At 55.2% G+C, this 57,671-nt stretch carries 50 protein-coding genes (1 of these 50 running past the window's edge); 38 read left to right on the top strand and 12 right to left on the bottom strand.

All coding sequences use genetic code 11. The features are described from left to right. The 4 genes from qseE to glnB all read left to right on the top strand — a co-directional run. Positions 1-982, top strand: partial view of a two component system sensor histidine kinase QseE/GlrK gene (gene qseE / locus ACS603_RS17615; protein WP_474944650.1) — the 3' portion only. 452 nt of this gene lie to the left of the window's left edge; only the last 982 of its 1,434 coding nucleotides appear in the window; its start codon lies beyond the left edge, outside the window; it ends in the stop codon at positions 980-982. Then, positions 979-1,740 carry a two-component system QseEF-associated lipoprotein QseG gene (qseG, locus tag ACS603_RS17610; protein ID WP_315686490.1) on the top strand — a complete coding sequence of 254 codons (762 nt, stop codon included), beginning with the start codon at positions 979-981 and terminating at the stop codon, positions 1,738-1,740. Before qseE ends, qseG begins: the two co-directional genes overlap by 4 nt. Then, on the top strand, positions 1,737-3,074 hold the full coding sequence (gene glrR / locus ACS603_RS17605) for a two-component system response regulator GlrR (protein WP_182062082.1): 1,338 nt from the start codon (positions 1,737-1,739) through the stop codon (positions 3,072-3,074). The genes qseG and glrR overlap by 4 nt, the downstream gene beginning before the upstream one ends. A gap of 80 nt (positions 3,075-3,154) precedes the next feature. Next, the gene (gene glnB / locus ACS603_RS17600; protein WP_003860685.1) at positions 3,155-3,493 is read left to right on the top strand and encodes a nitrogen regulatory protein P-II; all 339 of its coding nucleotides are present in this window, start codon (positions 3,155-3,157) and stop codon (positions 3,491-3,493) included. An 80-nt stretch (positions 3,494-3,573) separates the two neighbouring features. On the opposite strand, the gene hmpA is transcribed toward glnB, so the two are convergent. After that, on the bottom strand, positions 3,574-4,764 hold the full coding sequence (gene hmpA, locus ACS603_RS17595) for an NO-inducible flavohemoprotein (protein ID WP_474944647.1): 1,191 nt from the start codon (positions 4,762-4,764) through the stop codon (positions 3,574-3,576). A 304-nt stretch (positions 4,765-5,068) separates the two neighbouring features. Here hmpA and glyA point away from each other — a divergent pair, with 304 nt between their 5' ends. After that, entirely contained in the window at positions 5,069-6,322 is a 1,254-nt protein-coding gene (gene glyA, locus ACS603_RS17590; protein ID WP_182062080.1) for a serine hydroxymethyltransferase, read from the top strand. Positions 6,323-6,374: 52 nt separating this feature from the next. Here the strand turns inward: glyA and ACS603_RS17585 are convergent, their stop codons facing one another. Beyond that, on the bottom strand, positions 6,375-6,797 hold the full coding sequence (locus ACS603_RS17585) for a DoxX family protein (RefSeq protein ID WP_315686484.1): 423 nt from the start codon (positions 6,795-6,797) through the stop codon (positions 6,375-6,377). Between the two features lie 172 nt (positions 6,798-6,969). Here ACS603_RS17585 and ACS603_RS17580 point away from each other — a divergent pair, with 172 nt between their 5' ends. Next, a complete protein-coding gene (locus ACS603_RS17580) occupies positions 6,970-8,109 on the top strand; it encodes a 3-phenylpropionate MFS transporter (protein ID WP_182062078.1) in 1,140 nt (379 codons plus the stop codon). On the opposite strand, the gene csiE is transcribed toward ACS603_RS17580, so the two are convergent. Beyond that, the gene (csiE, locus tag ACS603_RS17575) at positions 8,110-9,387 is read right to left on the bottom strand and encodes a stationary phase inducible protein CsiE (RefSeq protein ID WP_315686482.1); all 1,278 of its coding nucleotides are present in this window, start codon (positions 9,385-9,387) and stop codon (positions 8,110-8,112) included. Positions 9,388-9,512: 125 nt separating this feature from the next. Between csiE and ACS603_RS17570 the strand changes: the two genes are divergently transcribed. Continuing rightward, positions 9,513-10,151: a DUF1007 family protein gene (locus ACS603_RS17570; protein WP_182062076.1), complete on the top strand. Its 639-nt coding sequence runs from the start codon at positions 9,513-9,515 to the stop codon at positions 10,149-10,151. After that, complete coding sequence (locus ACS603_RS17565) at positions 10,142-11,122, top strand: nickel/cobalt transporter (RefSeq protein ID WP_315686478.1); 981 nt, start codon at positions 10,142-10,144, stop codon at positions 11,120-11,122. The genes ACS603_RS17570 and ACS603_RS17565 overlap by 10 nt, the downstream gene beginning before the upstream one ends. 36 nt (positions 11,123-11,158) lie before the next feature. Here the strand turns inward: ACS603_RS17565 and suhB are convergent, their stop codons facing one another. Then, positions 11,159-11,962 carry an inositol-1-monophosphatase gene (suhB, locus tag ACS603_RS17560; protein ID WP_014071352.1) on the bottom strand — a complete coding sequence of 268 codons (804 nt, stop codon included), beginning with the start codon at positions 11,960-11,962 and terminating at the stop codon, positions 11,159-11,161. A gap of 131 nt (positions 11,963-12,093) precedes the next feature. Between suhB and trmJ the strand changes: the two genes are divergently transcribed. The 11 genes from trmJ (at position 12,094) to sseB (ending at position 20,849) form a co-directional block, all read left to right on the top strand. Continuing rightward, positions 12,094-12,819 (top strand): tRNA (cytosine(32)/uridine(32)-2'-O)-methyltransferase TrmJ, encoded by a 726-nt coding sequence (gene trmJ / locus ACS603_RS17555; RefSeq protein ID WP_182062074.1) that lies wholly within the window; start codon positions 12,094-12,096, stop codon positions 12,817-12,819. A 231-nt stretch (positions 12,820-13,050) separates the two neighbouring features. Continuing rightward, positions 13,051-13,542, top strand: coding sequence for a Fe-S cluster assembly transcriptional regulator IscR (gene iscR / locus ACS603_RS17550; protein WP_008502158.1), 492 nt, complete (start codon positions 13,051-13,053; stop codon positions 13,540-13,542). 119 nt (positions 13,543-13,661) lie between these two features. Further along, positions 13,662-14,876 carry an IscS subfamily cysteine desulfurase gene (locus ACS603_RS17545; RefSeq protein ID WP_182062073.1) on the top strand — a complete coding sequence of 405 codons (1,215 nt, stop codon included), beginning with the start codon at positions 13,662-13,664 and terminating at the stop codon, positions 14,874-14,876. A gap of 24 nt (positions 14,877-14,900) precedes the next feature. Beyond that, entirely contained in the window at positions 14,901-15,287 is a 387-nt protein-coding gene (iscU, locus tag ACS603_RS17540; protein ID WP_005120408.1) for a Fe-S cluster assembly scaffold IscU, read from the top strand. A gap of 13 nt (positions 15,288-15,300) precedes the next feature. After that, the gene (gene iscA, locus ACS603_RS17535) at positions 15,301-15,624 is read left to right on the top strand and encodes an iron-sulfur cluster assembly protein IscA (protein ID WP_014071348.1); all 324 of its coding nucleotides are present in this window, start codon (positions 15,301-15,303) and stop codon (positions 15,622-15,624) included. A 77-nt stretch (positions 15,625-15,701) separates the two neighbouring features. Then, positions 15,702-16,217, top strand: coding sequence for a co-chaperone HscB (gene hscB / locus ACS603_RS17530; protein ID WP_182062072.1), 516 nt, complete (start codon positions 15,702-15,704; stop codon positions 16,215-16,217). 15 nt (positions 16,218-16,232) lie between these two features. After that, positions 16,233-18,083, top strand: a complete 1,851-nt coding sequence (hscA, locus tag ACS603_RS17525; RefSeq protein WP_474944646.1) for a Fe-S protein assembly chaperone HscA — start codon at positions 16,233-16,235, stop codon at positions 18,081-18,083. A gap of 1 nt (position 18,084) precedes the next feature. Beyond that, complete coding sequence (gene fdx, locus ACS603_RS17520) at positions 18,085-18,420, top strand: ISC system 2Fe-2S type ferredoxin (protein WP_014071345.1); 336 nt, start codon at positions 18,085-18,087, stop codon at positions 18,418-18,420. A gap of 1 nt (position 18,421) precedes the next feature. Beyond that, entirely contained in the window at positions 18,422-18,622 is a 201-nt protein-coding gene (iscX, locus tag ACS603_RS17515; RefSeq protein WP_181681346.1) for a Fe-S cluster assembly protein IscX, read from the top strand. Between the two features lie 53 nt (positions 18,623-18,675). After that, a complete protein-coding gene (gene pepB, locus ACS603_RS17510) occupies positions 18,676-19,962 on the top strand; it encodes an aminopeptidase PepB (protein ID WP_182062070.1) in 1,287 nt (428 codons plus the stop codon). 110 nt (positions 19,963-20,072) lie between these two features. Then, positions 20,073-20,849 carry an enhanced serine sensitivity protein SseB gene (gene sseB, locus ACS603_RS17505; protein WP_182062069.1) on the top strand — a complete coding sequence of 259 codons (777 nt, stop codon included), beginning with the start codon at positions 20,073-20,075 and terminating at the stop codon, positions 20,847-20,849. Between the two features lie 18 nt (positions 20,850-20,867). Here sseB and ACS603_RS17500 read toward each other — a convergent pair whose 3' ends face one another. The 4 genes from ACS603_RS17500 to ACS603_RS17485 form a co-directional block, all read right to left on the bottom strand. Continuing rightward, positions 20,868-21,638, bottom strand: a complete 771-nt coding sequence (locus ACS603_RS17500; RefSeq protein ID WP_182062068.1) for a MurR/RpiR family transcriptional regulator — start codon at positions 21,636-21,638, stop codon at positions 20,868-20,870. Further along, on the bottom strand, positions 21,638-22,483 hold the full coding sequence (sseA, locus tag ACS603_RS17495; protein WP_474944645.1) for a 3-mercaptopyruvate sulfurtransferase: 846 nt from the start codon (positions 22,481-22,483) through the stop codon (positions 21,638-21,640). Before sseA ends, ACS603_RS17500 begins: the two co-directional genes overlap by 1 nt. A gap of 89 nt (positions 22,484-22,572) precedes the next feature. Further along, the gene (locus tag ACS603_RS17490; protein WP_182062066.1) at positions 22,573-23,940 is read right to left on the bottom strand and encodes a 6-phospho-alpha-glucosidase; all 1,368 of its coding nucleotides are present in this window, start codon (positions 23,938-23,940) and stop codon (positions 22,573-22,575) included. A 12-nt stretch (positions 23,941-23,952) separates the two neighbouring features. Beyond that, positions 23,953-25,497, bottom strand: coding sequence for a PTS transporter subunit EIIC (locus ACS603_RS17485; RefSeq protein ID WP_474944644.1), 1,545 nt, complete (start codon positions 25,495-25,497; stop codon positions 23,953-23,955). A gap of 285 nt (positions 25,498-25,782) precedes the next feature. On the opposite strand from ACS603_RS17485, the gene ACS603_RS17480 reads away from it, so the two are divergent. From ACS603_RS17480 to ACS603_RS17420, 13 genes are all read left to right on the top strand, one after another. Next, positions 25,783-30,744 carry an alpha-2-macroglobulin family protein gene (locus ACS603_RS17480; protein ID WP_474944643.1) on the top strand — a complete coding sequence of 1,654 codons (4,962 nt, stop codon included), beginning with the start codon at positions 25,783-25,785 and terminating at the stop codon, positions 30,742-30,744. 1 nt (position 30,745) lies between these two features. Beyond that, positions 30,746-33,070: a peptidoglycan glycosyltransferase PbpC gene (gene pbpC, locus ACS603_RS17475; protein ID WP_315686465.1), complete on the top strand. Its 2,325-nt coding sequence runs from the start codon at positions 30,746-30,748 to the stop codon at positions 33,068-33,070. A gap of 157 nt (positions 33,071-33,227) precedes the next feature. Continuing rightward, a complete protein-coding gene (ndk, locus tag ACS603_RS17470; RefSeq protein ID WP_014071336.1) occupies positions 33,228-33,659 on the top strand; it encodes a nucleoside-diphosphate kinase in 432 nt (143 codons plus the stop codon). A 168-nt stretch (positions 33,660-33,827) separates the two neighbouring features. Next, positions 33,828-34,994 (top strand): dual-specificity RNA methyltransferase RlmN, encoded by a 1,167-nt coding sequence (rlmN, locus tag ACS603_RS17465; protein WP_182062062.1) that lies wholly within the window; start codon positions 33,828-33,830, stop codon positions 34,992-34,994. 293 nt (positions 34,995-35,287) lie between these two features. Then, positions 35,288-36,304, top strand: a complete 1,017-nt coding sequence (rodZ, locus tag ACS603_RS17460; protein WP_182062061.1) for a cytoskeleton protein RodZ — start codon at positions 35,288-35,290, stop codon at positions 36,302-36,304. A gap of 26 nt (positions 36,305-36,330) precedes the next feature. Further along, positions 36,331-37,449 carry a flavodoxin-dependent (E)-4-hydroxy-3-methylbut-2-enyl-diphosphate synthase gene (ispG, locus tag ACS603_RS17455; RefSeq protein WP_014071333.1) on the top strand — a complete coding sequence of 373 codons (1,119 nt, stop codon included), beginning with the start codon at positions 36,331-36,333 and terminating at the stop codon, positions 37,447-37,449. An 81-nt stretch (positions 37,450-37,530) separates the two neighbouring features. Then, positions 37,531-38,805: a histidine--tRNA ligase gene (gene hisS, locus ACS603_RS17450; protein ID WP_446493726.1), complete on the top strand. Its 1,275-nt coding sequence runs from the start codon at positions 37,531-37,533 to the stop codon at positions 38,803-38,805. Positions 38,806-38,818: 13 nt separating this feature from the next. Continuing rightward, the gene (locus tag ACS603_RS17445; protein WP_014071331.1) at positions 38,819-39,439 is read left to right on the top strand and encodes a YfgM family protein; all 621 of its coding nucleotides are present in this window, start codon (positions 38,819-38,821) and stop codon (positions 39,437-39,439) included. Between the two features lie 10 nt (positions 39,440-39,449). After that, the gene (gene bamB / locus ACS603_RS17440; protein ID WP_014071330.1) at positions 39,450-40,628 is read left to right on the top strand and encodes an outer membrane protein assembly factor BamB; all 1,179 of its coding nucleotides are present in this window, start codon (positions 39,450-39,452) and stop codon (positions 40,626-40,628) included. A 112-nt stretch (positions 40,629-40,740) separates the two neighbouring features. Beyond that, entirely contained in the window at positions 40,741-42,216 is a 1,476-nt protein-coding gene (gene der, locus ACS603_RS17435) for a ribosome biogenesis GTPase Der (protein ID WP_182062058.1), read from the top strand. A 300-nt stretch (positions 42,217-42,516) separates the two neighbouring features. Further along, positions 42,517-44,058 carry a peptide MFS transporter gene (locus tag ACS603_RS17430; RefSeq protein WP_474944642.1) on the top strand — a complete coding sequence of 514 codons (1,542 nt, stop codon included), beginning with the start codon at positions 42,517-42,519 and terminating at the stop codon, positions 44,056-44,058. 63 nt (positions 44,059-44,121) lie between these two features. Further along, complete coding sequence (locus tag ACS603_RS17425) at positions 44,122-45,156, top strand: Gfo/Idh/MocA family oxidoreductase (protein ID WP_474944641.1); 1,035 nt, start codon at positions 44,122-44,124, stop codon at positions 45,154-45,156. 53 nt (positions 45,157-45,209) lie between these two features. Further along, complete coding sequence (locus ACS603_RS17420; RefSeq protein WP_182062053.1) at positions 45,210-45,425, top strand: zinc ribbon domain-containing protein; 216 nt, start codon at positions 45,210-45,212, stop codon at positions 45,423-45,425. Here the strand turns inward: ACS603_RS17420 and xseA are convergent. Then, complete coding sequence (xseA, locus tag ACS603_RS17415) at positions 45,422-46,795, bottom strand: exodeoxyribonuclease VII large subunit (protein WP_474944640.1); 1,374 nt, start codon at positions 46,793-46,795, stop codon at positions 45,422-45,424. The genes ACS603_RS17420 and xseA overlap by 4 nt on opposite strands. 159 nt (positions 46,796-46,954) lie before the next feature. Here xseA and guaB point away from each other — a divergent pair, with 159 nt between their 5' ends. Continuing rightward, on the top strand, positions 46,955-48,421 hold the full coding sequence (guaB, locus tag ACS603_RS17410) for an IMP dehydrogenase (RefSeq protein WP_014071321.1): 1,467 nt from the start codon (positions 46,955-46,957) through the stop codon (positions 48,419-48,421). Positions 48,422-48,489: 68 nt separating this feature from the next. Then, on the top strand, positions 48,490-50,067 hold the full coding sequence (gene guaA, locus ACS603_RS17405; RefSeq protein WP_446493722.1) for a glutamine-hydrolyzing GMP synthase: 1,578 nt from the start codon (positions 48,490-48,492) through the stop codon (positions 50,065-50,067). 90 nt (positions 50,068-50,157) lie between these two features. Here guaA and ACS603_RS17400 read toward each other — a convergent pair whose 3' ends face one another. Beyond that, positions 50,158-50,496 (bottom strand): DUF6616 family protein, encoded by a 339-nt coding sequence (locus ACS603_RS17400; protein ID WP_474944639.1) that lies wholly within the window; start codon positions 50,494-50,496, stop codon positions 50,158-50,160. A 71-nt stretch (positions 50,497-50,567) separates the two neighbouring features. Next, the gene (locus tag ACS603_RS17395) at positions 50,568-51,095 is read right to left on the bottom strand and encodes a MarR family winged helix-turn-helix transcriptional regulator (RefSeq protein ID WP_474944638.1); all 528 of its coding nucleotides are present in this window, start codon (positions 51,093-51,095) and stop codon (positions 50,568-50,570) included. A gap of 311 nt (positions 51,096-51,406) precedes the next feature. Between ACS603_RS17395 and ACS603_RS17390 the strand changes: the two genes are divergently transcribed. Together ACS603_RS17390 and ACS603_RS17385 are read left to right on the top strand one after the other, a co-directional pair. Continuing rightward, entirely contained in the window at positions 51,407-52,603 is a 1,197-nt protein-coding gene (locus ACS603_RS17390) for an NAD(P)/FAD-dependent oxidoreductase (RefSeq protein ID WP_474944637.1), read from the top strand. Beyond that, on the top strand, positions 52,603-52,983 hold the full coding sequence (locus ACS603_RS17385) for a helical membrane plugin domain-containing protein (RefSeq protein WP_474944636.1): 381 nt from the start codon (positions 52,603-52,605) through the stop codon (positions 52,981-52,983). Before ACS603_RS17390 ends, ACS603_RS17385 begins: the two co-directional genes overlap by 1 nt. A 71-nt stretch (positions 52,984-53,054) precedes the next feature. Here ACS603_RS17385 and ACS603_RS17380 read toward each other — a convergent pair whose 3' ends face one another. Continuing rightward, on the bottom strand, positions 53,055-53,888 hold the full coding sequence (locus ACS603_RS17380; RefSeq protein ID WP_474944635.1) for a MurR/RpiR family transcriptional regulator: 834 nt from the start codon (positions 53,886-53,888) through the stop codon (positions 53,055-53,057). 292 nt (positions 53,889-54,180) lie between these two features. Between ACS603_RS17380 and ACS603_RS17375 the strand changes: the two genes are divergently transcribed. After that, entirely contained in the window at positions 54,181-55,686 is a 1,506-nt protein-coding gene (locus ACS603_RS17375) for a CoA-acylating methylmalonate-semialdehyde dehydrogenase (protein ID WP_315686439.1), read from the top strand. A gap of 11 nt (positions 55,687-55,697) precedes the next feature. After that, positions 55,698-57,623 (top strand): 3D-(3,5/4)-trihydroxycyclohexane-1,2-dione acylhydrolase (decyclizing), encoded by a 1,926-nt coding sequence (gene iolD, locus ACS603_RS17370; RefSeq protein ID WP_474944634.1) that lies wholly within the window; start codon positions 55,698-55,700, stop codon positions 57,621-57,623. The last annotated feature ends 48 nt before the right edge of the window (positions 57,624-57,671 follow it).

The raw sequence follows: 57,671 nt of genomic DNA, 5'->3' as shown, positions 1-57,671 counted from the left end.
GGCGACACGAACGGTGATTTATTCCCGTGGGCAGCAGCTGCAACAAGAGATTGCCGAACGAGGTCAGTTCTTTGGATGGCAGGCGCTGGTGCTGTTTTTGGTCAGCCTGGGGCTGGTATTGCTGTTTACCCGCATGATCATCGGCCCGGTGAAAGGGATCCAGCGGATGATCAATCGCCTTGGCGAGGGGAAATCGCTGGGTGATACGGTCGCTTTTAAGGGACCGCGTGAATTACGCTCGGTCGGGCAACGGATCATCTGGCTCTCCGAGCGTCTGGCATGGCTCGAATCTCAGCGTCATCAATTTTTACGCCATATCTCTCATGAGCTGAAAACGCCGCTCGCCAGTATGCGTGAAGGCACAGAGTTGCTGGCTGACGAAGTGGCAGGGCCATTAACCGTCGAACAAAAAGAGATTGTCGAAATCCTGGATGCCAGCAGCCGTAATTTGCAAAAGCTCATCGAGCAACTGCTGGATTACAACCGCAAACTGGCTGATGGCGCAGTGGTTCTGGAAAAAGTCGCGATAGCGCCGCTGGTAGATATGGTTATCTCCGCACATAGCCTGCCAGCAAGAGCTAAAATGATGCATACCAACGTGGAACTTGGTGAGTCAGTCTGTTTTGCAGAGCCGATGTTGTTAATGAGCGTACTGGATAATCTTTATTCCAATGCGGTGCACTATGGTACTGAATCCGGTAACATTTATATCCGTAGTTATACCAATGGCTCGCGCGTGTTTATTGACGTAGCTAATACGGGAACCCCAATCCCTGATGACGAAAAAGCGATGATTTTCGAACCCTTCTTCCAGGGGAGTCATCAGCGAAAAGGTGCGGTTAAAGGAAGTGGTCTGGGGTTGAGTATTGCCCGCGACTGCATACGGCGAATGCAGGGTGAGCTCAATATCGCCAGTGACGAACGCTCGGATGTGTGCTTTCGTATCGGACTGCCTCTTGGGCCGGAAAAATCAATACAATGAATCTATGTCTGGTGAGTATGTCACACGTCTTTTTCCGCGCAGTGCGCGCGGTGTTTTCCAGCAAAAAATTACGCCTGGGTCTGCCATGTCTTCTGCTGGCTGGCTGCGTTTCCCATGCACCAACGAGTGCCATCAATGATAAACAGGATGCCAGATGGCCAGAGAATCAGCTGGCCGATTTTCTGACAACGGGATGCGACGATATCTGGAATTTATCGGGGCATGACGTTGAAGCAAACCCGCTGTTCTGGTTGCGTGGCATAGATTGCTCGCAGCGCCTTGCGCCGACAACCGCGCGAGCGCGGGCGGCGATGTGGGACGATGACACCTGGCAGGACGCGTTTAAACGCGCCATTTTACTGGCTGATGCCAAAATTACACCTGTTGAACGTCGTGCAAATACCTCACGCCTGGACGGGCTGGCGGCAAGCATTCCGGCGCAGGTGCGCCCGGTGTATCAGCTCTGGCGGGACGGGCAGGTACAGCAACTTCAGCTGGCCGAGGAGCGCTCTCGCTACAGCAAATTGCAGCAGTCCAGCGATGCTGAACTTGATACGCTTCGCCAGCAGCAGGATTACTTACGCGCCCAGCTTGATACCACCACGCGCAAACTTGAAAACCTGACCGATATAGAAAGACAGCTTTCGACGCGTAAACCGGCGAGCAACTATCTGCCGGATGGATCAAAGGGGAGTTCACCATCCACCTCGCAAGATCAGGATAGCGACACGCAGAAACAAGAGGATGTGAAGCCATGACAAGCCGCAAACCTGCCCATCTCTTGCTGGTGGACGACGACCCTGGATTGTTAAAACTGCTGGGAATGCGTCTGGTCAGCGAAGGCTATAGCGTGGTCACCGCCGAAAGCGGGCAGGAAGGGCTGAAAGTGCTCAGTCGCGAAAAGATAGACCTGGTGATTAGCGATTTGCGCATGGACGAGATGGACGGGATGCAGCTGTTTGCGGAGATCCAGAAGCAGCAGCCAGGGATGCCAGTTATCATCCTCACCGCTCACGGCTCTATCCCCGATGCGGTCGCTGCCACGCAGCAGGGCGTATTCAGTTTTCTGACCAAACCCGTCGATAAAGACGCGCTTTATAAAGCCATCGACAGCGCGCTTGAACACTCCGCACCTTCTGGTGATGAAGCATGGCGGGAATCTATCGTGACCCGCAGCCCCGTTATGTTACGCCTGCTCGAACAGGCACGGATGGTGGCGCAGTCTGACGTCAGCGTGCTGATTAATGGCCAGAGCGGAACCGGGAAAGAGATCCTGGCGCAGGCCATCCACAATGCCAGCCCGCGCAGTAAAAACGCTTTTATCGCCATTAACTGTGGCGCACTGCCGGAACAGCTGCTGGAGTCTGAGCTGTTTGGTCATGCGCGCGGGGCCTTTACCGGTGCGGTGAGTAGCAGGGAAGGGCTGTTCCAGGCCGCAGAAGGCGGCACGCTATTTCTTGACGAAATTGGTGATATGCCTGCGCCGTTACAGGTCAAACTGTTGCGCGTGTTGCAGGAGCGTAAAGTGCGCCCGCTCGGCAGTAACCGCGATATCGACATCAACGTGCGTATCATTTCAGCGACGCACCGTGATTTGCCGAAAGTGATGGCGCGTAACGAGTTCCGTGAAGACCTTTACTACCGTCTGAACGTCGTGAACCTGAAAATCCCCGCGCTTGCCGAACGTGCGGAAGATATTCCGCTGCTGGCTAACCATTTACTGCGCCAGTCTGCCGATCGTCATAAACCCTTCGTGCGTGCTTTTTCTACCGATGCCATGAAGCGCCTGATGACCGCCAGCTGGCCGGGAAACGTGCGCCAGTTGGTCAACGTTATCGAGCAGTGTGTGGCGCTCACTTCGTCGCCGGTGATCAGCGATGCGCTGGTGGAGCAGGCGCTTGAAGGGGAAAATACGGCATTGCCGACCTTTGCAGAAGCGCGTAACCAGTTCGAGCTGAACTATTTGCGTAAGCTGCTGCAAATTACCAAAGGCAACGTGACCCACGCGGCGCGAATGGCGGGGCGTAACCGCACCGAATTCTACAAACTGCTGTCGCGACACGAGCTGGAAGCAAACGATTTTAAAGAGTAGTACCGCAAAAACCGAATGAATATGATACTGTGAGCAACCGATTACGAGGCAGCTTACTGGCAAGAGTTTAAGGACCCACCATGAAAAAGATTGATGCGATTATTAAACCTTTCAAACTGGATGATGTACGTGAAGCGCTGGCTGAAGTCGGCATCACCGGGATGACCGTAACAGAAGTGAAAGGTTTTGGTCGCCAGAAAGGCCACACCGAACTGTACCGTGGTGCGGAGTACATGGTGGACTTTCTGCCAAAAGTGAAAATCGAAATCGTGGTGAGCGATGACATCGTGGATACGTGTGTGGATACCATTATCCGCACGGCGCAGACGGGCAAAATTGGCGACGGTAAAATTTTCGTCTTTGACGTGGCGCGCGTGATCCGTATCCGTACCGGTGAAGAAGACGACGCGGCGATTTAATTTTCTTGCCGGGTGGCGCTGCGCTTACCCGGCCTGCAATACCTCTCACAGGCCCGTGCAAATACAGCGCCGCCGGGCGATTACAGCACCTTATGCGGGCCGAAGCACTCATAATGAATGCTGTCTTTATTCACACCCAGCTCAACCAACTGCTTCGCCGCATACTGCATAAATGCCACCGGGCCACACACATAGAACTGCATATCCGGTGCGCTGAACGCCCCTTCATGCTGGCTTAAATCAATCAAACCTTCGCTGTCGAAGCGAGCAGCCGCGCGATCGGCTTCAGTTGGCAGGCGATACCAGGTGTGCGCGCTAAAGCGTGGCAGATCTGCCGCCAGCGTTTTCACTTCATCCGCAAACGCATGAACGTCACCATTTTCTGCGGCGTGGAACCAGTTCACCTGCGCGCTGTGGCTCGCTTTCGCCAGCGTATCCAGCATCGCCAGCATTGGTGTTTGACCAACACCTGCGGAAATCAGCGTAACCGGGGTATTGGCGTCAACGGCCATAAAGAAATCACCCGCAGGCGCGGCCAGATGCACCACATCACCCACGCTGGCGTTGTTATGCAGCCAGCTGGAAACCTGACCGCCATCTTCGCGTTTCACGGCAATGCGGTAGCCTTTACCGTCAGGCTTACGAGTCAGAGAGTACTGGCGGATCTCCTGGTGTGGGAAACCTTCTGGTTTCAGCCACACGCCCAGATACTGACCCGGCTGATAATCTGCCACTGGTTGGCCATCCACAGGTTCGAATTCGAAGCTGGTAATCAGTGCGCTGCGTGGCATTTTTTCGACAATACGGAATGCGCGAGTGCCTTCCCAGCCGCCATTTTTACTGGCGTTTTCGCTGTAGATCTGCGCTTCGCGGTTAATAAAGACACCTGCCAGTACGCCGTAGGCTTTACCCCAGGCGTCCAGCACTTCCTGACCCGGGCTGAACATCTCATCGAGCGTTGCCAGCAGGTGACCGCCAACGATGTTGTATTGCTCTGGCTTGATCTGGAAGCTGGTATGTTTCTGCGCAATTTTCTCTACCGCAGGCAGCAGCGCCGCCAGGTTTTCAATATTGCTGGCATATGCGGCGATAGCGTTAAACAACGCTTCGCGCTGATCGCCGTTACGCTGGTTGCTCATGTTGAAAATCTCTTTGAGCTCCGGGTTATGCGTAAACATACGATCGTAGAAATGGGCGGTGAGTTTAGGGCCGGTTTCAACCAGCAGGGGAATAGTAGCCTTAACAGTAGCGATGGTTTGAGCGTCGAGCATGAGCGCGTCCTTTAGATGTTACTTTAATGATGTATTTTAAATGCATCTTATAGAAAGTACCCCTGCGTTGTAAATGGTTCTTTGCATCGTGAAAAATATGCATCACAAACCTGAAAAGAAATCCGTTGAAAATAGTTAGAGCTTTATTCCTCAAACCCTTGCGTGGCGTGGAGGAAAACGTTTGCGTAAAATCGTTTGTCAAGACCTGTTATCACAGAACTAATCAGTTATACTGTTGCCCGTCGTCCAACAGGACTGCCTTTTCAGGCCAAAATTTTATTGTTAGCTGAGTCAGGAGATGCGGATGTTAAAGCGTGAAATGAACATTGCCGATTATGATGCCGAACTGTGGCAGGCTATGGAGCAGGAAAAAGTACGTCAGGAAGAGCACATCGAACTGATCGCCTCCGAGAACTACACCAGCCCGCGCGTTATGCAGGCGCAGGGTTCTCAGCTGACCAACAAATATGCTGAAGGTTACCCGGGCAAGCGCTACTACGGCGGTTGCGAATACGTTGATATCGTTGAGCAACTGGCTATCGACCGCGCAAAAGCGCTGTTTGGTGCAGACTACGCTAACGTGCAGCCGCACTCAGGCTCCCAGGCTAACTTCGCGGTTTACACCGCGCTGCTGCAACCGGGTGATACCGTTCTGGGTATGAACCTGGCGCAAGGCGGTCACCTGACTCACGGTTCCCCGGTTAACTTCTCTGGCAAACTGTACAACATCGTGCCTTATGGTATTGATGAGTCAGGTAAAATTGACTACGAAGAGATGGCGAAGCTGGCTCAGACCCACAAACCGAAGATGATCATCGGTGGCTTCTCTGCATACTCTGGCGTGGTTGACTGGGCAAAAATGCGTGAAATCGCTGACAGCATCGGTGCATATCTGTTCGTGGATATGGCGCACGTTGCCGGTCTGATTGCCGCAGACGTTTACCCGAACCCGGTTCCTCACGCTCACGTCGTGACCACCACCACCCACAAAACCCTGGCGGGTCCGCGCGGCGGCCTGATCCTGGCGAAGGGCGGCGATGAAGAGCTGTACAAAAAACTGAACTCTGCTGTGTTCCCAAGCGCGCAGGGTGGCCCACTGATGCACGTCATCGCGGGTAAAGCGGTTGCGCTGAAAGAAGCGATGGAACCTGAGTTCAAGGTTTATCAGCAGCAGGTTGCTAAAAACGCTAAAGCGATGGTGGAAGTGTTCCTGAGCCGTGGCTATAAAGTGGTTTCTGGCGGCACTGAAAACCACCTGTTCCTGCTGGATCTGGTTGATAAAAACCTGACCGGTAAAGAAGCTGACGCAGCCCTGGGCCGCGCCAACATCACCGTGAACAAAAACAGCGTACCAAACGATCCGAAGAGCCCGTTTGTGACCTCCGGTATCCGTATCGGTTCTCCGGCTGTGACTCGCCGTGGCTTTAAAGAAGCCGAAGTGAAAGAGCTGGCTGGCTGGATGTGTGACGTTCTGGACAATATCAATGACGAAGCGGTAATCGAGCGCGTTAAAGGTAAAGTTCTGGATATCTGCGCGCGCTTCCCGGTGTACGCATAATCCCTCTGCTTTGCAGAAAGTAAAAAGGCCGCGATTGCGGCCTTTTTTTTGTTTAACGCCTGTCGAGGGATATTGCGCCAGGGCCGGTTATCGCCAGCAAAATAAATGCACCAGCAATACTGACGTTCTTGTAGAAATTAATCATATTCGGCACAACCGCATCACCGGTCATATCCCAGTAGTGATGACCAATCACCGCCGTTCCCAGCGTGTAGAAAATAAACAGCACGGCAATAGGGCGAGTGTAAAAACCCAGCACGATAAGAATAGCTGCGGGGACTTCCATCACCACCGCGATAATGGCCGCCAGCATGGGCATGGGGGCGCCGAGCGAGGTCATATATTGAACGGTGCCGCTAAACCCCGTCAGTTTGGGATAGCCAAAAATAATAAACAGGACAACGATGGCGATACGGGCAATCAATAACAGGAAGGAGCGTGAGGAGCCGAAATCGAAATAACGTAAGCTGTTCATGGCAAACGACCTCTGCATGCGATGTAGTTTAAACGTAATACAATTTTCCCGCTCTCGCCATACGCTATCCGGCTCTCACTGATGTTAATTTATCGTTAATTTATAGCACGCTAATGACTTGCTAAAGTCGGGGATTAACGCCAGACTATCGCCTCCATTTCAGGAGGGATTCATGGTTTTGCATTCCACACGCTGGCTGGCGCTCAGCTATTTCACCTACTTTTTTAGCTACGGTATTTTCCTGCCTTTCTGGAGCGTCTGGCTCAAAGGGATTGGCCTTACGCCGGAAACCATTGGCGTGCTGCTGGGCGCCGGGCTGGTTGCGCGTTTTCTGGGAAGTCTGTTAATTGCGCCACGCGTCAGCGATCCCTCCTTACTGATTAAAGCTGTACGAATTCTGGCGCTGCTGACGCTGGTTTTTGTGGCCTGCTTCTGGGTCAGCCATCAGTTTGCCTGGTTGATGGTAGTGATGGTGGGTTTCAATCTGTTCTTCTCTCCGCTGGTACCGCTGACGGATGCGCTGGCGAATACCTGGCAAAAACAGATAACCATGGATTATGGCCGCGTACGCCTGTGGGGTTCGATTGCCTTTGTGATTGGCTCGGCGCTGGTGGGCAAGCTGGTTAGTCTCTACGATTATCACGCCATTCTGGCGTTGTTGAGCCTCGGGATCGCTTCAATGCTGTTGGGTATGTTATTGCGCCCTTCTGTGATGCCGCAGGGAGAAAACCGCCATCAGGAAAGCGCTGGCTGGCCTGCCTGGCGGGCGTTGGTCGTCCAAAGCTGGCGTTTTCTGGCGTGCGTGTGCCTGCTTCAGGGAGCACATGCAGCCTATTACGGTTTTAGCGCAATTTACTGGCAAGGGGCAGGGTACTCGGCTTCAGCCGTGGGGTATCTCTGGTCGCTTGGCGTTGTTGCTGAGGTGATTATCTTTGCCCTGAGCAAAAAACTGTTCCGTCGCTTTGGGGCTCGCGACCTGCTGCTGCTTTCCGCCGTGTGCGGTGTGGCGCGCTGGGGCATTATGGGCTGGACGACAGAACTGCCGTGGCTTCTCGTGGCGCAAATCCTGCACTGTGGCACCTTCACGGTGTGCCATCTGGCTGCCATGCGCTATATCTCAGCCCGGGAAGGTGGGGATGTTATTCGCTTGCAGGCGGTCTATTCAGCCGTTGCAATGGGCGGCAGTATTGCCGTGATGACCGTATTTGCGGGCTTCCTGTATCAGCAACTGGGCCACGGCGTATTCTGGGTCATGGCACTGGTCGCGCTGCCCGCAATGGTAGTACGTCCCAAAGTGGCGGCGCGGGTCTGATTACGACTCCAGCATGGCGCGAATATGTTCTTGCTGCTGCGCATTGAGTGTCTCAACGGCATGGACCAGCGGCGGTGAGAACAGCGGCAGCGCCGTGGGGTAGGGGGTGATAACCAGTGAGGCTTCACGCGGTGCTCCCTCCTTCTGAAAAGCCTGTAACGTCAGATAACGAATATTGAGCGGCAGCAGCGTCAGTTCACGTAGCTGTTGCTCAATTAACGCCTCGCACTCTTTATCATCCCCCGTTAACAGCACGACCTGTTTTTCGTGCAGATCGTTCTCCTGCATCAGCCAGGCTCCAAAAATCACCGCCACCAGGCTCATCTCTTCTTCGGAAAAACGCAGCCCGAATTCGGCTTCCAGCTCAAACAGCGACGCTTTGGTTGTACGCAGCAGGCGCGGGTAAAGGCGATGGATCTCTTCCGGCAGGCTGTTATCGATGCCGATATCAAATAAAGAGCGATCAAGCGCCTGAGTCAGGTGGATATAAAGCTGATCGGTCAGCCCTTGCTCGTCGCTGAAGTTCATCCCGGTCTGTGCCCGAAAACGCGCAATCATGCGGACAATAGTACGGCGTAAACGCTGATCCTGCTGGTGTTTATCCAGAACCGGATCGGGAGTGCGCAGCATCATGAACAGCAGCGACAAAAACAGTTGCTCATCGATATGCGGTGCTGCGGGTACACGACGTTTCCAGTGGCGAACAATCTCCTGCGCCGTAAAATATTCTCCCCTGGACTGCGCCCAGTTGCGCTGAACGTGGGTGAAGCGCGGCGTATTCCCCTGATGGTGTTGAATCAGACAATATTGTAAAAAAAGCTGTAAAAACTGCACATCCCGGCATTCAAACTGGCGCTGAAGCCTGCGGGAACAGAAGTTAATCAGCGCGCGCAGGTTGATGTCATCGTACAGAGGGCGGGCAATGCCGTGCCGTTTAAGCGCGGTTTTTAATGCCGGAGTAAACTGGTGAGAAACAAACTGTGGGCAAAGCCTGAGCGCCCTGCGCAACCAGTGCAGCAGGCATAAACGCTGATTCAGCGCGGTGCCCTCAATTCGGTAGCTGCCGTCATGATGCGTGACGATATCAAGCCGATGATAGCGCTGGATTTCATCGCGTGTCTCGGCTATATCTTGCCGTGCGATGGTGTCGTCAACCCCGTTGGCAGCCATAATGCTCTGTGCGGTTACGGCAGTATCTGGCAGGTAAAGCATCAAAAGCACCTGGCAGCGGCGCTGCGAACTGGAAAGCACAGATGGAATCTCAAGCGTCGTCATCATCTGTCGGGTATCCAGTGTGAGTGTTTGGTAAGAATAGCTAAAGGATGTCTGCAATAAAGCGCAACGGGAATGCTTTCCTTCAGGATTGCAGGCGAACATCACAGAATTTTTGACGTGAGGAATTGATGCAAATAGTTAAACAAAGTGCTCTGACGTTATTTTTGGCGGTTTTCACTTTTACCGTCAGCGCACATCCTCACAGTTTTATTAGCCTGCAAACAACGCTGGTGACAGACGGGACGCAACTTAGCGGCCTTAAGATGCGCTGGACGATGGACGAAATCACCTCTGCTGACCTGCTTTATGATGCCGGAAATGCCAAACCTGGCGATGATGTCTGGAAAAAACTGGCGGCGGAAGTGATGGCGAATGTACTGGGTCAGCACTATTTCACCGAGTTCTGGCATAACGGCCAGAAAGTTAAATTCCTTAATCGCCCGACGGAATACGGGATGTCGCGTGAAGGGCATCAGGCGGTGCTGACGTTTGTGCTGCCTCTGGCGCAACCCCAGCCGCTGGCGGGGCAAAAGTATACCTTTTCAACTTTTGACCCAAGCTATTACGTCGATATGAGTTATGCCGAAGACAGCGATGCGCAGCTGCCTGCCGGACTGCAAAAGCGCTGTACGCTGGCGGTCCACACCCCTAAACCCAGTGAAGAAACGCTTAACTTTGCCGTGTCTCTCGATAAAGAAGATGCTCCGCCAGAGGATATGGAGCTGGGTAAACAGTTTGCACAGCAGGTTACGTTGCAATGTCAGTGATCTCTTCCCCCGTCAGAAAACCCCGCCGCTGGTTGCAGCTTTGGCCGCTGGCCCTGTTTCTGGTGTTGGCCGCAGGCGGCACGCTTTGGCTGTGGCAAGTATGGCCGCAGGTGATGATGAAAAGCATCCTCTGGCAGCGTGATGTTAATCAGCAGATGAGCGGGCTGCTAAAAGCCGTGGCCGACAACCCGACTCAGGCGGGGGGATCGCTGCTGATTTTCAGCTTTCTGTATGGTGTTTTGCACGCGCTTGGCCCTGGACACGGCAAAATTGTGATTACCACCTGGCTTGCCACGCATCCCTCAAAGCTGAAATCAAGTATTGGCCTGACGCTGGCCTCCTCATTGCTACAGGGGCTTGTGGCTATTGTGCTGGTAGTGGTTGTCCTGTCGCTTCTGCAACTCCCGGCGCGTCAGCTTCATTTGAGCAGTTTCTGGCTGGAGAAGGGCAGCTACGCGCTGGTGGGCGTACTGGGGCTGATCCTCTGCTGGCGAGCACTAAAGAAAATGCGCGCCTTACTGCAAAAACCAACATTCAAAACCTTTATGCCATACCACGTTCACGATGCTCATTGCGGCTGTGGACATCAACATTTGCCGACTCAAAAACAGCTGCAAAATGGCGATGACTGGCGCGCACGGTTGATGATTGTTCTCTCGATGGGAATGCGCCCGTGTTCGGGGGCGATCATGGTGCTGCTGTTCAGTAAGGTTATTGGTGTGTTTGGCTGGGGAATGATCTCAGCGCTGGCGATGGCGGCGGGAACGTCACTAACGATTACTTCACTGGCGTTGCTGGTACACAGTTTCCGTCAACTGGCGGTAAAACTGAGCGGTAATAAAACGCCGGTATTGTGGCGACAGGTTGGCTGGACAACACTTGCGCTGGCAGGTGGCGTTATTTTACTTGTTGCGGCGGTAACGATGTGGATGAGTGCTGTGCCGGTAGGAAGGGGATTGCGGCCGTTTTAACAGGTGCGGGCAGGTGCCCGCACCCTGATGACTGAATTAACGCTTCAGCGCGTCGCTCAGTTCATCACGCATGTTTGCCAGCATGGCTTTAACAACGCGTGGGTTACCTGCAACGATGTTGCCGGTGGTCATGTAGTTGTGGCCGCCGGTGAAGTCACACACCAGTGCGCCCGCTTCACGCGCGATCAGCTCACCCGCAGCAAAGTCCCACGGCTTCAGTGCCAGTTCGAAGTAACCGTCAACGCGACCGGTCGCAACGTATGCCAGATCCAGTGCAGCAGAACCGGTGCGACGGAAATCGGCACATTCGGTGAACAGTTTGCCCAGGATATTCATATAAGTAGTTGCGTGCTGCTTCGCTTTGAACGGGAAGCCGGTCGCCAGAATGGTGCCGTCCAGGTCACGTGCATTGCTGCAACGCAGACGGTAGCCGTTCAGCTGAGCGCCCTGGCCGCGGGTTGCGGTGAACAGTTCGTTACGCATTGGATCGTAGACAACGGCGACTTCAGTACGGCCTTTAATGCGTACAGCGATAGACACAGAGAAGTGTGGCAGGCGTTTTACGAAGTTGGTGGTGCCATCCAGTGGATCGATAACCCATTGAACATCCTGATCGGTACCTTCATGTTCACCGCTTTCTTCGGTGATGATGGTGTGCTGCGGGTAAGATTTGCGGATCGTTTCGATAATAATCGCTTCTGCGGCTTTATCGACGTTAGTCACGAAATCATTGCTGCCTTTCTGGCTGGTTTCTACGGAGTCTGGAGTTTCGTAGTGTTTGGCAATTACATTACCCGCCTTGCGCGCTGCGCGCACGGCGATGGTCAGCATCGGATGCATCGGTCTCTCTCACTGGATGTTAAAGAACATGAAAATCGGCGCAGAGTATAGCAGCGGGATCGGATTATGTCTCCCGATTATGATAATATGCCCGAATATTCTTCAGACACTGAATTCAGACACTAAAAACTATGCTGCAAAACATTCGAATCGTGCTGGTCGAAACATCGCATACCGGCAATATGGGCTCTGTTGCCCGCGCAATGAAAACCATGGGTTTAACCAATCTGTGGCTGGTAAACCCACTGGTCAAACCCGACTCTCAGGCTATCGCCCTGGCGGCCGGTGCCAGTGATGTTATCGGCAATGCCCAGATTGTTGATACCCTCGACGAAGCTCTGGCAGGTTGTAGCCTGGTGGTGGGCACCAGCGCGCGCTCGCGTACGCTGCCATGGCCGATGCTGGACCCGCGTGAATGCGGTCTGAAAAGCGTGGCAGAAGCTGAACAGGCACCAGTTGCACTGGTGTTTGGCCGTGAACGCGTTGGCCTGACCAACGACGAACTGCAAAAATGCCATTATCACGTGGCGATTGCCGCAAACCCGGAATACAGCTCGCTGAACCTGGCGATGGCGGTACAGGTTATTGCCTACGAAGTGCGCATGGCCTGGCTGGCAACGCAGGAGAAACCGGTAGAACATAAAGAAGAGGCGGCTTACCCGCTGGTGGACGACCTGGAGCGTTTCTACGGTCATCTGGAACAGACCCTGCTTTCAACCGGTTTTATCCGTGAAGGTCACCCGGGGCAGGTGATGAACAAACTGCGCCGTATGTTCACCCGTGCGCGCCCGGAAAGCCAGGAGCTGAACATCCTGCGCGGTATCCTGGCGTCGATTGAGCAGAAGAATAAAGAGTAGCGTCGTCTGTTCGCCGGGTGGCGCTTCGCTTACCCGGCCTACAGAACCGTAGGTCGGGTAAGCGAAGCGCCACCCGACAAAAACGGCACGGAAGGTTAAATACCTGACTAAAACAGTCAAGTAAATAGTTGACCAATTTAGTCAGGAATGTCAGACTTGGCCCTGCTATGCAATACCCCCATTTTACAATAAAAAACCCCGGGCAGGGGCGAGTTTGAGGTTAAGTAAGACATGAGACTGACATCTAAAGGGCGTTATGCCGTGACCGCGATGCTGGACGTTGCGCTCAACTCCGAAGCGGGCCCGGTTCCGTTGGCTGATATTTCTGAACGACAAGGGATCTCCCTCTCTTACCTGGAACAGCTGTTCTCCAGACTGCGTAAAAATGGACTGGTTTCCAGCGTTCGTGGCCCAGGCGGCGGATATCTGCTGGGTAAAGACGCGGGCAGTATTGCGGTAGGCGAAGTGATTAGCGCAGTTGACGAATCCGTTGACGCGACCCGTTGCCAGGGTAAAGGCGGCTGCCAGGGCGGCGATAAGTGCCTGACCCATGCGCTGTGGCGCGATCTGAGTGACCGTCTGACCGGCTTCCTGAACAACATCACCCTTGGTGAGCTGGTGAATAACCAGGAAGTTCTGGATGTGTCTGGTCGTCAGCACAGCCATGATTCCCAACGCAGCACCCGCGCGCAAGACGCAATCGACGTTAAACTGCGCGCGTAATAAAAAGATAAGTATTTCAGAATCAGGCCGGGGCGTTCGCTCGCCCCGTGTACTCGGTCGTACATCCAGCCGGTTGCCTGATTCCTTGCATTGAAGCGATGTACGGAGTTTATAGAGCAATGAAATTACCGATTTATCTCGATTACTCCGCAACCACGCCGGTGGACCCGCGTGTTGCCGAGAAAATGATGCAGTGTCTGACCCTGGACGGAAACTTTGGTAACCCAGCTTCCCGTTCACACCGTTTTGGCTGGCATGCTGAAGAGGCGGTAGATATCGCCCGTAATCAGATTGCTGACCTGGTGGGTGCCGATCCGCGTGAAATCGTATTCACCTCCGGTGCAACCGAATCCGACAACCTGGCGATCAAAGGTGCGGCCAACTTTTATCAGAAAAAAGGCAAGCACGTTATCACCAGCAAAACCGAACACAAAGCCGTGCTGGATACCTGCCGTCAGCTGGAGCGTGAAGGGTATGAAGTCACCTACCTGGCGCCACAGAGCAACGGTATCATTGACCTGAAAGAGCTCGAAGCGGCAATGCGTGAAGACACCATTCTGGTTTCCATCATGCACGTGAACAACGAAATCGGCGTAGTGCAGGATATCGCGACCATCGGCGAAATGTGCCGTGCGCGCGGCATCATCTATCACGTTGATGCGACTCAGAGCGTGGGCAAACTGCCTATCGACCTGAGCCAGCTGAAAGTGGATCTGATGTCCTTCTCCGGCCACAAAATCTATGGTCCGAAAGGTATTGGCGCGCTTTATGTTCGTCGTAAGCCACGTATCCGTATCGAAGCGCAGATGCACGGCGGCGGTCACGAGCGCGGAATGCGTTCAGGTACTCTGCCTGTTCACCAGATCGTGGGCATGGGCGAAGCGTACCGCATTGCGAAAGAAGAGATGGAAACCGAGATGGCGCGTCTGCGCACTCTGCGTAACCGTCTGTGGGACGGCGTGAAAGATATGGAAGAAGTGTATCTGAACGGCTCCCTGGAGCAGGGCGCACCAAACATCCTCAACGTAAGCTTCAACTATGTTGAAGGCGAATCGCTGATCATGGCACTGAAAGACCTGGCGGTTTCTTCTGGCTCTGCATGTACTTCTGCAAGCCTGGAGCCATCCTACGTGCTGCGCGCACTGGGGATGACCGACGAGCTGGCACACAGCTCTATCCGTTTCTCTTTAGGTCGTTTCACTACCGAAGAAGAGATTGACTACACCATCAAGCTGGTTCGCAACTCCATTGGCCGTCTGCGTGACCTTTCTCCACTGTGGGAGATGTTCAAACAGGGCGTGGATCTGAACAGCATTGAATGGTCACATCACTAATCGGTACATAAGGAGAATTCAATCATGGCATACAGCGAAAAAGTTATTGATCATTACGAGAACCCACGCAACGTTGGCTCTTTTGACAACAGCGATGAATCCGTAGGTAGCGGCATGGTCGGTGCACCAGCGTGTGGCGACGTGATGAAGTTGCAGATTAAAGTCAACAATGAAGGTATCATTGAAGACGCGCGCTTCAAGACCTATGGCTGCGGTTCTGCTATTGCGTCCAGCTCACTTGTGACCGAGTGGGTAAAGGGCAAGTCTCTGGACGAAGCACAGGCAATCAAAAACACCGATATTGCTGACGAACTCGAACTGCCGCCGGTGAAAATTCACTGCTCTATCCTGGCAGAAGACGCGATCAAAGCCGCTATTGCGGATTACAAAAGCAAACGTGAAGCAAAATAATTGAGGTTTGAGTATGTCGATTACCCTTAGCGACAGCGCTGCCGCGCGAGTAAGCGCCTTCCTGGCGAACCGTGGTAAAGGCTATGGCCTGCGACTGGGCGTACGTACCTCCGGCTGTTCTGGTATGGCTTACGTACTGGAGTTTGTTGATGAACCGGCGTCCGACGACACCGTGTTTGAAGACAAGGGCGTGAAGGTGGTGGTCGATGGTAAGAGCCTGCAATTCCTCAATGGCACTCAGCTGGACTTTGTAAAAGAAGGCCTGAACGAAGGGTTCAAATTCACGAACCCGAACGTAAAAGACGAGTGCGGTTGCGGCGAAAGCTTCCACGTTTGATCGTGCGTCATCCGATGAACCCCACCGCAGGAATCTGTGCGTGGGGTTTGTTTTAATCGGCTACCCCTGAGATTGTTATGGATTACTTCACCCTCTTCGGATTACCCGCTCAGTACACTGTCGATATTCCGGCCCTGACGATCCGTTTTCAGGATCTGCAACGTCAATATCACCCGGATAAATTCGCCAGTGGTACTCAGTCAGAGCAATTGGCGGCCGTGTCTCAATCTGCGACCATCAATCAGGCCTGGCAGACGCTGCGTAATCCGTTAACCCGCGCAGAGTACTTACTCTCTCTTCACGGATTTGATCTGGCGAGCGAACAACACACCGTACGCGATACCGCATTCCTGATGGAACAGCTGGAGCTGCGTGAAGAGCTGGATGAGATTGACCAGGCGAAAGACGAAAACCGGCTGTCGCGCTTTATCAAACGTGTCAAAGAGATGTTTGATACCCGCCATCAGCAGATGGTTGAACAATTGAATAACGAGACATGGGACGTAGCGGCGGACACAGTACGCAAGCTCCGTTTTCTCGATAAACTGCGAAGCAGCGCTGAACAACTCGAAGAAAAGCTGCTCGATTTTTGATTCTGGAAGCTCAACATGGCCTTATTACAAATTAGTGAGCCTGGTTTAAGTGCTGCACCGCACCAGCGTCGTCTGGCGGTGGGCATTGATTTAGGTACCACCAATTCCCTCGTGGCGACCGTGCGTAGCGGCCAGGCTGAAACGCTGGCTGACGCAGACGGCCGCCATTTGCTGCCATCTGTGGTCCACTATCATCAGCAGGGCCACACGGTCGGCTACGATGCGCGTGCTAACGCCGCCCGCGATCCGGTCAACACCATCATCTCTGTTAAGCGCATGATGGGTCGCTCTCTGGCGGATATCCAGAGCCGCTACCCGCACCTGCCTTATCAGTTCCAGGCAAGTGAAAATGGCTTGCCGATGATCGCCACCACCGCCGGTTTACTGAACCCGATTCGTGTGTCTGCAGACATCCTCAAAGCGCTGGCGGCCCGCGCCACAGCTACGCTTGAAGGTGAACTGGACGGCGTGGTGATTACCGTTCCAGCCTATTTTGACGATGCACAGCGTCAGGGCACCAAAGACGCTGCGCGTCTGGCTGGGCTGCACGTATTGCGTCTGCTGAACGAACCGACTGCCGCTGCCATTGCCTATGGCCTGGATTCCGGTCAGGAAGGGGTGATTGCGGTATACGATTTGGGTGGCGGGACGTTTGATATCTCCATCCTGCGCTTAAGCCGTGGTGTATTTGAAGTACTGGCCACCGGCGGTGATTCCGCGCTCGGCGGTGATGATTTCGATCACCTACTGGCGGATCACATTCGCGAGCAGGCGGGCATTACCGATCGTAGCGACGCGCGCGTTCAGCGTGAACTGCTGGATGCGGCGGTTGAAGCCAAAATTGCACTGAGTGACGCCCAGGCTGTCACCGTGAATGTCGCGGGCTGGCAGGGTGAAATCACCCGTGAACAGTTTAATGATCTGATTACCTCTCTGGTAAAACGCACGCTTCTGGCCTGCCGCCGCGCGCTGAAAGACGCGGGTGTTGAAGCGGAAGAGGTACTTGAAGTGGTCATGGTGGGTGGTTCCACCCGTGTGCCGCTGGTGCGTGAACGCGTGGGTGAATTCTTTGGCCGCACGCCGCTAACCTCCATCGACCCGGACAAAGTGGTCGCTGTGGGCGCCGCAATTCAGGCTGATATTCTGGTCGGCAACAAGCCGGACAGCGAAATGCTGCTGCTGGACGTCATTCCGCTCTCCCTGGGGCTGGAAACGATGGGCGGCCTGTTAGAGAAAGTGATCCCGCGTAACACCACCATTCCGGTGGCGCGTGCGCAGGAGTTCACCACCTTCAAAGATGGCCAGACCGCGATGTCTATCCACGTGATGCAGGGCGAACGCGAACTGGTGCAGGATTGCCGTTCTCTGGCGCGCTTTGCGCTGCGCGGTATTCCGGCGCTGCCTGCGGGTGGGGCGCACATTCGCGTGACCTTCCAGGTAGATGCGGACGGCCTGCTGAGCGTCACGGCGATGGAAAAATCGACCGGTGTTGAATCGTCCATCCAGGTGAAGCCGTCTTACGGCCTGACCGATGGCGAAATCGCGACCATGATTCAGGATTCAATGAGCTACGCCGAACAAGACGTGAAGGCACGAATGCTGGCTGAACAGAAAGTTGAAGCCGCGCGCGTGCTGGAAAGCCTGGTTGGCGCACTCACTGCCGATGCCGCGCTGTTAAGCGCCGCTGAGCGTCAGGTGATCGACGACGCTGCCGAGCACTTACGTGCCGTAGCGCAAGCCGATGACGCTGATGCAATAGAAGAAGCCATTAAAAACGTTGATAAACAAACCCAGGACTTCGCCGCTCGCCGCATGGACAAATCTGTCCGCGTCGCGCTGAAAGGCCAGTCCGTGGACGAGGTTTAATATGCCAAAGATTGTTATTTTGCCTCATGCGGACCTCTGTCCGGATGGCGCTGTTCTGGAAGCGAAGACCGGTGAAACCATTCTCGACGTTGCCCTGCGTAACGGTATCGAAGTGGAACACGCCTGTGAAAAATCCTGTGCCTGCACCACGTGTCACTGCGTTGTGCGTGAAGGTTTTGACTCTCTTGCTGAGAGCACCGAAGACGAAGACGACATGCTGGATAAAGCATGGGGTCTGGAGCCAGACAGCCGTTTAAGCTGCCAGGCACTGGTGACCGACGAAGATCTGGTTGTGGAATTCCCACGTTACACCATCAACCACGCACGCGAGCATTAATATGGGACTGAAGTGGACAGACAGCCGTGAAATCGGCGAAGCGCTCTACGACGCGAACCCGGATCTCGATCCAAAGACCGTACGATTCACCGACATGCATCAGTGGATCTGCGATTTAGAGGATTTTGACGACGATCCAAACGCATCCAATGAAAAAATTCTGGAGGCGATTCTGTTAGTCTGGTTAGATGAGGCTAGCTAAATCACATTACGGGCTGCCTTCAGGCGGCCCGTTTGCTAATAAGGATAAATAAAATGACCGAAGCGATGAAGATTACGCTCTCCACACAGCCTGCCGACGCACGCTGGGGCGAGAAAGCCACCTACAGCATCAACAACGACGGCATTACCCTGCACCTGACGGGCAAAGATGATTTGGGACTGATCCAGCGCGCGGCGCGCAAAGTGGATGGTCTGGGGATTAAACATGTGACGCTGGACGGCGAAGGCTGGGATATCGATCGCAGCTGGGCGTTCTGGGCAGGTTACAAGGGTCCGAAAGGCACCCGTAAAATTGAGTGGGCAAACCTCGATGAAGCCGGCCAGAAAGAGCTGGAAAGCCGTCTGACCATTATCGACTGGGTGCGTGACACCATCAACGCCCCGGCTGAAGAATTAGGCCCGGAGCAGCTGGCGCAGCGCGCGGTTGACCTGCTGTGCGGCGTGGCGGGTGACAAAATGTCTTACCGCATCACCAAAGGCGAAGATCTGCGCGAGCAGAACTACATGGGTATTCATACCGTGGGCCGCGGCTCTGAGCGTCCCCCTGTGCTGCTGGCGCTGGATTACAACCCAACCGGCGACAAAACGGCGCCCGTCTTTGCCTGCCTGGTTGGTAAAGGTATTACCTTCGATACCGGCGGTTACAGCCTGAAGCAGAGCGCATTCATGGATTCCATGAAATCTGATATGGGCGGCGCGGCGACCATTACCGGCGCGCTGGCGTTTGCTATCACCCGTGGTCTGAACAAGCGCGTGAAGCTATACCTGTGCTGCGCGGACAACATGGTGAGCGGCAATGCCTTTAAACTGGGCGACATCATTCGCTACCGCAACGGCAAAAACGTCGAAGTGATGAACACCGACGCCGAAGGCCGTCTGGTGCTGGCCGATGGCCTGATCGACGCATCTGCGCAGAAACCCGAGCTGATTATCGATATGGCAACCCTGACCGGTGCGGCCAAAACCGCCCTGGGCAATGATTACCACGCGCTGTTCAGCTTCGACGACAAACTGGCTGCCCGCCTGCTGGCAAGCGCTGCCGCAGAGAACGAACCGTTCTGGCGTCTGCCGCTGGCCGAGTTCCACCGCAGCCAGCTGCCGTCTAACTTTGCCGAACTGAACAACACCGCAAGCGCGGCGTACCCGGCAGGTGCAAGCACCGCCGCTGGCTTCCTGTCTCACTTCGTTGAGAACTACCATGAAGGCTGGCTGCACATCGACTGCTCCGCAACGTACCGTAAAGCGGCAGTTGAGCAGTGGTCTGCGGGCGCGACCGGTCTGGGTGTGCGTACCGTGGCGAACCTGCTGACGGCTGAGTAATCTCATTGCCCTCACCCTAACCCTCTCCCACGGGGAGAGGGGATGGTTTGCTCCCTCTCCCTTGAGGGAGAGGGCCAGGGTGAGGGGGAAATGCATCGTCTGGAATTGTTATGTCCGAAACCAAAAACGAATTAGAAACCCTGCTGGAAAAGGCGGCGACCGAGCCCGCCCACCGTCCGGCATTTTTCCGCACGCTGCTGGAATCCACTGTCTGGGTGCCGGGCACCGCGGCGGAAGGTGAGCAGGTCGTAGAAGACAGCGCGCTGGATCTGCTGCACTGGGAGAAAGACGACGGCACTTCAGTCATTCCGTTCTTCACCTCTCTTGAAGCACTCCAGGAAGCGGTTGAAGATGAACAGGCATTTGTGGTGATGCCCGTGCGCACGCTGTTTGAAATGACGCTGGGCCAGACGCTGTTCCTGAACGCCAAACTGCCGACCGGAAAAGAGTTCACCCCGCGCGAAATCAGCCATCTGATTGGCGAAGAGGGCAACCCGCTCAGCACGCAGGAAGTGATTGAAGGTGGCGAAACGCTGCTGTTGTCTGAAGTGGCAGAACCGCCGGCGCAGATGATTGACTCCCTGACCACGCTATTCAAAACCATCAAGCCAGTAAAACGCGCGTTCCTGTGCTCCATTAAAGAGAGCGCGGACGAACAGCCAGTGCTGCTGATGGGTATTGAAGCCGACGGTGACATCGACGAGATCATTCAGGCTGCCGGAAGCGTGGCTACTGACACTCTGCCAGGTGATGAGCCGATTGATATCTGCCGTGTTGTGAAAGGTGAGAAGGGCATCAGCCACTTTATTACTGAACACATCACCCCGTTCTATGAACGTCGCTGGGGCGGTTTCCTGCGCGATCTTAAAACCAATCGCATTATCTGATAGCACTGGGGTGAGCACTCACCCCGTTGCTTCCAACAGCAGTAAATCCATCAACAGCACCAGATTAGACTCGAACGACGTCACACCAGCGGCTTCTGCGGCGTAATGTACCGCTTCGTCATATAACGCGAAATGCAAATCCGCCATGCTCGCCAGCGTATTTGCAGAGGCGCGGGTAAAGGCCACCACCGTCATGCCAACATTTTTGGCAATCCGCGCTTTATCCAGCACCTGTTCTGTTTCGCCACTGCGTGAGACGGCAATAAACACCTGATAACGAGCAGCGTTACTCAGAAAAATATTCCTGCTGTCGCCGGGCCCGGAAATAAAGGCCGTTTTGCCCAACACCTGCAATTTCTTGGTGAGGTACTCGGCAAAAAGATAAGAAAACCCGGCGCCGTAGAGAAAGAAACTCTCTTTCTGGCGCAACAGGTCGGCAAACTGCTGGCGTTTTTCTTGCGTAACCCACTGGAATGTCTGCTGATAATTCGCAATGAACTGGCTGAACAGGGCAGGCAATTCCGGGAGGTCATTCCTTTGCGCAGTAATGTGTGGTGTGTCTGAAAGAAGCTGTTTGCAGTGCCAGATAAACTCGCTAAAACCGCTAAACCCCAGTTTCTGGCACAGACGCATAATGGTGGCGGTAGAGACGAATGTCGCCTGCGCCAGCTCGCGCACCGTGATGTTACCCACCAGCAGCGGATGTTCTGTGAGGTGGGCGAGCACGCGATACTCCGCGCGGGTCAATGACTCCCCGCGCGTTAAGAGCGTGGTCAGGCGGTTATCCATTATTTGGCAGGTTCAACCGGCAGGTCGTCACGGGCACCCCATTCGCTCCACGCGCCGTCGTAGAGCGTGACGTCATTGACGCCGAGCGTGGCGAGCGCCAGGATCGCCACGCAGGCCGTTACGCCGGAGCCGCAGCTGGCAATAATCGGGCGGCGTAAATCCACGCCCGCACGGTCAAAAATAGCGCGCAGCTCGTCGGTGGTTTTGAGCTCACCTTCAAACACTAAATCACCCCAGGGAACGTTCAGAGCGCCAGGAATATGGCCGCGCTTTAACCCCGGACGCGGTTCATCCGCTTCGGCGTTGAAACGCGGTGCAGGGCGAGCATCGATGATTTGCGCTGTTTTTTCATGGCTAACGACCAGCACATCGGTCAGACGTTTCACCACGTGAGCGTCGAAGGTAGCATCGAACTCGCCTTCCGGCAACGTCACGTCGCCCTGCTGGAGCGGCAGCTCGTCGCGCTTCCAGCCCGCAAGGCCGCCCGCCAGAATCGAGACGTTTTCCACGCCGAAGTTTTTCAGCATCCACCACGCGCGCGGCGCCGAGAAGAGGTTACCTTCGTCATAAACAACGAGGTGTTTGTCTTTGCTGACGCCCAGCTCGCGCATTGCAACGGAGAAGGCTTCCGGGCGTGGCAGCATGTGCGGCAGGGGAGAAGTGTGGTCAGAGAGGGCTTCGATATCAAAAAATACCGCGCCAGGCAGATGCCCGGCGCGGTATTCACCGGGAACGTCGCGATGCTCTTGCCCCGGAGGGGCCATACGTGCGTCTATAATCTGGACTTCCGGGTCGTCGCTGTGTTCAATCAACCAGTCGGCGGCGACAAAATATGAGGTGGACATGGGTGCCTCCATTCTTTTCCGTAAAAAAGGATTGTCGGTGTTTTTTCTGACACCGACAAGCACACCACGTTCAACTCGCGAGCAACGCCTTATTTTTTCACCGCTTCGCCGTTATTCCAGGCTTTTTGCAGCGCAGGCCAGTAATCACGGTTAGCCTCTATCATCTCATCGAGAATCGCTTTTGCATGTTCCATAGTGGGCACGGTACGGTTCAGGGTGAATGCCTGCAACGCTTTTTCATAGTTGCCCTCTATAGTGGCTTCCACCAGCAACTGTTCAGAAGCCAGCTGCTGTTGCAGTAACGTCTGGTGGAACAGCGGTACCTGGCCCACGCGTATTGGCTCTGGCCCTTCTGAGGTGATATAGGCTGGCACTTCCACCACGGCATCGTACGGCAGATTAGTAATCGCCCCGCGGTTTTCCACCATCACCAGATGGCGGCTCCGCAGGTTAAAGGCCAGCGAGCAGGCAACATCAACAATGAATTCACCGTGCACACCAACGTGGAAGGCATCCGACAGTACGCCGGTGCGCTTGTACTCTTCTGCGGCCGCGAACAGCTTCTTCTCGCGCCCGTTCATCACTTCGTTAGCGCGGGTGTATTCAGGGTTCTGGTGCTCGACAATCTGGTTCGGCATCAGGTAGTACTGCAGATACGGGTTCGGCAGATACTCCGGGAAATTGTCCATGATCGGTTTGATGTTGCGCCAGGTTTTTACCCATGAAGGATCGGAATGCTGCGGGTCGGTTTTCGCGGCATCTTCCGTCAGCAGACCAAACTTCGCGATATGTCGACGCAGTTCCGGCAGCTTGTCTTCGCCATCCACCAGCACGCGGGTAAACCAGCCGAAGTGGTTCAGACCAAAGTAGTCCACCTCCAGCTTGTGGCGATCGACACCCAGAATCGCCCCCATATTACGCATCGCGGCCACCGGCATATCGCAGATGTTCAGCACGCGGGCGTTCGGACGCAGACGACGCACGCCTTCCGCGACGATCGCCGCCGGGTTGGAGTAATTTACGATCCACGCTTTTTCATGCGCGTAGCGATCCACCAAATCGATAAGCTCCACCATCGGCAGGATGGTGCGCAGGCCGTACGCCAGCCCGCCAGGGCCGCAGGTTTCTTGCCCAACCACGCCGTGACGCAATGGGATCTTCTCATCCTGCTCGCGCATTTTGTACTGGCCAACGCGCATCTGGGCGAAGACAAAATGTGCGCCGCTGAAAGCCACTTCCGGATCGCTGGTGACGGTAAATTTAATGCTCTGGCTGTGGTCGCGAATAACCTTCTCCACCACCGGCGCAATGGTGTTCTGACGCGCGTCGTCAATATCGTAGAGGCGTATTTCTGCCAGCGGGAAATCCTGCAGGCGTACCATCAGGCTTTTCACGATGCCCGGCGTGTAAGTGCTGCCGCCACCGGCAATAGAGAGAATAAACGGGGGTTTAAACATCTTTAGCTCCTTTCAGAGAAACGTCTCAACGGCTTCTCGCATTTTTTTGACATGCAGCCCGTAGACCACCTGAACGTTGTTACCTTGTTTGATAATCCCTTTCGCGCCGGTCGCCTTGAGGCGTGGTTCGTCAATGATCTCGACATTCTTCACCGTGACGCGTAAGCGGGTGTAGCAGTTATCTACCACTTCAATATTTTCTCGTCCGCCAAGACCCGACACGATGGATCCCCCCAGGCCCTCATTGTTCCCCTTCGCCTGATACTCGTGTTTGCTGTAGAGCCGTGTTTCCTGCTCGTCATCTTCACGGCCTGGCGTCTTCATGTTGAAACGCAGGATCAGGAAGCGGAACACCACGAAGTAGAGCGCGAACATAATCAGCCCAACCACGAGGTACATTGGCCAGTTGGATTTCTCTGTGCCGAGCGGCAGGTTGTAAAGAATGAAATCAATAATCCCGTTAGCGCCAATTGCATGAACGCCAAACAGCGAGAAGAGCATCATGCCGATGCCGGTCAGTACCGCGTGCACCACGAACAGCAGGGGGGCAACAAACAGGAACGAGAACTCAATCGGCTCGGTCACCCCCACCAGCAGAGAGGTCAGTGCGGCCGGGATAAGAATCGCTTTTGCCGCAGCCTTGCGTTCTGGCTTCGCGGTCATATACATCGCCAGCGCCGCCGCAGGCAGGCCAAACATCTTGCTGATGCCACGCGCATCCCACACTACCGTGCTGCTGAGCTGTTTCACCTGCGGGCAAGCCATCTCGGCAAAGTAGATATTGCGCGCACCCTGGTAGGTTGCACCGCAGACCTCTTGCGTCCCGCCCAGTTCGGTATACAGGAACGGCGTGTAAACCAGATGATGCAAACCGGTTGGCACCAGAATGCGTTCAAGGAAACCGTAAATGGCCACACCGAACGGACCAGAGTCTTTTATCACCAGCGCCAGGGTGCTAATGCCATGTTGGGCAAATGGCCAGAGTTCACTCATCACCACGCCGAGGAGCATGGACACAGGAAGCATCACAATAGCGACAAAACAGTGGCCGGAATAAATCGCCATCGCGCCATTAAACTGTACGCTGGCGTATTTGTTGTACAGGTAGCCGGAGAGCGCCCCGGTCAGGATCCCGGCAAAGACGCCCATCTCCAGTACCTGAACCCCCAGCACCATGGCTTGTCCGGCCGCTTTTATCTGGTCTGCCGGAGCAAGCTCGCCCTGCAGCTGCAGCGTGACGTTCATAGCATTGATAAACACCACAAAGGTCACCAGACCAATCAGGGCGGCGTAGCCTTTATCACGGGTCGCCAGGCCAATCGGGATACCCACGGCAAAGACCAGCGCCAGGTTAACCAGCACTGATACGGCAGATTTGGCGATAAGTTGACCCAGATTCTGGATTAATGGGTGGCCGAGGAATGGCAGATAGTCTGCCAGGTTACCGTTACCCAGCACGTTACCCAGGGCGATAAAAAGGCCGACAATCGGTAAGATAAGTACCGGTCCGTACAATGATTTTCCGAAATTTTGTAAGGCGTTCACGGCTCGTTTCATGGCTATCTCTCTTATTGAACCGCGCACTCGGTGTGCGTCTTGGGCCTTAAGCTAGCAGGCAACTGGCGGGTTCATCCAGCTATCTGCTTGTTTTAAAAACAAATGACGTGAAAGGTAACATGTGACGTTTGATGGTGTGATCGGCGTTGCAGCACCGATTGTGAGGTATCACCTCTTTGCGAGGTGCTTTCCAGAATCTCAATTTAGACTTTTTGTATTAATGAAACTTGCGGATAATACTTACCCGGATGACGACCAACAGGCTCAATGGGCCAGGGATAAAGGATGAAACCGTTCCGCTTAGCCGCGATCTCTCTCGCGCTGCTTACCGCTTTTACGCTTGTCGGCTGTGATAACAGCGACGAAAAACCACAGGCTTCGGCCCCGGCACCTTCTGCAACCGCCAGTTCATCGAAAGAGAACACTCCGGTAAAACCCGATAGCGCGCAACTGGCGAAGCTGGCGTCTGCCAGTCAGGGTAAACCTCTCACCTTACTGGATGCCTCTGAAATCCAGCTCGACGGAGCGGCTACGTTAGTTCTGACGTTCTCTGTCCCGCTCAATCCCGATCAGGATTTTGCGCGTACCGTTCATGTCGTTGATAAGAAAAGCGGTAAAGTGGATGGCGCATGGGAGTTGGCGCCCAATCTGAAAGAGCTGCGCTTGCGTCACCTCGAGCCGAACCGCAATCTGGTGATTACCGTCGAACGCGACCTGCTGGCGCTGAACAAAGCCACATTTGGCATCGATTACGAAAAAGCGATCACCACCCGGGATGTCGAACCGACTGTCGGTTTTGCCAGCCGCGGCTCGCTTCTGCCAGGAAAAGTGGTGGAAGGGCTGCCGGTGATGGCGCTCAACGTCAACAACGTGGATGTGAACTTCTACCGCGTGAAGCCTGAATCTCTGGCATCGTTTGTCAGCCAGTGGGAATACCGTAACTCGCTCACCAACTGGGAGTCTGACAATCTGCTCAAAATGGCCGATCTGGTCTATACCGGCCGTTTTGATCTTAACCCGGCGCGAAACACGCGCGAAAAACTGCTGCTGCCCCTGAGTGATATCAAACCGCTGCAACAGTCTGGCGTGTATATCGCCGTGATGAACCAGGCGGGACATTACAACTACAGCAATGCGGCCACCCTGTTTACCCTGAGCGACATTGGTCTGTCCGCTCACCGTTATCATAATCGCCTCGATATCTTTACCCAGAGCCTGGAAAACGGCGCGGCACAGTCCGGTATTGAGGTCGCATTACTCAATGATAAAGGGCAGACGCTGGCGCAAGGCACCAGCGATGGTGACGGACACGCCAGACTGGAGACTGATAAAGAAGCCGCGTTAATACTGGCGCGAAAAGACGGGCAGACAACCCTGCTCGACCTGAAACTTCCGGCGCTGGATCTGGCTGAGTTTGATATCGCCGGCGCGCCTGGTTACAGCAAACAGTTCTTTATGTTTGGCCCGCGCGATCTCTATCGCCCGGGTGAAACCGTTATTCTCAATGGCCTGCTCCGTGACAGTGACGGTAAGCCACTGCCTGCACAACCGGTCAAACTTGATGTGCTGCGCCCGGACGGGCAGGTTGCGCGCACCCTGGTGGTTCAGCCGGAAAACGGTTTGTATCGCTTTACCTATCCGCTGGACAGCGGGGCGCAAACCGGTATGTGGCATATTCGCGCCAATACCGGCGATAACCTGCAACGGATGTGGGATTTCCACGTCGAAGATTTTATGCCGGAGCGCATGGCGTTAAATCTCTCAGGGCAAAAAACGCCGGTTTCCCCGGCTGATGACGTCAGGTTTGATGTAACGGGTTATTACCTCTATGGCGCACCCGCCAACGGAAACAGCCTGCAAGGTCAGCTATTCCTGCGTCCTCTGCGTGAGGCCGTGTCGGCACTGCCGGGCTTCCAGTTCGGGGATATCGCTGAAGAGAACCTGACGCGTAGCCTGGATGAAGTACAGCTCACGCTTAACGAGCAGGGCCGGGGTGAGGTATCAGCGGAAAGTCAGTGGAAAGAGGCGCACTCGCCGTTACAGGTGATCCTGCAAGCCAGCCTGCTGGAATCCGGCGGCCGTCCGGTGACGCGTCGCGCAGAGCAGGCCATCTGGCCAGCGCAAACCCTGCCGGGGATCCGCCCGGAGTTTGCCAGCAAAGCAGTGTATGACTACCGCACAGACACCACCGTCAATCAGCCTATTGTTGATGAAAACAGCAACGCCGGTTTTGATATCGTCTATGCCGATGCCAGTGGAGCGAAAAAAGCAGTTTCAGGGCTACAGGTTCGGCTTATCCGCGAACGTCGGGATTACTTCTGGAACTGGTCCGAAACGGACGGATGGCAGTCTCAATTTGATCAAAAAGATCTGGTTGAAGGTGAGCAATCACTCGATATCGCCGCCGATCAGACCGGTAAAGTGACCTTCCCGGTGGAGTGGGGCTCTTATCGTCTGGAGGTCAAAGCGCCAGATGATACGGTCAGTAGCGTGCGTTTCTGGGCCGGCTACAGCTGGCAGGACAACAGCGATGGTACCGGTGCGGCGCGTCCCGACCGCGTGACGCTGAAGCTGGATAAACCGGCCTATCAGCCTGGCGACACCATCAATCTGCACATTGCCGCACCTGCCGCAGGCAAAGGCTACGCGATGATTGAATCCAGCGAAGGGCCGCTGTGGTGGAAGGAAATCGATGTTCCGGCCAACGGTCTTGATCTGGCGATCCCGGTGGATAAAGCCTGGAAACGTCACGATCTTTATCTCAGCACGCTGGTGGTGCGTCCGGGCGATAAATCTAAATCGGCCACACCAAAACGCGCCGTTGGGCTGCTGCACCTGCCAATGGGGGACGAGAATCGTCGCCTGAATATTGCGCTCGATAATCCGCAAAAAATGCGCCCAAATCAGACGCTGTCGGTGAAAGTGAAAGCCAGCGTGAAAGAGGGCGCGGTACCGCAGAAAGTCAACGTGCTGGTTTCTGCGGTGGATAGCGGCGTGCTGAACATTACGGATTACGTCACGCCGGATCCGTGGCAGGCATTCTTCGGGCAGAAGCGTTACGGGGCAGATATTTACGATATCTACGGCCAGGTTATCGAAGGTCAGGGCCGCATGGCGGCGCTGCGTTTTGGTGGTGATGGTGATGAACTGAAACGCGGGGGTAAACCGCCGGTGAATCACGTCACCATTATTGCCCAGCAGGCACAACCCGTAGAGCTTGATGCCAATGGCGAAGGCACCATTACGATGCCGATAGGTGATTTCAACGGCGAATTACGTCTGATGGCGCAAGCCTGGACGGAAGACGACTTTGGCAGCAGCGAAAGCAAAGTTATTGTCGCGGCACCTGTTATCGCTGAGCTGAATACGCCACGCTTCCTCGCCAGCGGCGACACCTCCAGGTTAACGCTGGATGTGACAAACCTGACCGATCAGCCGCAGACCCTGAACGTCGCCTTAACGGCATCGGGCTTGCTAAGCCTGGAAAGCGCGCAGCCGCAGCCGGTTAAGCTGGCGCCAGGCGTGCGAACCACCCTGTTTATTCCGGTTCGGGCGCTCGCTGGCTATGGCGATGGTGAAATTACCGCACAGGTGACGGGGCTGGTGCTTCCGGGGGAAACCTTTGCACCGCAGCAAAAAAGCTGGAAAATCGGTGTTCGTCCGGCGTTCCCGGCCCAGACGGTGAATACAGGAGCAATGCTGAACTCGGGTGAGTCCTGGACTGCACCTGCGCAGCATATCAATGGGTTATCCCCTGAAACCTTGCAGGGACAACTGCTGCTTAGCGGTAAACCACCGCTGAATCTGGCGCGCTATATCCGTGAGTTGCAGGCTTATCCGTATGGTTGTCTTGAGCAGACGACCAGTGGCCTGTTCCCGTCGCTGTATACCAATGCAGCACAGCTGACGGCGCTGGGCATTAAAGGGGATAGCGATGATAAGCGTCGTGCCGCGATTGACATCGGGATATCTCGTCTGTTGCAAATGCAGCGTGATAACGGCGGCTTTGCGCTCTGGGATAAAAATGGCCAGGAAGAGTACTGGCTCACCGCCTATGTGACCGATTTCCTGGTGCGTGCTGGCGAGCAGGGCTACAGCGTTCCGGCCGATGCCATTAATAACGCCAATAACCGCCTGCTGCGCTATTTGCAGGACCCGGGCATGATGTCAATTCGCTACAGTGACGATACTCAGGCCAGTAAATTTGCGGTACAGGCTTATGCAGCGCTGGTGCTGGCGCGTCAGCAAAAAGCGCCGCTCGGCGCATTGCGTGAGATCTGGGATCGTCACGGTCAGGCGGCGTCTGGATTGCCACTGATGCAGCTCGGCATGGCGTTAAAACTGATGGGTGATGCGCCACGTAGCCAGCAGGCGCTGGACCTGGCCATAAAAACGCCGCGTAACGATAGCAAAAACTGGATGGCTGATTACGGTAGCGCGCTGCGCGATAACGCGCTGATGCTCTCCCTACTGGAAGAGTACAAACTGCTGCCGGATGTGCAAAATACCTTACTGAACACGCTTTCTGAACAGGCCTTTAGCCAGCGCTGGCTCTCTACTCAGGAAAGCAATGCGCTGTTCCTCGCTGGCCGTTTATTGCCAACGCTGTCCGGCGCATGGCAGGCCACGACCAGTCTGGCTGACAAACCACTCAGTGGCGACAATGCACAGGTGCAGAACGTCAATAGCGACCAGCTCGGTGCGTTGCAGGTGACCAACACCGGCACAACACCACTCTGGATCCGCCTTGATAGCACCGGATACCCGGAAAATGCGCCTCAGCCTTCATCCAGCGTATTGCAAATCGAACGACATATTCTGGCCACCGATGGCAGCACCAAATCGCTCTCCTCGTTGAAGAGCGGTGAGCTGGTGCTGGTATGGCTTGATGTGAAAGCCAGCCAGAACGTCCCGGATGCGCTGGTGGTTGATTTGCTCCCGGCAGGACTGGAGCTGGAGAATCAGAATCTGGCAAACAGCAGCGCCAGCTTGCAGGATAGCGGGAGCGAGGTGCAGAACCTGCTGACACAGATGCAGCAGGCGGATATTCAGCATATGGAGTTCCGCGACGATCGCTTCGTGGCGGCGGTTCCGGTCAGTGACGGCCAGCCGGTAACGCTGGTTTATCTGGCGCGCGCCGTAACGCCTGGGACCTATCAGGTGCCGGCCCCGATGGTGGAATCCATGTATGTTCCGCAGTGGCGGGCAACAGGTGCGGCAAGTGGCCCGCTGATTGTTGTTCCATAACATGCAGATAGCTCGTCTGACACGCTCCCGCTGGTTTCAACTGGCGGGAGCGCTTCTCATTTTATGGGGGCTTATCATTGCCGCCGACCGCCTGTGGCCGTTACCGCTCAAAGAGGTCAATCCCGCGCGCGTGGTGGTGGATGAGCAGGGGACACCACTGTGGCGCTTTGCCGACAGCGAAGGGATCTGGCGTTATCCGGTGACCATTGAAGAGGTTTCTCCGCGCTATCTCGACGCCCTGATCCAGTATGAAGACCGCTGGTTTTGGGATCATCCCGGCGTTAACCCTTTTTCCGTGCTGCGTGCGGCCTGGCAGGATCTGAGCTCCGGCAAAGTGGTATCCGGGGGAAGCACGCTCACCATGCAGGTCGCACGGTTACTCGACCCGCATCCGCGTACCTTTGGCGGCAAGATCCGCCAGCTCTGGCGGGCTGTCCAGCTCGAATGGCATCTCTCAAAACGCGATATTCTGACGCTCTACCTGAACCGGGCGCCCTTTGGTGGCACGTTGCAGGGTGTAGGTGCGGCCAGCTGGACCTATCTCGGCAAACCGCCCTCACAGCTAAGCTATTCGGAAGCCGCACTGCTGGCCGTTTTACCCCAGGCCCCAAGCCGGTTACGCCCTGACAGATGGCCGGAGCGTGCTGAAGCCGCGCGAAATAAAGTACTCGACAGAATGGTGACCCAGGGTGTCTGGTCAGCACAGCAGGTTAAAGAGTCCCGTGAAGAGGCCGTCTGGCTGGCGCCACGGCAAATGCCGCAGCTGGCACCGCTTTTTTCACGGATGATGCTTAGCAAAAGTCGGGACAACAAAATTGTCACCACGCTGGATGCGTCATTGCAGCGACAGCTTGAGGAGCTGGCGCTTAACTGGAAGGCGCGCCTGCCGGCAAGAAGCTCTCTGGCGATGATCGTCGTCGATCATACCGATATGAAAGTGCGCGGTTGGGTAGGTTCTGTGGATATCAACGACGATAGCCGGTTCAGCCACGTGGACATGGTTAATGCGATCCGATCGCCGGGATCGGTACTCAAGCCCTTTATCTACGGTATGGCGCTGGACGAGGGGCTGATCCATCCCGCGTCACTGCTACAGGACGTGCCGCGCAGAACCGGGGATTACCGGCCCGGTAATTTCGACAGCGGATTTCATGGGCCAGTCAGTATGAGCGAAGCGCTGGTGCGGTCGCTGAACCTCCCGGCGGTGCAGGTGCTGGAAGCCTACGGACCAAAACGCTTTACCGGAATGCTCAGCAATGCAGGGCTACCGCTTATTCTGCCTGCGGGGGCTCAGCCCAACTTATCGCTGATCCTGGGGGGCGCAGGGGCAAGGCTCGCGGATATTACGGCCGCCTACAGCGCGTTTGCCCGACACGGCAAAGCGGCAAAATTGCGTATCCGGCCTGGCGACCCGCTTCTTGAGCGCCCCTTATTGTCACCGGGTGCGGCGTGGATTATTCGCCGGATTCTGGCGAATGAGGCACAACCTCTGCCTGATGGCGCACTGCCACAGGTGGTGCCGCTCGCGTGGAAAACCGGCACCAGTTATGGCTATCGGGATGCCTGGGCCATCGGCCTTAACGCCCGCTATATCATTGGGATCTGGACCGGACGGCCGGATGGCACGCCAGTGGCCGGACAGTTTGGCTTCGCGAGTGCGGTGCCGTTGCTAAACCAGGTCAATAACATGCTTCAGTCTCGCTCGACGATTGCCGAAGCGCGTCTGCCGCGCGACCCGCGTCCGGCATCGGTTGGGCGCGGCGTTATCTGCTGGCCTGGCGGGCAGTCTCTGCCGGAAGGCAGTGAGAACTGCCGTCGTCGCCTTTCTACCTGGTTACTGGATGGCAGCGAGCCACCAACGCTGTTGCTGCCGGAACAGGAAGGTGTTCGCGGTATCCGCTTCCCCATCTGGCTGAATAAAGAGGGCAAGCGTGTTGCTGCGGATTGCCCGGATGCCACAGAGAAGGTCGTGGACGTGTGGCCGTTGCCGCTGGAACCCTGGCTCCCGGCAGCCGAACGGCGGGCAGTAAGGATCCCGACGGCGTCTGCGGTTTGTCCGCCGTTAGCGCAGGATTCGCCGGCACCGCTTATCCTCTCTGGCGTGCGTGAGGGTGCCGTCATCAAACGTCTGCCGGGTGAAACGCGCGTGTCGCTGCCCCTACAGGCCAGTGGCAGTAGCGGCGAACGCTGGTGGTTTTTAAACGGTGAACCGCTGGATGTGAAAGGAAGGGTTTACACTTTACAGCTTGATAAGTCAGGTGATTATCAGTTACTGGTAATGGATGACGCAGGTCAGGTAACAACGGTGAACTTTACGCTTCAGTAGCGAAATAGTGGCCTTTAGATGTGAGCTGTTGCTAAAACTCATCTTATTTTAAAAAAATGTTACTTAGATCCGTAGGCAATGGCGCTATTGCTCATTATAATCCGCGCCACACCATACTCAGGTATGCAAAACAACAGAACATTTGACAGAGGTTATCATGGCTATTGAACGTACTTTTTCCATCATTAAACCAAACGCGGTGGCAAAAAACGTTATTGGCAGCATCTTCGCTCGCTTTGAATCAGCAGGGTTCAAAATTGTAGGCACCAAAATGCTGCACCTGAGCGTTGAACAGGCTCGCGGTTTCTACGCTGAGCACGAAGGTCGTCCATTCTTTGACGGCCTGGTTGAGTTCATGACTTCTGGCCCAATCGTCGTTTCCGTACTGGAAGGTGAAAACGCAGTACAGCGTCACCGCGATCTGCTGGGCGCAACCAACCCGGATAACGCGCTGGCAGGTACTCTGCGCGCTGACTACGCTGACAGCTTCACCGAGAACGGCACCCACGGTTCTGACTCTGTGGAATCTGCTGCACGCGAAATCGCTTTCTTCTTCGCTGAAGGCGAAGTGTGTCCACGTACCCGTTAATTTAACGGTTTCGTTTACACATTATTTTCGTAAATGCCGCGTGCAGACGTGGCATCCCTGCGCCAGACTTTGTACAATGCAACGCCCCGGACGAGCAGATGCTTTCCGGGGCGTTTCTTTTTAACCCTCCACGGGCCATAACGTGTAACAACGAGGCCGGAAAAAATTATGTCTGAACTAGTGAATACCTCCGAAGTCGCCATTCCTGCGGTTCCAAATAAAAATGGAAAAATCAACCTGTTGGATCTGAACCGTCAGCAGATGCGCGAATTCTTTAAAGAGATGGGCGAGAAGCCGTTTCGTGCCGACCAGGTCATGAAATGGATGTACCACTATTGCAGCGACAACTTTGATGACATGACTGACATCAACAAAGTGCTGCGCAACAAGCTTAAAGAAGTGGCCGAAATTCGTGCGCCTGAAGTGGTGGAAGAACAACGCTCTGCCGATGGCACCATCAAATGGGCTATCGCTGTAGGCGATCAGCGCGTTGAAACCGTGTATATCCCGGAAGATGACCGCGCCACGCTATGCGTCTCTTCTCAGGTCGGTTGTGCGCTTGAGTGCAAATTCTGCTCTACGGCTCAGCAAGGCTTTAACCGTAACCTGCGCGTGTCTGAAATTATCGGCCAGGTGTGGCGTGCGGCTAAAATTGTTGGCGCAGCAAAAGTGACGGGCACACGTCCAATCACCAACGTGGTGATGATGGGCATGGGTGAACCCCTGCTGAACCTGACTAACGTCGTACCGGCGATGGAAATCATGCTGGATGATTTCGGTTTTGGTCTGTCTAAACGCCGCGTCACTCTCTCTACGTCAGGTGTTGTACCTGCGCTGGATAAGCTCGGCGACATGATTGACGTTGCGCTGGCAATTTCCCTGCACGCGCCAAACGATGAAATCCGTGACGAAATTGTACCAATCAACAAAAAGTACAATATCGAAACCTTCCTCGCCGCAGTGCGCCGCTATCTGGAAAAATCCAACGCGAACCAGGGCCGTGTAACTATCGAGTACGTCATGCTGGATCACGTTAATGATGGCACCGAACATGCGCATCAGCTGGCTGAGCTGCTGAAAGATACGCCGTGCAAGATTAACCTGATTCCATGGAACCCGTTCCCGGGTGCGCCGTATGGCCGCAGTTCAAACAGCCGTATCGATCGTTTCTCCAAAGTACTGATGGAGTACGGTTTCACCACTATCGTGCGTAAAACGCGTGGTGATGACATTGATGCAGCGTGCGGACAGCTGGCGGGTGATGTGATTGATCGTACGAAACGAACGCTGCGTAAACGTATGCAGGGTGAGGCAATCGCGGTTAAAGCTGTTTGATTATTATTCAGTCACGGCGCATTATCATCGCCGTGACGCATAATCTTACTGAATAATCAGTCATATTCGTGATGATTGATTAATAATTACGGTGCGTTTCATACGACTTTCGGGCAGTATGTAACGGCCTAAAAACAGTTTGGCTGCACAGGCAGGGCTGTACTGTCATCTACGGGCTGACAGTCTTATACTGTCTGTTCCAGGTTAACTGACCAGAAGTTTCGCGGTGCGGGTGGCATTGTGACTCACCGGCACCTGAACCCTTATTTTTCACGTACCAGTAGTTGTAGCGAATGAATACTGAAGCCACTCACGACCAACATGAAGCACTCTCCACTGGCGTTCGTCTTCGCAACGCCCGTGAACAACTCGGACTAAGCCAGCAAGCTGTTGCAGAACGCTTGTGCCTGAAGGTATCCACGGTTCGCGATATTGAAGAAGATAAGGCACCTGCCGATCTGGCTTCAACATTTCTGCGTGGTTATATCCGCTCTTACGCAAAACTGGTGCATATTCCCGAAAACGAATTACTGCCTATGATCGAGAAGCAGGCGCCGGTGCGTGCAGCAAAAGTTGCGCCGATGCAGACCTTCTCGCTGGGGAAACGTCGTAAAAAACGTGATGGCTGGCTGATGAGCTTTACCTGGCTGGTGCTGTTTGTGGTTATTGGCCTGACGGGCGCATGGTGGTGGCAAAACCACAAAGCGCAGCAGGAAGAGATAACCACCATGGCCGATCAATCTTCCGCCGAGCTGAACAACGCGGGTAGCGATAACGCACAGAACGTGCCGCTGAGCACCGATAACGCGGCAACGTCTAACGACCCGCAAACGGCTGCAACAGATGCACCTGCAACCGACCCGGCGCAGGCACAAGCGCCAGCGGCGAATCCTGCTGCTCCTGCACCAGCACCAAATAATACCGTTGTAGCTCCTTCTCAGGCGAATGTTGATACCGCGGCCACCACGCCAGCGGCATCTGCGCCTGCGAATAGCGCTGCTCAGCCACTGCCAACCGATCAGGCGGGCGTAGCGAATGCTGCGGCCAACCCGAATGCGCTGGTGATGAACTTCTCGGCCGATTGCTGGTTAGAAGTGACCGATGCAACCGGTAAAAAACTTTTCAGCGGCTTACAGCGTAAAGATGGCACGTTAAACCTGACGGGTCAGGCGCCGTATAAGCTCAAGATTGGCGCACCATCTGCGGTACAGATCCAGTACCAGGGTAAACCTGTCGATCTGAGTCGCTTTATCAGAACTAACCAGGTTGCGCGTCTTACCGTTAATGCCGAACAATCAGCAGCACAGTAACAGACGGGCAACGCGGGAGATTTTTCATGCATAACCAGGCTCCGATTCAACGTAGAAAATCGAAACGGATTTACGTTGGGAATGTGCCAATTGGCGATGGGGCTCCTATCGCCGTCCAGTCGATGACCAACACGCGCACCACAGATGTGGAAGCAACGGTCAATCAAATCAAAGCATTAGAACGCGTCGGCGCGGACATTGTCCGCGTTTCCGTGCCAACCATGGATGCCGCCGAGGCCTTCAAACTGATCAAACAACAGGTCAGTGTTCCGCTGGTTGCAGATATTCACTTTGACTACCGTATTGCACTTAAAGTCGCCGAATATGGCGTTGACTGCCTGCGCATCAACCCAGGCAACATCGGTAACGAAGAACGTATCCGCATGGTAGTGGACTGCGCGCGAGACAAAAATATTCCAATCCGTATCGGTGTAAACGCCGGTTCACTGGAAAAAGATCTGCAAGAAAAGTATGGCGAACCGACGCCGCAGGCGCTGCTTGAGTCCGCTATGCGCCATGTGGATCATCTGGATCGTCTTAACTTCGATCAGTTCAAAGTCAGCGTAAAAGCTTCTGATGTGTTCCTGGCGGTGGAATCTTATCGACTGCTGGCAAAGCAGATCGATCAGCCGCTGCACCTGGGGATCACCGAAGCTGGCGGCCTGCGTAGCGGTTCCGTAAAATCGGCGATCGGTCTGGGGCTGCTGCTCTCGGAAGGGATCGGCGACACTCTGCGTGTCTCTCTGGCAGCCGATCCGGTTGAAGAGATCAAAGTCGGTTTCGATATCCTGAAATCACTGCGTATCCGTGCGCGTGGGATCAACTTTATTGCCTGCCCAACCTGTTCGCGTCAGGAGTTTGACGTCATCGGTACGGTGAATGCCCTTGAGCAGCGCCTGGAAGACATTATCACTCCGATGGATGTGTCCATTATCGGTTGTGTGGTGAATGGCCCGGGTGAAGCGCTCGTGTCTACGCTGGGCGTGACCGGTGGTAACAAGAAAAGTGGTCTCTATGAAGATGGCATTCGTAAAGATCGTCTGGATAATAGCGACATGATCGATCAGCTTGAAGCCCGCATTCGCGCCAAAGCCACGATGATGGATGAAGCGCAGCGTATCAGCATTCAGCAGGTTGAAAAATAACGTGATGGGAAGCCGCTCGCTTCCCATGTATGATTGAACCCATTCTTTGGGTTCTTTTTTGTATATAGAAAGAGAATAAACGTGGCAAAAAACATTCAAGCCATCCGCGGCATGAACGATTATCTGCCTGGCGAAACCGCCATCTGGCAGCGCATTGAAGGCACACTGAAACAGGTGCTCGGCAGCTACGGTTACAGCGAAATCCGTTTGCCGATTGTAGAGCAGACCCCGTTATTCAAACGCGCGATCGGTGAAGTGACCGACGTGGTTGAAAAAGAGATGTATACCTTTGAGGACCGCAACGGCGACAGCTTGACACTGCGTCCGGAAGGTACGGCGGGCTGCGTACGCGCCGGCATCGAACATGGTCTCCTGTACAATCAGGAGCAGCGCCTGTGGTACATCGGCCCGATGTTCCGCCACGAACGTCCACAGAAAGGTCGTTACCGCCAGTTCAACCAGCTGGGTGTTGAAGTCTTTGGTCTGCAAGGCCCGGACATCGATGCCGAACTGATTTTGCTAACAGCCCGCTGGTGGCGCGCGCTCGGTATTTCTGAGCATGTTTCTCTGGAGCTGAACTCTATCGGTTCTCTGGAAGCGCGTGCGAACTATCGCGATGCACTGGTTGCGTTCCTGGAACAGCATAAAGAGTCGCTGGACGAAGACTGCAAACGTCGCATGTACAGCAATCCGTTGCGTGTTCTTGATTCTAAAAACCCGGAAGTTCAGGCGCTGTTGAACGATGCACCTGCGCTGGGTGATTACCTGGACGATGATTCTCGCGAGCACTTCGCGGGTCTGTGCAAACTGCTGGAAGCAGCAGGCATTGCTTATACCGTCAACCAGCGTCTGGTGCGTGGTCTGGATTACTACAACCGTACCGTTTTCGAGTGGGTGACGAGCAGCCTCGGCTCACAGGGAACAGTATGTGCAGGCGGTCGTTATGACGGTCTGGTTGAACAGCTTGGTGGCCGTGCGGCACCTGCCGTTGGTTTTGCAATGGGTCTTGAGCGACTTGTTTTGCTGGTTCAGGCAGTTAATCCGGAATTTAAAGCAGATTCCGTTGTCGATATATACCTGGTGGCCTCAGGCGCGGATACGCAGTCTGCGGCAATGCAGCTTGCCGAACGTGTTCGTGACGAACTGCCGGGCGTTAAGCTGATGACCAACCATGGCGGCGGCAACTTCAAAAAACAGTTTGCTCGTGCCGATAAGTGGGGCGCAAGTATTGCACTGGTGCTGGGTGAGTCTGAAGTGGCTAACGGCGAAGTGGTGGTTAAAGACCTGCGCTCTGGTGAGCAAACAACGGTAACGCAGGATGGCGTTGCGGCGCACTTGCGCACTTTGACTTCCTAAGGAGAAGAACTGCGTGGAAATTTACGAGAACGAAAACGACCAGGTTGATGCGATTAAACGCTTCTTTGCCGAAAACGGCAAAGCACTGGCTGTTGGGGTAATTTTGGGTGTGGGTGCGTTAGTGGGCTGGCGTTTCTGGAACGGCCATCAGGCTGATTCCGCGCGTGGCGCTTCTCTGGCGTATGAAAATACCATCAGCGCTATTCGTGCCGATCAGCCGCAAACGCTGACCGCTGCCGAGAAATTTTCTGCTGAAAACAAAAACACCTACGGTGCGCTGGCCGCATTGGAAGTCGCGCAGCAGTTTGTTGATAAAAATGAGCTGGATAAAGCAGTAGCACAGCTGTCACAAGGCCTTGCTGCGGCGAGTGATGAGAACCTGAAAGCGGTCATCAACATGCGTCTGGCGCGTATCCAGGTTCAGCAGAAAAAAGCCGATGATGCGCTGAAAACGCTCGATACCATCAAAGGTGAAGGCTTTGCGGCCATTGTTGCCGACCTGCGCGGTGAAGCACTGCTGAGCAAAGGTGACAAAGAGGGCGCGCGTAAAGCGTGGCAAGCTGGCGTAGATAGCAAAGCTTCACCTGCGCTGAGCGAAATGATGCAGATGAAAATAAATAATTTGTCCGTCTGAGAGGGACCCGATGCAATTGCGTAAATTACTTCTGCCAGGACTGCTTTCTGTTACGTTATTGAGTGGCTGTTCACTGTTCAGTGGCGAAGAAGATGTTGTAAAAATGTCCCCGCTGCCAACGGTTGAAAACCAGTTTACCCCGTCAACCGCGTGGAGCTCTTCCGTCGGTGACGGTATTGGTGAATTTTATTCCAACCTGCACCCGGCATTTGCTGACAGCGTTGTCTATGCGGCTGACCGTAAAGGCACGGTAAAAGCACTTAATTCCGACGACGGAAAAGAAGTGTGGTCCGTTAATCTGGCGGAAAAAGATGGCTGGTTCTCCCGTAAGCCTGCACTGCTCTCTGGCGGCCTGACGGTTGCTGGCGGCCACGTCTATGTGGGCAGTGAAAAAGCGCAGGTTTACGCGCTGAACACCAGTGATGGCTCAATCGCATGGCAAACCACGGTGGCTGGCGAATCGCTGTCCCGCCCGGTTGTGAGCGATGGTCTGGTTCTAATCCACACCAGCAACGGCCAGTTGCAGGCGCTGAACGAAGCCGACGGTCTGGTGAAATGGACGGTAAACCTGGATATGCCTTCACTGTCTCTGCGCGGTGAATCTGCTCCGGCATCTGCTTTTGGCGCGGCGATTGTTGGCGGCGACAATGGTCGTGTCAGTGCGGTACTGATGCAGCAGGGCCAGATGATTTGGCAGCAGCGTATCTCTCAGGCAACCGGTTCAACTGAAATTGACCGCCTGAGCGACGTGGACACAACGCCGGTTATCGTCAATGGCGTGGTTTACGCGCTGGCTTATAATGGTAACCTGACCGCGCTGGACCTGCGCAGCGGCCAGATCATGTGGAAACGTGAGCTGGGCTCTGTTAATGATTTCATCGTTGATGGCAACCGTATTTATATGGTTGATCAGAACGATCGCCTGCTGGCACTGAACACCGAAGGTGGCGTAACGCTGTGGACGCAAAGCGATCTGCTGCACCGTCTGCTGACGGCTCCGGCGCTGTATAACGGCAGCCTGGTTGTCGGTGATAGCGAAGGTTATATGCACTGGATTGACCCAGAAACGGGTCGCTTCACTGCTCAGCAAAAAGTTGACAGCTCTGGCTTCCTGACGGAACCAGTTGTGGCTGATGGCAAACTGCTGATCCAGGCAAAAGACGGCACGCTGTACGCGATCACGCGTTAATTATTCAGCGGTTGTTGTATACTAAACGGCTCCTGTTAACTCAGGGGCCGTTTTGACTTTTTTAAAAACGCCGCGAAAGCGACGTGATTTTGAATTTTATGAGGCTTCAAACATGGTACCTGTGGTCGCGCTTGTCGGGCGCCCTAACGTTGGAAAATCCACTCTTTTTAACCGTTTAACACGCACCCGTGATGCGCTGGTTGCGGATTTCCCGGGGCTGACGCGTGACCGTAAGTACGGTCGTGCAGAAGTGGAGGGGCGTGAGTTCATCTGCATCGATACTGGCGGTATTGATGGGACAGAGGACGGCGTCGAAACCCGTATGGCGGAACAGTCTCTGCTGGCAATCGAAGAAGCAGACGTTGTTCTGTTTATGGTTGATGCCCGTGCTGGCCTGATGCCAGCGGACTCCGCTATCGCCAAACATCTGCGCGCGCGTGAAAAGCCAACCTTCCTGGTGGCGAATAAAACTGACGGCATCGATGCCGATCAGGCGGTTGCTGATTTCTGGTCCTTAGGTCTGGGTGAGATCTACCCAATCGCGGCCTCTCATGGCCGTGGCGTGACCAGCCTGCTCGAAACCGTTCTGCTGCCGTGGGTTGACGAAGTGAACCCGCCGGAGGAAGTGGACGAAGACGCCGAATACTGGGCGCAGTTCGAAGCAGCTGCAGAGGGCGAAGAGGAAGAGCCTGAAGAGGCATTCAACCCGCAGGATCTGCCTATTAAGCTGGCGATTGTGGGCCGTCCAAACGTAGGTAAGTCTACGCTTACTAACCGTATTCTGGGTGAAGAGCGCGTGGTCGTTTACGACATGCCTGGCACCACGCGTGACAGTATCTACATCCCGATGCAGCGCGATGAACGCGAGTACGTACTTATCGATACTGCCGGTGTGCGTAAACGCGGGAAAATCACCGATGTGGTGGAAAAATTCTCCGTTATCAAAACCCTACAGGCAATTGAAGATGCCAACGTGGTGCTGCTGGTTATCGATGCGCGCGAAGGGATCTCCGATCAGGATCTGTCGCTTCTGGGCTTTATCCTTAACAGTGGGCGCTCACTGGTTATCGTCGTCAACAAATGGGACGGCCTGAGCAATGAAGTGCGTGAGCAGGTGAAAGAGACGCTGGACTTCCGTCTGGGCTTTATCGACTTCGCGCGTGTGCACTTTATCTCTGCGCTGCACGGTAGCGGCGTGGGTAACCTGTTCGATTCCGTTCGCGAAGCCTATGACAGCTCTACCCGTCGTCAGAGCACCGCGATGCTGACCCGTATCATGAATATGGCAGCAGAAGACCATCAGCCGCCGCTGGTGCGTGGTCGTCGCGTGAAGCTGAAATATGCTCACGCCGGTGGTTATAACCCGCCAATCGTGGTTATCCACGGTAACCAGGTGAAAGATCTGCCGGATTCTTACAAACGTTATCTGATGAACTACTTCCGTAAATCGCTGGATGTGATGGGCACGCCTATCCGTATCCAGTTCAAGGAAGGGGATAACCCGTTTGCCAACAAGCGCAATACCCTGACGCCAAACCAGATGCGTAAGCGTAAGCGTTTGATTAAGCACATCAAGAAAAGCAAATAATTATTGCCTGTCTTTCGATAACCCGCGTATTTCGCGGGTTTTTTTTCGTCTTAACCTGTCGTATGTTTCTCTGTGTGATGTCAATCACTATTCGTTATTAGCCAATTTTAAATCTGAGAAAGTAGACGATTGTCGAACTTTCATCTTAAAGGCCTGCTGTTGGTACTAGACAAAACTGGCACCAGGTTATCAAATGGTTAAATAACTCTTCGCCGCAGGCAAAAAATCGGCCAGATATATAACTGGTCGGCGTGTTTTGCGGTGTTTACAAGCACGACGACATACCTTTTCGGGAGAATTATGCAATCCTCTGTTAATCAAAAAGAAAACCGAACGTTCTTCGGCCATCCGTATCCGCTTGGCTCACTGTTCTTTACTGAAATGTGGGAGCGTTTCTCGTTTTACGGTATCCGCCCGTTACTCATTCTGTTTATGGCGGCAACCGTTTATGACGGCGGTATGGGGCTGGCACGTGAGAACGCGTCCGCCATCGTGGGGATTTTTGCCGGCTCGATGTACCTCGCCGCGCTGCCGGGTGGCTGGCTGGCAGATAACTGGCTCGGCCAGCAAAAAGCCGTCTGGTACGGCTCTATTCTGATCGCCCTCGGCCACCTGTCGATCGCGCTGTCTGCTGTGATGGGGAATAACCTGTTCTTCATCGGTCTGATGTTTATTGTGCTTGGCTCTGGCCTGTTCAAAACCTGTATCTCGGTGATGGTCGGTACACTGTATAAAAAAGGCGATGCGCGCCGTGACGGCGGTTTCTCGCTGTTTTATATGGGCATCAACATGGGGTCGTTCATTGCTCCGCTGATCTCCGGCTGGCTGATTAAAACTCATGGCTGGCACTGGGGCTTTGGTATCGGTGGTATCGGGATGCTGGTGGCGCTGGTTATCTTCCGCGTGTTTGCCGTTCCGTCCATGAAACGCTACGACAGTGAAGTTGGCCTGGATTCCACCTGGAACAGCCCGGTAGTGAAGCGAAAAGGCGTGGGTGCCTGGTTGCTGGCGCTGGCTGTGGGTGTGGCTGTTGTTGTGACGCTGATTGCGCAGGGTGTGATTGTCATTAACCCGGTTGCGGTTGCCAGTACGCTGGTTTACGTCATTGCCGCGTCTGTTGCTTTGTACTTCATCTACCTGTTTGTTTTTGCCGGCCTCAGCCGTAAAGAGCGCGCCAGACTGCTGGTGTGTTTCATCCTGCTGGTATCGGCGGCATTTTTCTGGTCTGCGTTTGAGCAAAAGCCAACTTCGTTCAACCTGTTTGCCAACGACTACACTAATCGCATGATGGGCGATTTCGAGATCCCGGCGGTGTGGTTCCAGTCGGTCAACGCTCTGTTTATCATCCTTCTGGCGCCGGTATTTAGCTGGGCATGGCCGAAGCTTGCGAGCATGAACATTCGCCCGAGCAGTATCACCAAATTCGTTATCGGCATTCTGTGTGCCGCAGCGGGCTTTGGCCTGATGATGCTGGCCGCGCAGAATGTGCTGGCTAACGGTGGGGCGGGGGTTTCTCCGTTCTGGCTGGTGGGCAGTATTCTGATGCTGACGCTGGGCGAGCTGTGCTTAAGCCCGATTGGTCTGGCGACCATGACGCTGCTGGCACCGGAAAGAATGCGTGGTCAGATGATGGGCCTGTGGTTCTGCGCAAGCGCGCTGGGCAACCTGGCGGCTGGCCTGATTGGCGGGCATGTGAAGGCCGACCAGCTTAATATGCTGCCGGATCTGTTTGCCCGCTGTTCTGTCGCACTGCTGATTTGTGCCGCGGTTCTGATTGTGCTCATTGTTCCGGTACGCCGGATGCTGGAAAATACCCAGACTAAACCGGCAGCTAACGCCTGATAAAACCTCGATGTTGCCGGGGCAGGCGTAATGCCCCGGCAATTAACTCAACGAGGTAAGCACATGCTGTTAGGGTTTGTCGGACTAGGCTCCGTAGTTGAAACGGCCTACTTGCCTGCATTACGACATCGCTTTAGCGAATCTGTACAGTGTCTGGGGTTTGATGTTGACCCCGCAAAACAGCCCGACGGCGTGACGCGATGCGAATCACTTGATGCGCTTCTCGCCCAACCTCTCGATACCCTGTTTATCACAACATCTTCCCTGCACCATCTTGAGGTGCTTGAGCAGGCTCTGGCTTCCCCGGTCCCGCGTATTGTTGTTGAAAAGCCTATTGTCGCGACGCTTGCCCAAATCGAAAAACTGAAAACACTGCTGGCATTGCCCGGCGCGGCTTCCCGTGTGCTGGCGCTCGATCACTGGATGGCGCGTCTCGGTACCGTGCAGCAGGGGCTGGTCGACACCGCGGCTGATATTGTCAGAATCGAAGGATTTCTTCAGGAGCCGAGTGGGTATAACGCGGCGGGTGAGTCCATCGCGCTGAACTTTGCCACCGGCGAGCCGGATACGCGCACGCTTCGCCACCCGGACGGCGTTATCCTGGATATTGGCACGCATGTGCTGGCGATGATGCGTGAAACCTTGCGCTATCTCGGGGGGAGTGGCGATATGGCCTTGCAGGTGCTGACTGCGAAAGACCGCCTGGGGCGCGATATCGGGAAGGGGGATTTGACCACCGCAGAGGGTGAAGCACACCTTCAGGGGCAGATCAGCGGCGTGCCGGTCGAGCTTTGGCTGAACAAATATGCCGGGCCGTCAGGTGGGCAAAAAGGGTTGCGGATTTATCTGCGCAATGGACGCATCATCAGCCATGACAGATGCGGTGCAGAAGATGTTCTGGAGCATATTGATGGCGCGGATATTCAACGCTGGCAAGTACCTGGTTCCATCTATGAGCACTGCCTGGCCGGGCATATTCTGGGGGCACAAAGTGTGTTCGAACGCGATCCGCAAGAAGTGCCCCGCATAACGCAACGCAGGGTTGAAGAGGTTGAGCTTCTGCTGACATTACAGCAACAGCTGCGTGGCCCCCATTAAGCGCATCGTGATAAAATTAACGCAGTAATGAATACCAGGTTAAAGGAGTCACTATGTCGATTATCTGCCCGGATTGCCATGCAGAGCTGGAGCCACAAAACGGTGTGGCTCACTGTGAAAAGTGTAACAACGACATTGCGCTTGAAGCGCGCTGCCCGGAGTGCCATAAGCCGCTCCAGGTGCTAAAAGCCTGCGGTGCAGTGGATTATTTCTGCCAGAACGGCCACGGGTTGATCTCTAAAAAACGCGTGGAATTTGTGCCGGTTTAATCCGGCTTTTTCTTCCGCGTTTTTTTGGCAACGGTTACGCCTTTCACTTCGCTTTCCACCCAGCCATCTGACAGCCGGGTGGTGAGCACATCACCGGCTTTCACTTGTTTGGTCTGCTTCAGCACTTTGCCATCCGTTGCGGTTGTCACGCTGTAGCCGCGCGCCAGCGTGGAAAGCGGGCTAACGGCCTCAAGATGGGTCACGGCATTACCAAAGCGCTCACGGGTGTTGCTCAGTCGTGCACGCAGGTTCTCTGCCAGGCGAAACTCCAGCTGTTGAATACGCGTTTGCGCGCGATAAATTTTCGGCTGCGGGTTTTGCTGGTTCAGGCGTTGGGTCACACGCTGCTGGCGTGATACCGCGCGCTTAAGCTGATTATCCAGGGCGAAGTTCATCCGCTGGCGCAGGCGATCCAGCACGGTCTGCTGACGCGCCAGACGCAACTGAGGGTGCTGCTGTTGCAGGCGATGATGAAGCTGCGTAAAGCGGCGGGTGCGATTCGCGAGGAAATAGTCCATCGCCATTTCAAGACGCTGCTGCCCGTTCTGAAGCTGGCGCAGCAACTCAAGCTGATTGCGGCTAACCACTTCTGCCGCCGCCGATGGCGTAGGCGCGCGCAGATCCGCCACAAAATCAGCGATAGTCACGTCTGTTTCGTGTCCGACGGCGCTCACCACCGGGATAAGGCTGGCAAAGATTGCCCGCGCCACGCGTTCGTCGTTAAAGCTCCACAAGTCTTCCAGCGAACCGCCGCCACGCCCAACGATTAATACGTCACACTCCTGACGCGCGTTCGCCAGTTCAATGGCGCGCACAATCTGGCCCGGTGCATCGTCACCCTGCACGGCAGTCGGGTAGATGATGACGGGCAGGGAAGGGTCACGGCGCTTAAGCACGTGCAAAATATCGTGCAGGGCCGCACCGGTCTTAGAGGTGATAACGCCCACGCAGTGCGCAGGTGAGGGCAGCGGTTTTTTGAACTGCTGGTCGAACAGACCTTCTGCGGAGAGTTTAGCTTTTAACTGTTCGTATTTCTGTTGCAGTAAGCCTTCACCCGCAGGCTGCATACTCTCGACAATAATCTGGTAGTCGCCGCGCGGTTCATACAGGGTGATATTGGCGCGAACCAGAACCTGCTGACCATGCTGCGGGCGGAAGGTAACGCGACGATTGCTGTTGCGGAACATCGCGCAGCGTACCTGGGCGGTATCGTCTTTTAGCGTAAAGTACCAGTGGCCGGATGACGGTTGGGTGAAGTTTGAGATTTCACCACTGATCCAGACCTGCCCCATTTCCTGCTCAAGCAGTAAACGAACCGTTTGGTTTAGGCGGCTGACAGTAAAAATTGAGGGGGTTTGAGAGGATAACATGTGAGCGGGATCAAATTCTAAATCAGCAAGTTATTCAGTCGATAGTAACCTGCTGAGAGGGGAGCGCAAGTATTTTTTATAAAAAAGTGTGGATGCAATCGGTTACGCTCTGTATAATGCCACGGCAATATTTAACCACCCAGGTCAGAGATATTGCCCATGCTACGTATCGCTAAAGAAGCACTGACGTTTGACGACGTCCTCCTTGTTCCCGCTCACTCCACCGTTCTGCCGAATACTGCCGACCTCAGCACGCAGTTGACTAAAACCATTCGCCTGAACATTCCTATGCTCTCTGCGGCAATGGACACCGTGACTGAAGCGCGCCTGGCTATCGCCCTGGCACAGGAAGGTGGCATTGGCTTTATTCACAAAAACATGTCTATCGAGCGTCAGGCTGAAGAAGTTCGCCGCGTGAAGAAACATGAATCCGGTATCGTCACCGACCCACAGACCGTTCTGCCAACCACCACCCTGCACGAAGTTAAAGCCCTGACCGAACGTAACGGCTTTGCCGGCTACCCGGTTGTGACTGAAGCCAACGAACTGGTGGGTATCATCACCGGCCGTGACGTGCGTTTCGTGACCGACCTGAACCAGCCTGTCAGCGTTTACATGACGCCGAAAGAGCGTCTGGTGACCGTTCGCGAAGGCGAAACACGTGAAGTGGTCTTCGCGAAAATGCACGAAAAACGCGTTGAGAAAGCGCTGGTTGTGGATGCGAACTTCCACCTGCGTGGCATGATCACCGTTAAAGACTTCCAGAAAGCAGAACGTAAACCAAACGCCTGTAAAGACGAGCATGGCCGTCTGCGCGTAGGTGCTGCGGTTGGCGCGGGTGCTGGCAACGAAGAGCGTGTTGATGCGCTGGTTGCGGCAGGCGTTGACGTGCTGCTGATTGACTCCTCTCACGGCCATTCCGAAGGCGTTCTGCAACGTATCCGTGACACCCGTGCGAAATATCCTGACCTGCAAATCATTGGCGGTAACGTGGCGACTGGCGCAGGCGCTCGTGCTCTGGCTGAAGCCGGTTGCAGCGCGGTGAAAGTGGGTATTGGCCCTGGCTCCATCTGTACTACCCGTATCGTGACCGGCGTGGGCGTTCCGCAGATCACCGCCGTTTCTGATGCGGTTGAAGCGCTGGAAGGCACCGGCGTTCCGGTTATCGCTGATGGCGGCATCCGCTTCTCTGGTGACATCGCTAAAGCCATCGCCGCTGGCGCTGCTGCCGTAATGGTAGGCTCCATGCTGGCCGGTACTGAAGAATCTCCGGGCGAAATCGAACTCTTCCAGGGCCGTTCTTACAAATCTTACCGCGGTATGGGTTCCCTGGGCGCGATGTCCAAAGGCTCTTCTGACCGTTACTTCCAGACCGATAACGCCGCTGACAAACTGGTACCGGAAGGTATCGAAGGTCGCGTTGCCTATAAAGGCCGTCTGAAAGAGATCATTCACCAGCAGATGGGCGGCCTGCGCTCCTGTATGGGTCTGACCGGCTGTGGTACCATTGACCTGCTGCGTACTAAAGCGGAATTCGTACGTATCAGCGGTGCGGGTATCCAGGAGAGCCACGTTCACGACGTGACGATCACTAAAGAGTCCCCGAACTATCGTCTGGGCTCCTGATTTTCTTCGCCCGACCTTGTGTCGGGCGATTTATTTAATCTGTTTCACTTGCCTCGGAATTAGCGTCAATGACGGAAAACATTCATAAACATCGCATTCTCATCCTGGACTTCGGTTCTCAGTACACTCAGCTGGTGGCGCGCCGCGTGCGTGAACTGGGCGTTTACTGTGAACTGTGGGCGTGGGATGTCACGGAAGCACAGATTCGCGAATTCAATCCAAGCGGCATCATCCTGTCCGGCGGCCCGGAAAGCACCACCGAAGACAACAGCCCGCGCGCACCGCAGTACGTGTTCGAAGCAGGCGTTCCGGTGTTCGGCGTGTGCTACGGGATGCAGACCATGGCAATGCAGCTGGGCGGCCACGTTGAAGGTTCTAACGAGCGTGAGTTCGGCTATGCGCAGGTTGAAGTAGTTACCGACAGCGCGCTGGTACGTGGAATCGAAGACTCCCTGACCGCAGACGGTAAACCGCTGCTGGACGTGTGGATGAGCCACGGCGACAAAGTGACCGCTATCCCGGCTGATTTCGTGACTGTTGCCAGCACCGAAAGCTGCCCGTTCGCCATCATGGCAAACGAAGAAAAACGCTTCTACGGCGTACAGTTCCACCCGGAAGTGACCCACACCCGCCAGGGGATGCGCATGCTGGAACGCTTCGTGCGTGACATCTGCCAGTGTGAAGCCCTGTGGACTCCGGCAAAAATCATCGACGACGCGGTTGAGCGTATTCGCCAGCAGGTTGGTGATGACAAAGTGATCCTTGGCCTGTCCGGTGGCGTTGACTCCTCCGTGACAGCGATGCTGCTGCACCGTGCTATTGGCAAAAAACTGACCTGTGTATTCGTGGACAACGGTCTTCTGCGCCTGAACGAAGCCCAGCAGGTTATGGACATGTTCGGTGACCACTTCGGTCTGAACATCGTTCACGTGGAAGGCGAGAAGCGCTTCCTCGATGCGCTGGAAGGTGAAAACGATCCAGAAGCCAAACGTAAAATCATTGGCCGCGTCTTCGTAGAAGTGTTCGACGAAGAAGCGCTGAAGCTTGAAGACGTTAAATGGCTGGCACAGGGCACTATCTACCCTGACGTTATCGAATCTGCTGCCTCAGCAACCGGTAAAGCACACGTCATCAAATCTCACCACAACGTGGGCGGCCTGCCGAAAGAGATGAAGATGGGTCTGGTTGAACCGCTGCGTGAGCTGTTCAAAGATGAAGTGCGTAAGATCGGTCTGGAGCTGGGTCTGCCGTACGATATGCTCTACCGTCACCCGTTCCCGGGTCCAGGTCTGGGCGTGCGTGTGCTGGGCGAAGTGAAGAAAGAGTACTGCGACCTGCTGCGTCGTGCGGATGCTATCTTCATCGAAGAGCTGCACAAAGCTGACCTGTACAACAAAGTGAGCCAGGCGTTCACCGTGTTCCTGCCAGTACGCTCCGTAGGCGTAATGGGCGATGGCCGTAAATACGACTGGGTTGTTTCCCTGCGTGCGGTAGAAACCATCGACTTCATGACCGCACACTGGGCGCACCTGCCGTATGACTTCCTGGGCCGCGTGTCTAACCGCATCATCAACGAAGTCAACGGCATTTCCCGCGTGGTGTATGACATCAGCGGTAAGCCACCGGCTACGATTGAGTGGGAATAACCCCGCGCCCGGCGTAAACTGACCCCTGATAGCCCGACCTCTAAGCCCGCGTAATTAACTGCGGGCTTTTTTTTATTTAAACAGTGGAGGCTACAGAGCAGCGAGTTGCGTAAGATGTTCGTTCAGATCGACGCCTGCGCCTGTCGCATTGATTGTGTCGAAATAGTTATGCCACCCGGAAGTGGCGATGCCCGACACTAAAGCGCTCATGGCCTTCGCATCAGGCGCACGCCAGATGGCGAAAAACGTTTGCGATGGCGCATGCAGGGTTGCGGCGTCCGTTTCCCCCAGGGCGATTGCCTCTACCCCCAGAGCTGACAGTGCCCCCATACCGGCGCCAATAGCGTCAAAAAACTGCTGGCGGCCGTTCTGGTCGAGCGCCAGCCATGCGGGTTTTGGGGAATAAAGTTCAGCCAGATAATGTGTCATATGAGCAGTCCTTCTCTGTGTCAGTTCTTACGGTTAATGGCGTACAGGGGCGTTAACCCGAGCCGCCGCACTTAACGTGAGTTGTCCTTAGCGGTCTCACTGTCGTTCAACGGATTGGCTACGTTGCGCCATGCCCTCTGTAACAGGCTGCTTATCGTCTTCCGCTCATCCTGATTGAATCCTGCGAACAGGGAGCCGATCCACTGGCTGTGCTCGTTGAACAGATCTCGCGCGGTGTCTTGTCCTTTCGCTGTCAGCCGTACTGACACCATGCGGCGATCCTCATTGTCACAGTGACGAGAGAGAAATCCGTCACGTTCCAGCCCGTCCAGAAGACCGGTGACGGTGGCGCGCGTGACGCCCGCGCGTTTGGCCAGCTCGTGCGGTGCCAGCCCTCCCGGCAGGTTGTGCAGCAGGAACAGCATCACGAATTTCCCTTCTGACAGATGATGCGGTGCCAGGCGCGCAGTACATGACCGATCGATGGCAGAGGCCAGCGACAGCACTTCGAAGCAAAGCCGCATGTTATCCGTGTCCGCTTGTCCACGGCGTTTTGCCTCATCAAGTAAGGCAAGGTGTTTTTGTTCGAGTATGTTCATATGGCACCATATTATATGGCGACTAATCACAAGTCAACGATCCAGATACTCAGACACAGGATCCCTGGCGCGCGTGGTTTTCTCGTTGAAACAAAACCCAGCGGCAATGCTAATAACGGTTTGCTATTTTTATGCTGATATAACTTATATTTTACATGTTATATTTTATAGTTAACCGAAATTCACAAACTAAAAATTTAATTTGTCGTATTGTTGCGGAATATTACTCTATCACTACCCTTTGACTGAGCGTAACAGTGAAGCGGTCTGGTTACGTGAATTCCCATTCACTACCATGAGCGAATAAAGGAATGAAAAACCGCATAATTATTGTCGGCGGCGGCACGGGAGGGACAATTGTTGCCAACCTGCTGGCCAGAAAATTACGGCGTGAAATTGCTGCCGGTCAGGTGGAGTTGATGCTGATCTCCGAATCGCCGGTGCATTACTACAAACCGGCGTTTATGTATGTCGCGTTTAACCTCTTCCACCACCATGAGCTGGCACGGCCTGAACGGCAATTACTGAGTCCGGAAATTCACTTTATTACCGATAAAATAGAATCTTTCGATTTTAAACAGCGTCGACTGTACGGTGCCAGTAAGCAACATTACGACTGGGACCTGCTGGTTATCGCAACCGGCTGCACGCCTTTCCCCCAAAAAATCCCTGGCCTTGCCGAAGCGGGCGACCATTTTTATCAATATGCGGCGGCAAGACAATTAGCGCATAAGCTCTCCACCATTAAAAAGGGGCGAATATTTATTACCGTCTCTTTCCCGGAAACACCGAATGTTCCCCATCAGTGCGGCATCGCCCCCATTGAAACCACGCTTATGGTTGACGACTATCTGCGTCAGCGCGGCGTACGTAATCAGGTTGAGATCGTTTACACCTATCCGACCGTAGCGCAGTTGCTGCGAAACTGTCTGTTCCTGCAGCGTCCGGTTGGGGAGGCGCTGGGCGATATTTTTGCTGCCAAAGGGATACAGCATCAGCGCGGCTTTACCTTAAGCCATGTCGATCCTGACAGCAAAATTGCTTATTCCGCCGAGGGCGATTCACAGAACTTCGACATCCTGATGGCAACGCCTCCCATCAGGGCAGTAGAAGCAGTGCGTAATACGGGCCTCAGTGAGGTTCATAACGGTGAAGGCTGGCTGCCGACGGATCACCAAACGCTGGGCGTCTACGGCTTAGAAGGGGTGTATGTGATCGGCGATACCGTTGATCTCCCGATCAGTAAAGCCGGGGGATCGTGCCACAACCAGGCGCCGATCGTTGCCGATAACATTGTGGCGGAGCTGTATGGCAGACCACCCGGAAGCGGTAACCATTACGATGGACGGGTTCAGGCTGTTGCGCAGATGGGGCTCTGGGCCGGCATGCCGCTGGTGTATGACTATCGCAATGATGTCACGCCTATGCCGGCAACAAAACTCGGTGGCATGCTGCGAAACGGCTTTAACCGCGGACTGTATTGGGGTGTCGTGAGGGGGATGTTCTGATGAGTGAACAGGAACAGTTATTAAAAAGCCTCGCCCCGCTGATGGCAGGCAATCGTCTGAATAATCTGGTTGATCTGCTCGCCGTAGTAGCAGATCTGCTGGAAATGACCGATAACGCGATGGTCGAAAAACTGGCTGGCGTTTTTGAAGATGTGGTAACCGTCGGCTGGGAAGGTGGAACCGCGCTACGAATGGCGTGGGGAGAGCAAATTAACCGGGAAGGGGATATCTCGCTTCGGCAAGTGTTCGCCGCGCTCAACGATCCTGATACCCGCCGCGGCATCATGCTTTTACTGCGGGTGTTACAGATTACGGGGCAACGTCTGAATTCCCTTTCTTCTGTCAGTTATTCTGATTGCCCCGAGATAAGGAGTAGTTAATGTCTGGCTGATGCTCTTCAGGCGGTCGGGTAGCGGCTATGCCTTACCCGGCCCACCAAACTGCATTTGGGCTATTTCTCCCCGCCACCCAACCGATACGCCAGCGCCACCACCAGCGACTGCACCAGGCACAGCGTCGCTGACTGAGATCGAAACGCGTCCACCTGCGCCTCTTTCACCACAAAGCAGAGATCGCTGAACGTCGCCAGGGGGCTTATCTGGCTATCGGTAATCACAATCTGCCGCGCACCGACGCTGGCGGCAGTTTCGCTGACCATCACCGTCTCTTCCGCGTACGGCGAGAAGCTGATCGACACCACAATGTCGCGCGCCTTAATGCGGCTGATCTGTTCGCGCAGCATCCCGCCCATGCCGTCGAGCAGAATAGGGCGGCACTCCAGATGGCTCAGGGCGTAGGTCAGATAGGCGGCGACGCTAAAGGAGCGACGTAAACCGGCGATGTAGATGGTGTCGGCATCGGCCAACAGCTGAACGGCACGCTCCAGCATCTCCGGCTCGGCACGGGCGGCCAGCTGCTGTAGCGCCTGTGCATTTGAACGGGCGAACTCCTGCAGGATATCGAGCGGCGTTTCCGGTACGGTCTCGTTCTCCATTTCGCGGAACAGCCGGGCGCGATCGCTGTAGCTGGCGGTTTCTTCCACCAGGTTCATACGAAACAGCTGTTTCATTTCGTTGAACCCGGTGAAGTCAAAGGCGTTGGCAAAGCGGATCAGCGTCGACGGCGGCACATCGGCGCGCTCGGCAATAACGGCAACCGTATCAAAGGCCACGCTGTTGGTGTTATCCAGCACGTAGCGGGAAACCTGCTGCAGCCTCTTGCTCAGGCTATCGTAGCGATCGCGGATTTGCTGCTGCAGTTCGTTCAGGCTGGTTGCTGTCGTCATGTTATCCCCCAAATACAGTCATATGATTCTAAACGCAAAACCGCGTCTTTTAAATGTCGGCCATCCATCTGGCAGCAAAAATGAAACAGAAGCTTCAGTCATTTCCTCGCCCGAAATCCCTTAATAGCGCACGCTGCGTCAGTGTTGTTGGCTGTTAACATAAAAATCCATCCTTGATCACAATAATCATCATTTATTTTATTTCAACTTAAAATGGAATATTTGTTTCATATATAGTGTTCAGTACACAGTGTTCAGGTAACAATCACGTATCAACAGCGAGAGGTTAAGGATGGAGACGGTAGCGAATTTTATTCACGGCGAAAGTGTCACCGGTTCAGGCCAGCGCGTTCAGGCGATCTTCAACCCGGCCACTGGCGAGCAGATCCGCCAGGTGGTGATGAGTACGGCACAGGAAACCGGGCAGGCCATTGCCGCCGCGCAGCAGGCGTTTCCGGCGTGGGCGCGTCAGGCTCCGCTTAAGCGCGCGCGTGTGATGTTCCGCTTCAAGGCGCTGCTGGAAGAGAACATGGCGCGCCTGGCCCGCATCATCAGCGAAGAGCACGGCAAGGTCTTCTCTGACGCGGTGGGCGAACTGACCCGTGGCCTGGAGGTGGTGGAATTTGCCTGCGGCATCCCGCATCTGCAAAAGGGTGAACACTCTGCGAACGTGGGCACCGGCGTCGACAGCCACTCGCTGATGCAACCGCTTGGGGTCTGCGTCGGGATCACGCCGTTTAACTTCCCGGCGATGGTACCGATGTGGATGTTCCCGATTGCGCTGGCGACCGGTAACACCTTCGTGCTGAAACCGTCGGAAAAAGATCCTTCTCTCGCGCTCGCACTGGCGCAATTGCTGAAAGAGGCCGGCCTGCCGGACGGCGTGTTCAACGTGGTGCAGGGCGATAAAGAGTCCGTTGATGTGCTCCTGACCGACCCGCGCGTGCAGGCGGTGAGTTTTGTCGGCTCCACGCCAATTGCGGAATACATATACCAGACCGCGTCCGCTCACGGTAAGCGCTGCCAGGCGCTGGGCGGTGCGAAAAACCACTGCATTTTAATGCCAGATGCGGACATGGAGATGGCGGCCAACGCCATTATGGGCGCAGGCTTCGGCGCAGCGGGGGAACGCTGCATGGCGCTCTCGGTGGTGCTGGCGGTGGGTGATAAAACGGCCGATGACCTCTGCGCCCGGCTGGAAAAACAGATTGCCGCGCTGCGCGTCGGGCCGGGTCTGGACCAGACGCCAGAAAACGAAATGGGTCCGCTTATCTCTTCCGCCCACCGCAGTAAAGTGCTGGGCTACATCGATAGCGGGGAAGCGCAGGGGGCGAAACTTCGCGTGGACGGTCGCGGCTTCAGCGTGAAAGGGCACGAACAAGGCTATTTCGTCGGGCCGACGCTGTTCGATAACGTCACTCCGGAGATGACCATCTATAAAGAAGAGATTTTCGGCCCGGTGCTTTCTGTGGTGCGCGTAGCAGATTACGCCAGTGCGGTGGATCTGATTAACCGCCATGAATATGGTAATGGCTCGGCGATCTTCACCCGTGACGGCGGCTGTGCGCGCCGCTTCTGCGAAGAAGTGCAGGCGGGCATGGTGGGGGTCAACGTGCCGATCCCGGTGCCGATGGCATTCCACAGTTTCGGTGGCTGGAAACGCTCTATCTTTGGTGCGCTCAACGTCCACGGCAACGACGGCGTGCGTTTCTACACCCGAATGAAAACCATCACCGCGCGCTGGCCGGAAATGCAGCAGGAGACAGGCGCTGCGTTCTCCATGCCAACGCTGGGCTGACAGGAGGTTTTATGCAAACCGAACGTATGACCATGGCTCAGGCGCTGGTCCGGTTCCTTAATCAACAGTACGTCAGCGTAGACGGCGACGAAACGCCCTTCGTGGAGGGTATCGCCACAATTTTCGGGCATGGCAACGTGCTCGGTATTGGCCAGGCGCTGGAGCAGGACCCCGGCCATTTACAGGTGATGCAGGGCTGCAATGAGCAGGGGATCGCCCATATGGCGACGGGATTCGCCAAACAGCACCGCCGTCAGCGCATTTTTGCCGTCACCTCTTCCGTCGGGCCGGGCGCCGCCAATATGGTGACCGCCGCGGCAACCGCCACGGCGAACCGCATCCCGCTGTTGCTGTTGCCGGGCGATATTTACGCCAGCCGCCAGCCGGACCCGGTGTTACAGCAAATCGAGCAGTATCACGATCTCAGCATCAGCACCAACGACTGCTTCCGTCCGGTCTCCCGCTACTGGGACCGCATCAGCCGGCCAGAGCAACTGATGAGCGCGATGCTAAGCGCGATGCGAACGCTTACTGACCCTGCAAATACCGGGGCGGTGACTATCTGCCTGCCCCAGGACGTGCAGGGCGAAGCCTGGGATTATCCCCTGAGCTTCTTCGCGCGTCGCGTGCATCACATCGAACGTCGCCCACCTGACCCGCTGCGTCTGGCGCAGGCGCAGGCGCTGATCGCCCGCAAGCGTCGTCCGCTGGTGGTGTGTGGCGGCGGCGTACGTTACTCCGGCGCGCATGAGGCGTTTCGTGAATTTGTCGAGACGTTACAACTGCCGTTTGCCGAAACCCAGGCCGGGAAAGGGGCGCTGGTAAGTGACCACCCACTTAATCTGGGCGGGGTGGGTGTGACGGGCGGAATGGCCGCCAACCAGCTTGCACCGAAGGCGGATTTAGTGATTGGCATCGGTACGCGCCTGACCGACTTTACCACCGGCTCCAAGGCGCTCTTTTCCCATCCTGACGTCGAATTTCTGCTGCTGAACGTGGCCGAGTTTGATGCCCTGAAGCTTGACGCCACCGCGCTGATTGCTGATGCCCGGACCGGGCTGCAGGCCTTAACCCACACGCTCAGGGATTACCGCAGCGGCTGGGGGGAGGAGATTGCCCAGGCGCAATCCGCCTGGCGCGACGAGTGTCGCCGTCTGTGGGCTCGCCAGTGGCATCCGGCAGATACACCCGAAGTGGCGGGGCACCTGGATGCGCAACTGACGGAATACGGTGAGACGCTTAACACCCGCCTGACCCAGACGCGGGTGCTGGGGCTTATCAACCAGTATATTGAAGATGACGCCATCGTGGTGGGGGCGGCTGGTTCGCTGCCAGGAGACTTACAGCGCCTCTGGCAGGTCAAAACGCCGGACAGCTATCACCTGGAGTACGGCTATTCCTGCATGGGCTACGAGATTGCGGCCGCCATTGGTGCGAAGCTCGCCAGACCCGAGCAACCGGTATACGCCATGGTGGGGGATGGCTCTTACATGATGTTGCACTCCGAGCTGCAAACCGCGGTGCAGGAGGGCCTTAAGGTCACCGTTCTGCTGTTTGATAACGCCAGCTTCGGCTGCATTAATAACCTGCAAATGGGGCACGGCATGGGCAGCTTTGGCACGGAAAACCGCCAGCGCAATCCTAAAACCGGGCGGCTTGACGGGCCGCTGGTGAAGGTCGATTTTGCGCAAAACGCGGAAAGTTACGGCTGTCGCGCGTGGCGGGTAAACGATGAGCAAAGCCTGCTGGCGGCACTTGAGGCGTCAAGCGCACATCCGGGCCCGACGCTGCTGGACATCAAAGTGCTACCGAAGACCATGACCCACGATTACGCCGCGTGGTGGCGAACCGGTGATGCGCAGGTGGCGGAGTCATCTGCGGTGTGCCAGGCCGCTCTGCAAACGCAGGCACAGGTGAAAAAAGCGCGTCAGTATTAATTTTTTCCCGCCTTAACGAAATTTTCATTTCATTTCCCCTCACCCTAA

This window comes from Enterobacter sp. Li2LvB3, assembly GCF_056156645.1.
This window is presented reverse-complemented; position numbering and strand designations above follow the sequence as displayed.

Bases quoted from the DNA above. Each gene is read 5' to 3' on its own strand.
- qseG (WP_315686490.1), top strand. From the start codon at position 979: ATGAATCTATGTCTGGTGAGTATGTCACACGTCTTTTTCCGCGCAGTG.
- glrR (WP_182062082.1), top strand. From the start codon at position 1,737: ATGACAAGCCGCAAACCTGCCCATCTCTTGCTGGTGGACGACGACCCT.
- glnB (WP_003860685.1), top strand. From the start codon at position 3,155: ATGAAAAAGATTGATGCGATTATTAAACCTTTCAAACTGGATGATGTA.
- hmpA (WP_474944647.1), bottom strand. From the start codon at position 4,764: ATGCTCGACGCTCAAACCATCGCTACTGTTAAGGCTACTATTCCCCTG.
- glyA (WP_182062080.1), top strand. From the start codon at position 5,069: ATGTTAAAGCGTGAAATGAACATTGCCGATTATGATGCCGAACTGTGG.
- ACS603_RS17585 (WP_315686484.1), bottom strand. From the start codon at position 6,797: ATGAACAGCTTACGTTATTTCGATTTCGGCTCCTCACGCTCCTTCCTG.
- ACS603_RS17580 (WP_182062078.1), top strand. From the start codon at position 6,970: ATGGTTTTGCATTCCACACGCTGGCTGGCGCTCAGCTATTTCACCTAC.
- csiE (WP_315686482.1), bottom strand. From the start codon at position 9,387: ATGATGACGACGCTTGAGATTCCATCTGTGCTTTCCAGTTCGCAGCGC.
- ACS603_RS17570 (WP_182062076.1), top strand. From the start codon at position 9,513: ATGCAAATAGTTAAACAAAGTGCTCTGACGTTATTTTTGGCGGTTTTC.
- ACS603_RS17565 (WP_315686478.1), top strand. From the start codon at position 10,142: ATGTCAGTGATCTCTTCCCCCGTCAGAAAACCCCGCCGCTGGTTGCAG.
- suhB (WP_014071352.1), bottom strand. From the start codon at position 11,962: ATGCATCCGATGCTGACCATCGCCGTGCGCGCAGCGCGCAAGGCGGGT.
- trmJ (WP_182062074.1), top strand. From the start codon at position 12,094: ATGCTGCAAAACATTCGAATCGTGCTGGTCGAAACATCGCATACCGGC.
- iscR (WP_008502158.1), top strand. From the start codon at position 13,051: ATGAGACTGACATCTAAAGGGCGTTATGCCGTGACCGCGATGCTGGAC.
- ACS603_RS17545 (WP_182062073.1), top strand. From the start codon at position 13,662: ATGAAATTACCGATTTATCTCGATTACTCCGCAACCACGCCGGTGGAC.
- iscU (WP_005120408.1), top strand. From the start codon at position 14,901: ATGGCATACAGCGAAAAAGTTATTGATCATTACGAGAACCCACGCAAC.
- iscA (WP_014071348.1), top strand. From the start codon at position 15,301: ATGTCGATTACCCTTAGCGACAGCGCTGCCGCGCGAGTAAGCGCCTTC.
- hscB (WP_182062072.1), top strand. From the start codon at position 15,702: ATGGATTACTTCACCCTCTTCGGATTACCCGCTCAGTACACTGTCGAT.
- hscA (WP_474944646.1), top strand. From the start codon at position 16,233: ATGGCCTTATTACAAATTAGTGAGCCTGGTTTAAGTGCTGCACCGCAC.
- fdx (WP_014071345.1), top strand. From the start codon at position 18,085: ATGCCAAAGATTGTTATTTTGCCTCATGCGGACCTCTGTCCGGATGGC.
- iscX (WP_181681346.1), top strand. From the start codon at position 18,422: ATGGGACTGAAGTGGACAGACAGCCGTGAAATCGGCGAAGCGCTCTAC.
- pepB (WP_182062070.1), top strand. From the start codon at position 18,676: ATGACCGAAGCGATGAAGATTACGCTCTCCACACAGCCTGCCGACGCA.
- sseB (WP_182062069.1), top strand. From the start codon at position 20,073: ATGTCCGAAACCAAAAACGAATTAGAAACCCTGCTGGAAAAGGCGGCG.
- ACS603_RS17500 (WP_182062068.1), bottom strand. From the start codon at position 21,638: ATGGATAACCGCCTGACCACGCTCTTAACGCGCGGGGAGTCATTGACC.
- sseA (WP_474944645.1), bottom strand. From the start codon at position 22,483: ATGTCCACCTCATATTTTGTCGCCGCCGACTGGTTGATTGAACACAGC.
- ACS603_RS17490 (WP_182062066.1), bottom strand. From the start codon at position 23,940: ATGTTTAAACCCCCGTTTATTCTCTCTATTGCCGGTGGCGGCAGCACT.
- ACS603_RS17485 (WP_474944644.1), bottom strand. From the start codon at position 25,497: ATGAAACGAGCCGTGAACGCCTTACAAAATTTCGGAAAATCATTGTAC.
- ACS603_RS17480 (WP_474944643.1), top strand. From the start codon at position 25,783: ATGAAACCGTTCCGCTTAGCCGCGATCTCTCTCGCGCTGCTTACCGCT.
- pbpC (WP_315686465.1), top strand. From the start codon at position 30,746: ATGCAGATAGCTCGTCTGACACGCTCCCGCTGGTTTCAACTGGCGGGA.
- ndk (WP_014071336.1), top strand. From the start codon at position 33,228: ATGGCTATTGAACGTACTTTTTCCATCATTAAACCAAACGCGGTGGCA.
- rlmN (WP_182062062.1), top strand. From the start codon at position 33,828: ATGTCTGAACTAGTGAATACCTCCGAAGTCGCCATTCCTGCGGTTCCA.
- rodZ (WP_182062061.1), top strand. From the start codon at position 35,288: ATGAATACTGAAGCCACTCACGACCAACATGAAGCACTCTCCACTGGC.
- ispG (WP_014071333.1), top strand. From the start codon at position 36,331: ATGCATAACCAGGCTCCGATTCAACGTAGAAAATCGAAACGGATTTAC.
- bamB (WP_014071330.1), top strand. From the start codon at position 39,450: ATGCAATTGCGTAAATTACTTCTGCCAGGACTGCTTTCTGTTACGTTA.
- der (WP_182062058.1), top strand. From the start codon at position 40,741: ATGGTACCTGTGGTCGCGCTTGTCGGGCGCCCTAACGTTGGAAAATCC.
- ACS603_RS17430 (WP_474944642.1), top strand. From the start codon at position 42,517: ATGCAATCCTCTGTTAATCAAAAAGAAAACCGAACGTTCTTCGGCCAT.
- ACS603_RS17425 (WP_474944641.1), top strand. From the start codon at position 44,122: ATGCTGTTAGGGTTTGTCGGACTAGGCTCCGTAGTTGAAACGGCCTAC.
- ACS603_RS17420 (WP_182062053.1), top strand. From the start codon at position 45,210: ATGTCGATTATCTGCCCGGATTGCCATGCAGAGCTGGAGCCACAAAAC.
- xseA (WP_474944640.1), bottom strand. From the start codon at position 46,795: ATGTTATCCTCTCAAACCCCCTCAATTTTTACTGTCAGCCGCCTAAAC.
- guaB (WP_014071321.1), top strand. From the start codon at position 46,955: ATGCTACGTATCGCTAAAGAAGCACTGACGTTTGACGACGTCCTCCTT.
- guaA (WP_446493722.1), top strand. From the start codon at position 48,490: ATGACGGAAAACATTCATAAACATCGCATTCTCATCCTGGACTTCGGT.
- ACS603_RS17400 (WP_474944639.1), bottom strand. From the start codon at position 50,496: ATGACACATTATCTGGCTGAACTTTATTCCCCAAAACCCGCATGGCTG.
- ACS603_RS17395 (WP_474944638.1), bottom strand. From the start codon at position 51,095: ATGAACATACTCGAACAAAAACACCTTGCCTTACTTGATGAGGCAAAA.
- ACS603_RS17390 (WP_474944637.1), top strand. From the start codon at position 51,407: ATGAAAAACCGCATAATTATTGTCGGCGGCGGCACGGGAGGGACAATT.
- ACS603_RS17385 (WP_474944636.1), top strand. From the start codon at position 52,603: ATGAGTGAACAGGAACAGTTATTAAAAAGCCTCGCCCCGCTGATGGCA.
- ACS603_RS17380 (WP_474944635.1), bottom strand. From the start codon at position 53,888: ATGACGACAGCAACCAGCCTGAACGAACTGCAGCAGCAAATCCGCGAT.
- ACS603_RS17375 (WP_315686439.1), top strand. From the start codon at position 54,181: ATGGAGACGGTAGCGAATTTTATTCACGGCGAAAGTGTCACCGGTTCA.
- iolD (WP_474944634.1), top strand. From the start codon at position 55,698: ATGCAAACCGAACGTATGACCATGGCTCAGGCGCTGGTCCGGTTCCTT.